46 protein-coding genes and 5 tRNA genes (1 of these 51 running past the window's edge) are annotated in these 57671 nt (G+C 50.6%); 14 read left to right on the plus strand and 37 right to left on the minus strand.

What is annotated here, in order from left to right:
• Nucleotides 1–173 precede the first annotated feature (173 nt).
• The 8 genes from BTA35_RS08020 to BTA35_RS08055 all read right to left on the minus strand — a co-directional run bounded on the left by BTA35_RS08020 (nt 174) and on the right by BTA35_RS08055 (nt 13168).
• On the minus strand, nt 174–626 hold the full coding sequence (locus BTA35_RS08020) for an REP-associated tyrosine transposase (RefSeq protein ID WP_078319315.1): 453 nt from the start codon (nt 624–626) through the stop codon (nt 174–176).
• 886 nt (nt 627–1512) lie between these two features.
• Nucleotides 1513–2928, minus strand: coding sequence for a tetratricopeptide repeat protein (locus BTA35_RS08025; RefSeq protein WP_078319316.1), 1416 nt, complete (start codon nt 2926–2928; stop codon nt 1513–1515).
• Between the two features lie 731 nt (nt 2929–3659).
• Complete coding sequence (locus BTA35_RS08030) at nt 3660–5825, minus strand: CHASE2 domain-containing protein (RefSeq protein WP_078319317.1); 2166 nt, start codon at nt 5823–5825, stop codon at nt 3660–3662.
• A gap of 1510 nt (nt 5826–7335) precedes the next feature.
• Nucleotides 7336–9051 (minus strand): GNAT family N-acetyltransferase, encoded by a 1716-nt coding sequence (locus tag BTA35_RS08035; RefSeq protein ID WP_078319318.1) that lies wholly within the window; start codon nt 9049–9051, stop codon nt 7336–7338.
• A gap of 10 nt (nt 9052–9061) precedes the next feature.
• Nucleotides 9062–10309, minus strand: a complete 1248-nt coding sequence (locus BTA35_RS08040; protein WP_078319319.1) for a glycosyltransferase family 4 protein — start codon at nt 10307–10309, stop codon at nt 9062–9064.
• A gap of 20 nt (nt 10310–10329) precedes the next feature.
• Nucleotides 10330–11538 (minus strand): ABC transporter ATP-binding protein, encoded by a 1209-nt coding sequence (locus BTA35_RS08045; protein ID WP_078319320.1) that lies wholly within the window; start codon nt 11536–11538, stop codon nt 10330–10332.
• The gene (locus tag BTA35_RS08050) at nt 11528–12283 is read right to left on the minus strand and encodes an ABC transporter permease (RefSeq protein ID WP_078319755.1); all 756 of its coding nucleotides are present in this window, start codon (nt 12281–12283) and stop codon (nt 11528–11530) included. The genes BTA35_RS08045 and BTA35_RS08050 overlap by 11 nt, the downstream gene beginning before the upstream one ends.
• A gap of 150 nt (nt 12284–12433) precedes the next feature.
• On the minus strand, nt 12434–13168 hold the full coding sequence (locus BTA35_RS08055; RefSeq protein WP_078319321.1) for a Crp/Fnr family transcriptional regulator: 735 nt from the start codon (nt 13166–13168) through the stop codon (nt 12434–12436).
• 340 nt (nt 13169–13508) lie between these two features.
• Here BTA35_RS08055 and BTA35_RS08060 point away from each other — a divergent pair, with 340 nt between their 5' ends.
• The 5 genes from BTA35_RS08060 (at nt 13509) to BTA35_RS08080 (ending at nt 21362) form a co-directional block, all read left to right on the plus strand.
• Nucleotides 13509–15206 carry a FecR family protein gene (locus BTA35_RS08060; protein ID WP_078319322.1) on the plus strand — a complete coding sequence of 566 codons (1698 nt, stop codon included), beginning with the start codon at nt 13509–13511 and terminating at the stop codon, nt 15204–15206.
• A 96-nt stretch (nt 15207–15302) separates the two neighbouring features.
• A complete protein-coding gene (locus tag BTA35_RS08065) occupies nt 15303–16103 on the plus strand; it encodes a SapC family protein (protein WP_078319323.1) in 801 nt (266 codons plus the stop codon).
• 346 nt (nt 16104–16449) lie between these two features.
• Entirely contained in the window at nt 16450–18147 is a 1698-nt protein-coding gene (locus BTA35_RS08070) for a type I secretion system permease/ATPase (RefSeq protein WP_078319324.1), read from the plus strand.
• Nucleotides 18148–18173: 26 nt separating this feature from the next.
• Nucleotides 18174–19718 carry an HlyD family type I secretion periplasmic adaptor subunit gene (locus BTA35_RS08075; RefSeq protein ID WP_078319325.1) on the plus strand — a complete coding sequence of 515 codons (1545 nt, stop codon included), beginning with the start codon at nt 18174–18176 and terminating at the stop codon, nt 19716–19718.
• A 201-nt stretch (nt 19719–19919) separates the two neighbouring features.
• Entirely contained in the window at nt 19920–21362 is a 1443-nt protein-coding gene (locus BTA35_RS08080; RefSeq protein WP_078319326.1) for a TolC family protein, read from the plus strand.
• A gap of 110 nt (nt 21363–21472) precedes the next feature.
• On the opposite strand, the gene BTA35_RS08085 is transcribed toward BTA35_RS08080, so the two are convergent.
• The 8 genes from BTA35_RS08085 to ampD all read right to left on the minus strand — a co-directional run bounded on the left by BTA35_RS08085 (nt 21473) and on the right by ampD (nt 28982).
• Nucleotides 21473–22753, minus strand: a complete 1281-nt coding sequence (locus BTA35_RS08085) for an exopolysaccharide biosynthesis polyprenyl glycosylphosphotransferase (RefSeq protein WP_238377532.1) — start codon at nt 22751–22753, stop codon at nt 21473–21475.
• 38 nt (nt 22754–22791) lie between these two features.
• Complete coding sequence (locus BTA35_RS08090; protein WP_078319327.1) at nt 22792–23673, minus strand: glycosyltransferase; 882 nt, start codon at nt 23671–23673, stop codon at nt 22792–22794.
• Nucleotides 23674–23677: 4 nt separating this feature from the next.
• The gene (gene rfbD, locus BTA35_RS08095) at nt 23678–24613 is read right to left on the minus strand and encodes a dTDP-4-dehydrorhamnose reductase (RefSeq protein WP_078319328.1); all 936 of its coding nucleotides are present in this window, start codon (nt 24611–24613) and stop codon (nt 23678–23680) included.
• The gene (gene rfbC, locus BTA35_RS08100; RefSeq protein ID WP_078319329.1) at nt 24606–25142 is read right to left on the minus strand and encodes a dTDP-4-dehydrorhamnose 3,5-epimerase; all 537 of its coding nucleotides are present in this window, start codon (nt 25140–25142) and stop codon (nt 24606–24608) included. The genes rfbD and rfbC overlap by 8 nt, the downstream gene beginning before the upstream one ends.
• Nucleotides 25143–25150: 8 nt before the next feature.
• The gene (gene rfbA, locus BTA35_RS08105; protein ID WP_078319330.1) at nt 25151–26026 is read right to left on the minus strand and encodes a glucose-1-phosphate thymidylyltransferase RfbA; all 876 of its coding nucleotides are present in this window, start codon (nt 26024–26026) and stop codon (nt 25151–25153) included.
• Nucleotides 26023–27114 carry a dTDP-glucose 4,6-dehydratase gene (rfbB, locus tag BTA35_RS08110; RefSeq protein ID WP_078319331.1) on the minus strand — a complete coding sequence of 364 codons (1092 nt, stop codon included), beginning with the start codon at nt 27112–27114 and terminating at the stop codon, nt 26023–26025. The genes rfbA and rfbB overlap by 4 nt, the downstream gene beginning before the upstream one ends.
• Before the next feature lie 219 nt (nt 27115–27333).
• On the minus strand, nt 27334–28320 hold the full coding sequence (ampE, locus tag BTA35_RS08115) for a regulatory signaling modulator protein AmpE (protein ID WP_078319332.1): 987 nt from the start codon (nt 28318–28320) through the stop codon (nt 27334–27336).
• Nucleotides 28321–28394: 74 nt separating this feature from the next.
• Nucleotides 28395–28982 (minus strand): 1,6-anhydro-N-acetylmuramyl-L-alanine amidase AmpD, encoded by a 588-nt coding sequence (ampD, locus tag BTA35_RS08120; protein ID WP_078319333.1) that lies wholly within the window; start codon nt 28980–28982, stop codon nt 28395–28397.
• Nucleotides 28983–29168: 186 nt separating this feature from the next.
• Here ampD and nadC point away from each other — a divergent pair, with 186 nt between their 5' ends.
• Entirely contained in the window at nt 29169–30014 is an 846-nt protein-coding gene (nadC, locus tag BTA35_RS08125; protein ID WP_103989666.1) for a carboxylating nicotinate-nucleotide diphosphorylase, read from the plus strand.
• A 99-nt stretch (nt 30015–30113) separates the two neighbouring features.
• Here the strand turns inward: nadC and rhtB are convergent, their stop codons facing one another.
• Nucleotides 30114–30737 carry a homoserine/homoserine lactone efflux protein gene (gene rhtB, locus BTA35_RS08130; protein WP_078319334.1) on the minus strand — a complete coding sequence of 208 codons (624 nt, stop codon included), beginning with the start codon at nt 30735–30737 and terminating at the stop codon, nt 30114–30116.
• A gap of 34 nt (nt 30738–30771) precedes the next feature.
• A complete protein-coding gene (locus tag BTA35_RS08135) occupies nt 30772–31296 on the minus strand; it encodes a 2-thiouracil desulfurase family protein (protein WP_078319335.1) in 525 nt (174 codons plus the stop codon).
• Nucleotides 31297–31444: 148 nt separating this feature from the next.
• Between BTA35_RS08135 and tsaA the strand changes: the two genes are divergently transcribed.
• Nucleotides 31445–32164 (plus strand): tRNA (N6-threonylcarbamoyladenosine(37)-N6)-methyltransferase TrmO, encoded by a 720-nt coding sequence (gene tsaA / locus BTA35_RS08140; protein ID WP_078319336.1) that lies wholly within the window; start codon nt 31445–31447, stop codon nt 32162–32164.
• Nucleotides 32165–32302: 138 nt separating this feature from the next.
• On the opposite strand, the gene BTA35_RS08145 is transcribed toward tsaA, so the two are convergent.
• Nucleotides 32303–32512, minus strand: coding sequence for a cold-shock protein (locus BTA35_RS08145; RefSeq protein ID WP_028303926.1), 210 nt, complete (start codon nt 32510–32512; stop codon nt 32303–32305).
• A gap of 418 nt (nt 32513–32930) precedes the next feature.
• Here BTA35_RS08145 and BTA35_RS08150 point away from each other — a divergent pair.
• Nucleotides 32931–33007 (plus strand) — tRNA-Ile (locus tag BTA35_RS08150).
• Between the two features lie 228 nt (nt 33008–33235).
• On the plus strand, nt 33236–33679 hold the full coding sequence (locus BTA35_RS08155; RefSeq protein WP_078319337.1) for an OsmC family protein: 444 nt from the start codon (nt 33236–33238) through the stop codon (nt 33677–33679).
• 43 nt (nt 33680–33722) lie between these two features.
• On the opposite strand, the gene BTA35_RS08160 is transcribed toward BTA35_RS08155, so the two are convergent.
• Genes BTA35_RS08160 through BTA35_RS08170 form a run of 3 tightly spaced genes read right to left on the minus strand, consistent with a single transcriptional unit; the run spans nt 33723 to nt 36591 of the window.
• The gene (locus tag BTA35_RS08160; protein WP_078319338.1) at nt 33723–34289 is read right to left on the minus strand and encodes a hypothetical protein; all 567 of its coding nucleotides are present in this window, start codon (nt 34287–34289) and stop codon (nt 33723–33725) included.
• A 32-nt stretch (nt 34290–34321) separates the two neighbouring features.
• The gene (locus tag BTA35_RS08165; protein ID WP_238377533.1) at nt 34322–35056 is read right to left on the minus strand and encodes an OmpA/MotB family protein; all 735 of its coding nucleotides are present in this window, start codon (nt 35054–35056) and stop codon (nt 34322–34324) included.
• Nucleotides 35053–36591, minus strand: coding sequence for a hypothetical protein (locus BTA35_RS08170; RefSeq protein ID WP_078319339.1), 1539 nt, complete (start codon nt 36589–36591; stop codon nt 35053–35055). Before BTA35_RS08170 ends, BTA35_RS08165 begins: the two co-directional genes overlap by 4 nt.
• 265 nt (nt 36592–36856) lie before the next feature.
• Here BTA35_RS08170 and BTA35_RS08175 point away from each other — a divergent pair, with 265 nt between their 5' ends.
• Nucleotides 36857–37699, plus strand: coding sequence for an HD-GYP domain-containing protein (locus BTA35_RS08175; RefSeq protein ID WP_139363638.1), 843 nt, complete (start codon nt 36857–36859; stop codon nt 37697–37699).
• A gap of 175 nt (nt 37700–37874) precedes the next feature.
• On the opposite strand, the gene BTA35_RS08180 is transcribed toward BTA35_RS08175, so the two are convergent.
• The 3 genes from BTA35_RS08180 to BTA35_RS08190 all read right to left on the minus strand — a co-directional run bounded on the left by BTA35_RS08180 (nt 37875) and on the right by BTA35_RS08190 (nt 41318).
• On the minus strand, nt 37875–39176 hold the full coding sequence (locus BTA35_RS08180) for a sodium ion-translocating decarboxylase subunit beta (RefSeq protein WP_078319341.1): 1302 nt from the start codon (nt 39174–39176) through the stop codon (nt 37875–37877).
• A gap of 28 nt (nt 39177–39204) precedes the next feature.
• The gene (oadA, locus tag BTA35_RS08185; protein WP_078319342.1) at nt 39205–40980 is read right to left on the minus strand and encodes a sodium-extruding oxaloacetate decarboxylase subunit alpha; all 1776 of its coding nucleotides are present in this window, start codon (nt 40978–40980) and stop codon (nt 39205–39207) included.
• Nucleotides 40981–41069: 89 nt separating this feature from the next.
• The gene (locus BTA35_RS08190; RefSeq protein WP_078319343.1) at nt 41070–41318 is read right to left on the minus strand and encodes an OadG family protein; all 249 of its coding nucleotides are present in this window, start codon (nt 41316–41318) and stop codon (nt 41070–41072) included.
• A 394-nt stretch (nt 41319–41712) separates the two neighbouring features.
• On the opposite strand from BTA35_RS08190, the gene BTA35_RS08200 reads away from it, so the two are divergent.
• Entirely contained in the window at nt 41713–42846 is a 1134-nt protein-coding gene (locus tag BTA35_RS08200) for a tRNA dihydrouridine synthase (protein ID WP_238377534.1), read from the plus strand.
• 59 nt (nt 42847–42905) lie between these two features.
• Here BTA35_RS08200 and BTA35_RS08205 read toward each other — a convergent pair.
• The 9 genes from BTA35_RS08205 to recA form a co-directional block, all read right to left on the minus strand.
• A tRNA-Arg gene (locus BTA35_RS08205) sits at nt 42906–42982 on the minus strand.
• A gap of 116 nt (nt 42983–43098) precedes the next feature.
• Nucleotides 43099–43175, minus strand: a tRNA-Arg gene (locus BTA35_RS08210).
• Between the two features lie 71 nt (nt 43176–43246).
• A tRNA-Arg gene (locus tag BTA35_RS08215) sits at nt 43247–43323 on the minus strand.
• 45 nt (nt 43324–43368) lie between these two features.
• Nucleotides 43369–43461 (minus strand) — tRNA-Ser (locus tag BTA35_RS08220).
• A gap of 93 nt (nt 43462–43554) precedes the next feature.
• Nucleotides 43555–43743 (minus strand): carbon storage regulator CsrA, encoded by a 189-nt coding sequence (csrA, locus tag BTA35_RS08225; RefSeq protein ID WP_078319346.1) that lies wholly within the window; start codon nt 43741–43743, stop codon nt 43555–43557.
• A gap of 437 nt (nt 43744–44180) precedes the next feature.
• The gene (locus tag BTA35_RS08230; RefSeq protein ID WP_078319759.1) at nt 44181–45413 is read right to left on the minus strand and encodes an aspartate kinase; all 1233 of its coding nucleotides are present in this window, start codon (nt 45411–45413) and stop codon (nt 44181–44183) included.
• Nucleotides 45414–45557: 144 nt separating this feature from the next.
• Nucleotides 45558–48218, minus strand: a complete 2661-nt coding sequence (gene alaS, locus BTA35_RS08235; RefSeq protein WP_078319347.1) for an alanine--tRNA ligase — start codon at nt 48216–48218, stop codon at nt 45558–45560.
• Nucleotides 48219–48429: 211 nt separating this feature from the next.
• Complete coding sequence (locus BTA35_RS08240; protein ID WP_078319348.1) at nt 48430–48936, minus strand: regulatory protein RecX; 507 nt, start codon at nt 48934–48936, stop codon at nt 48430–48432.
• A gap of 183 nt (nt 48937–49119) precedes the next feature.
• Nucleotides 49120–50214: a recombinase RecA gene (gene recA, locus BTA35_RS08245; RefSeq protein ID WP_078319349.1), complete on the minus strand. Its 1095-nt coding sequence runs from the start codon at nt 50212–50214 to the stop codon at nt 49120–49122.
• Nucleotides 50215–50457: 243 nt separating this feature from the next.
• Between recA and BTA35_RS08250 the strand changes: the two genes are divergently transcribed.
• Nucleotides 50458–52365, plus strand: a complete 1908-nt coding sequence (locus BTA35_RS08250; RefSeq protein WP_078319350.1) for a DNA topoisomerase III — start codon at nt 50458–50460, stop codon at nt 52363–52365.
• 121 nt (nt 52366–52486) lie between these two features.
• On the opposite strand, the gene BTA35_RS08255 is transcribed toward BTA35_RS08250, so the two are convergent.
• The 3 genes from BTA35_RS08255 to BTA35_RS08265 are packed head-to-tail and all read right to left on the minus strand — an operon-like array spanning nt 52487 to nt 55231.
• Complete coding sequence (locus tag BTA35_RS08255; RefSeq protein ID WP_078319351.1) at nt 52487–52984, minus strand: CinA family protein; 498 nt, start codon at nt 52982–52984, stop codon at nt 52487–52489.
• 50 nt (nt 52985–53034) lie between these two features.
• Nucleotides 53035–54609: a methyl-accepting chemotaxis protein gene (locus tag BTA35_RS08260; protein ID WP_078319760.1), complete on the minus strand. Its 1575-nt coding sequence runs from the start codon at nt 54607–54609 to the stop codon at nt 53035–53037.
• Between the two features lie 22 nt (nt 54610–54631).
• Complete coding sequence (locus BTA35_RS08265; protein WP_078319352.1) at nt 54632–55231, minus strand: SCO family protein; 600 nt, start codon at nt 55229–55231, stop codon at nt 54632–54634.
• A 680-nt stretch (nt 55232–55911) separates the two neighbouring features.
• Between BTA35_RS08265 and BTA35_RS08275 the strand changes: the two genes are divergently transcribed.
• Together BTA35_RS08275 and BTA35_RS08280 are read left to right on the plus strand one after the other, a co-directional pair.
• Nucleotides 55912–56565 (plus strand): response regulator, encoded by a 654-nt coding sequence (locus BTA35_RS08275; protein ID WP_078319354.1) that lies wholly within the window; start codon nt 55912–55914, stop codon nt 56563–56565.
• Nucleotides 56566–57671, plus strand: the 5' portion of a protein-coding gene (locus tag BTA35_RS08280; RefSeq protein WP_078319355.1) for an ATP-binding protein. 202 nt of this gene lie beyond the right edge of the window; 1106 of the gene's 1308 nt are visible here — the first part of the coding sequence; its start codon is at nt 56566–56568; its stop codon lies off the right edge, out of view.

The raw sequence follows: 57671 nt of genomic DNA on the forward strand, positions 1-57671 counted from the left end.
CAGGCTTTAGGAGCCGGAATGCGTAAGTTGGTACAGATTTGTTTTGGCGTTGTAAAACATCAAAGCGAATACCGCCCGCAAGTGGTTAGCTAACCCTTTACGGACGGTTCGGAGAGATGGTATCTACAAGAAGGGCGTAGGTCGTGGCTTTAGCCCGACATGTGATGTCCGTTTTATAAAAAATCCGAGTTCCAGTAAGGGTAATTTTTTACTGATTGGGTAAGCATCTTTCTTAACGGGTTTGCAACAATGTACCGGGCAATCTCCTTTCGGTTGTCTTCATGCCGTAACGCAATATCATAAAATGATGGTTGCCATACTTTGCTACTTTTGCCTTTACATCTGTTCAAAGCATAAGCACTGCTTCCCTTAAGCCTGCCAACCACTGAAGACAGATCTATACCCGAACCGCCCAAACGTAGCAAGCCATGAAAATGATCTGGCATTAACACCCAGGTAAACCAACGGCAACTACAAGCCTGTTCATTCAACGCAATCTGCTGACAAAAAACCCTGGCTAAATCAAAATCATCGAATAAAACCTGGCGCTTAAAGGTCGTAAACGTAATAAAATACTCACCACCACACTGTGATAACCGACCTTTTCTTAAATCATTCCATGACATAACCCATCCATCCATTTTTGCTTTATATAAAGACAAATATAGAAGTTGTCGCCCTAAAGGACGACCTACATTGTCCCGTGTGTAACGCCATTCCCGTATTTTTGTAGGTCGGGCTTTAGCCCGACGCGGATCTATCAATAAATGCCAATCCGGCATTTAACGCTGCCCACGGTGTCGCCCTAAAGGACGACCTACATTGCACGGTGTGCAACGCCATTCCCGTATTTTTGTAGGTCGGGCTTTAGCCCGACGCGGATCTATCAATAAATGCCAATCCGGCATTTAACGCTGCCCACGGTGTCGCCCTAAAGGACGACCTACACTGTCCGGTGTGCAACGCCATTCCCATATTTTTGTAGGTCGGGCTTTAGCCCGTCGAGAACCTGTCAAAATGCACAAAAGATCGCTATTTACTCTGATCCACGGTGTCGCCCTAAAGGACGACCTACATTGCACGGTGTGTAACGCCATTCCCGTATTTTTGTAGGTCGGGCTTTAGCCCGACGCGGATCCATCGATAATCGCCAGGCCCTGCGTTTAACGCTGCCCACGGTGTCGCCCTGAAGGACGACCTACATTGCACGGTGTGCAACGCCATTCCCGTATTTTTGTAGGTCGGGCTTTAGCCCGACGCGGATCTATCAATAAATGCCAATCCGGCATTTAACGCTGCCTATGTTGTCGCCCTAAAGGACGACCTACATTGATCCGTCCAAAATCGACGATCCGGTATTTAACGCTGCCTATGTTGTCGCTCTGTAGGTCGTGGCTTTAGCCCGACGCGGATCCATCAATAAATGCCAATTTATCTTTGAACGGGGCATATGGTGCATGACGTTGCTCGTACCTCGCGCCTTATGCACCCTACAAAACCCATGACCTGCATTTAAAAGCGCCAGTCCAATGCGAGGCTGACCCGTTCGGCGTCGTATTCAAACAGCACAATATTACTTTTCTGCACCAGGCGGGTCAGGCTGAATTCCAGCGCCAGGTCTCCGGACAGGATTTGTCGTAGTTGCCCGGTAACCTGCAGGCTACGTTGACTGCGGGGGTTGCCGTTGTCCAGCTGGGCGCTATAACCGCTCTGATCGGCGGTATGGGCGAAGCGTCCGCTAAGGCTCCAGAGCCGTTTCTGCTGTCGGTACTGCCCGGCTAGCACAAGGTCTTTAATCTGGCGGTTGCCGCCGGTGCGATCATTAAGGGCGCGGTTAAAGGCGATGCTAACCTGGCTATACAACATAAATTGCGGGGTGATCTGGCACTCAAGGCCACCTTGCAGTTTGTGATCCAGGGCATCCTGGCTGCGGTCGCCGGGGTAGTGCTGGCGGGATAGACGAAACTCACTTTCTATCCGGCAGTCAGCCCAGGTGGCATTCAGTGGCTGACGCTGCTCCAACAGAAGATCCAGGGACTGGTACAGACTGGAACCGTTATACCAGAACTGGCGTCCGGTTAAGCCCCAGGCCAGGGTCGGTTGTTTCTGGCTGTGGCGTCCCCGTGTGTAATAAAGCCGCTTGTAGTGCAGATCCAGCTGCTGCTGATCATGGCGGTAACGACTTTCCTGCAGGCGCTCTTCTGCACCGGTGCGGGTATAGAGGCTGCCCTGCCAAAGGCGCATGCCATCATCCAGGGCGGTGGCGCGTTTAACGCTGGCATTAAGATTAAAGACGGTGCCGGAGACCGGCTGACTCTCTTCATCCAGTACCAAAGTGGCACTATTGCCCAGGGTTAGGCTGGAAAGGTCGGCGGCGGTATTCAGGTTGCTGTCGTAGCCCAGTGCAGTGGTCAGGCGAATATCGGTGCGGCTAAAGCGACTGGCCCAGAGCTGGTCGCGTCTGGAGACAAAGTCTGCCACTTCCGGCGGCAGGTCTTTGCGCTTCAGCAGCTGCTGATTCAGGTCGTAGGCGGCGAAGGTATGCCCCAACAGGTTAAGTACCTGGGCGTAGTTGATCATGGCATCGCCGTGATTGGGGTTGAGCATCAGTACGCGCTCCAGTGTGTCCTGGGCGTCATAAAGGCGATGGTTGTTCAGTTCTGCGGCCCCCATGACGGAGAGAAAATCTCCATGCTGATAGCAGGCGCTTTTGTAGGGTTTCAGTAGCTGAAAGCGTTTTTCCCAGCGGGCACCGGGGGAGCTTTCTGATGCAGACAGGGTAAAAACCTGCTGCACAATACTCTGGCACTGATCATGGTTCAGCAGCTGAGGGCCCGGATTTCTGACGGGGGCCGCTGAGACACTGAGAGGAACAAGCCACAGAACAAGAAAAAGGATAAAAGAGAACGGCATCGTCAGTGACGCCACCGCTATATGCTGAGCCCGGCTCTGGTGAGAAAATATCCCTGTCAGCGACCGACATAGCCGCAACGGGGTAATAAAAGCCGTTTCAGTGTACACGCAAGGCGTAGGATGTGACGTTACCAATCAGAACTCCATACTGTTACACATTTTGCTTATCACATCTGGCTGCTCCCTGAGTCAGCCGCCTTAAACAAGACGTTAATGTGATGCAACCCTCCCTGTCGGTGACGGGGTCTTTTCCTGTCGACGGGCGCATCCAAGGGCACCCGGGATTTATCAGACTTTATCCTGTGAAGAAAACCCAGACAAGTCTCTTTGGTCACGCTCTATCTTTGGTCACTCTCTATCTTTGGTCGTTCCCGATGACCTCTGCTCTATCTCTGCTGATCGATAAGCTTTGCAGTTTTTCCGGTGCGCCTGATATCACGTCCACTGCTCGGCCTTGTTACGCGCCACCGCAGCGTCCGAAACGCAAGCGCGAAATTATGCCTGAGTCGACGGGGTACAGCCAGACACTAACTTGCCGTTTCAGACACTAATTTGTAGTTTTATGTAGCAGTCGTCTTTTACTGTCTATCGTGCTCTAAGCTAGTGCAAGCCGGCACTGTTGCAGGTTTCCGACAGATAAAAAAAACCGGCTCAGATAGAAAAGAACCGGCTTAAAAGCGATTGTATTATAAAGAAAAAGGCGATTAATCTCTTTGCAAACACCTGTCCGCTGAACGATCGGGTGTTTACGGTCGATAGTCAGCCAGATGAGCGACTCCCCTCCGTTCGCTGCCTGACAGCTGCTTTTGTCCGGCGTGTTTCTGGTGATCAGCGGTATCGTCATCCTGTACGCCGCTCCCTTCATCAATACTGGGCACCTCATCAACACGGGGCACCTGACGACTCAGGGATGCTGCATCCGGGGCAAACAGCGCCTGGGGCCGTAGGCTACCGGGCAGCAGGAAGCGGCCGATGGCCTGAACCTGATCTTCCGGCAGATGCTGACGAATATCAGTACTGCACAGGGTCGGATAGGCCAGATCTTCTGTCATATGCTGCAGACCCAGGGCGCGACTGACAGCTTCACCCAGAATAATCGGTGTCCGGTTACGCTCGGAACCCAGCTGCCCGCGAATGACGTCACCACTGGCAAGGCCGATCCCCAGACCAAGGGGCTCCAACTCGTCGCCCAGGGCATGACGCAGCATGGGCTGTATCTGTTGCTGTATTTCGGCGGCGGCTTGCCAGGCGCTTTGTACCTGCTGCTGGTTATGCTGCGGATCTGCATCTGCCGGTATCGGCCAGATGGCCAGCAGAGCATCAGCTTTTAGTTCAAACAGGGTTCCCTGATGCTGCTCAACAACCTGACTGGCCAGGGTATAAAAACCATGTAGTAGCTGAACGGTACTTTCAGGACTGCTCTGGCGCTGGAAGGCGGAGAAGTTTCTCAGGTCGGCGCTGAGTACCACGCAGGACATGCGCTCAGCCTGCAGTTGTCCGGTGGGCTGATGGAAAGCGATCCGGCTGGCAATGTCTTCCGGCAGGTAGCTGCTCAGGTTGTCAAACAGGCGCTGTTTCTCATGACGGTTACGCAGGTACTCCAGCACGATCAGAGCCAGGGCCGACGAACTGCCGTAGATCAGCTGGTCTGTCCAGCCCAGCCAAAGCTGGTATTGCAGGGCGGTCATGTGCCCGGCAAGCGCCAGCAGCGGGATCATCAGGGGTGATGCCATAAAGAGACCGCGACTGATCATACGCTGGTGGTCGCCGGAACGGGCAGCCAGTATCAGCAGCAGTAAAAAGATAAGCCCAAGGCTCAGCCCCTGATAGAGCCACAATCCCGAAGGCGCATAGGGTACAGCCTGATCCAGAATACTGGTGATCAGACGTGCCTGTACTTCAACACCCGGCGTCAGACCACTGTAGGGGCTTGGCACCAGATCACCCATACCAAAGGCGGTGGCACCCACCAGCACCCAGCGGTTATTCAGTAGCTCCGGGCTTACGCGACCGGCTAATACATCGGCTGCGGACAGATAGATAAAGGCTTGCGGTGAGCGCTGGTAGCTGACCCGCATCAGACCCTGTTCATCAACCGGGATGGAAATCAGCGGGTAATCCGGCAGCGTTAAGCGGGCTGCGGGCTGTAATAGAGATGATGCGCTCTGCAGCCTTGCAGGCTGGTATTCAAGCTGGTTGGCACCCAGATTATGCAGCAACATTGACAGCGCCAGGGAGGGGTATGCATTCCCCTGATAACAGGCCACCGGAGCCTGAAAACGAACGGCACCATCTGCAGAAATATGCGGGGTAATATGACCGGTTGCCACCGTACCGGATGCACCGGTCACTACGCTGGCGGCATTTGCCAGATAGCCTCTGGCCTGGGGTGCGGAAGGGTAACAGCCATCAGCCAATGCCCCGGAGAGCACACCGGCACGGTGGGTTTTCTGTCGATCATCCAGCACAGGAATCTGACCAATCACCGCCCGGTTACGGGTCAGGACCTGATTCAGAATATCATCACCGGGTTTGGACTCAGGGAATACCAGATCAAAAACCTGACTGGCGGCACCGTATTCGTGTAAGCGGTCTGACAGTTGCGCCAGAGTCTGCCGTGACCAGGGCCAGGCACCGACTTCCTGCAGGCTTTCTTCATCAATGGCGACAATAACCAGGCGCTCTTCCAGCGCCTCGGGCACAGCGTCAGCCGGAGTATTAAAAGACCAGCCCAATGCACCGATACGTTCTTCCAGGGTTTTAACCGGCCCGGCCAACAACATCTGAAACGCCCAAACCAGCAAACATACCATCGACAACACGACAAGACGCGATCCCAGTGGTGTAACACTGACATTCAGGGATAACGATGGGGGCGTTTTTGCCCGGTTGTGTTGAGTCTGGCGTTTCATTTCAAACCTGTTAAGCGCTGCATTAAGACCATTCCGGCGGACGGCCAACCTGTTAAGTCAGTCTGTCAGCTATGTACAAGCTGGCTTTAAATAACCGGCAAATGGAAACAGGCTATTTATAGACATCTTAATTCGGACACTGGTCCAACAATAATGGGCTAAGTTTACCGCGCTTCAATTTATGTGAAGTGATAGCCATCACACGGGTAGGCAAGCAGAGGAAATAAAGACAGGCAGGTGGAGTAAATATTTTACGTGGCGTTAATGTAGGTCGTCCTTTAGGGCGACAAGAACAAACACGTCGGGCTAAAGCCGCGACCTACATCTGCACAGTTCTGTAGGTCGTCCTTCAGGGCGACAAAAACAACACGTCGGGCTAAAGCCGCGACCTACATCTGCCCAACTCTGTAGGTCGTCCTTCAGGGCGACAAAAACAACACGTCGGGCTAAAGCCGCGACCTACATCTGCCCAACTCTGTAGGTCGTCCTTCAGGGCGACATAAACAAACACGTCGGACTAAAGCCGCGACCTACGTCTGCCCAACTCTGTAGGTCGTCCTTCAGGGCGACAAAACAATACGTCGGGCTAAGGCCGCGACCTGCATCTGCCCAACCCTGTAGGTTGTCCTTCAGGGCGACAAAACAACACGTCGGGCTAAAGCCGCGACCTACATCTGCCCAACTCTGTAGGTCGTCCTTCAGGGCGACAAAAACAACACGCCGGGGTAAAGCCGCGACCTACATCTGCACAGTTCTGTAGGTCGTCCTTCAGGGCGACAAAAACAACACGTCGGGCTAAAGCCGCGACCTGCATCTGCACAGTTCTGTAGATTGTCCTTCAGGGTGACAAAACAACACGTCGGGCTAAAGCCACGACCTACATCTGCACAGTTCTGTAGGTCGTCCTTCAGGGCGACAAAACAACACGTCGGGCTAAAGCCACGACCTACATCTGCCCAACTCTGTAGGTCGTCCTTTAGGGCGACAAAAACAACACGTCGGGCTAAAGCCGCGACCTACATCTGCCCAACTCTGTAGGTCGTCCTTCAGGGTGACAAAAACAACACGTCGGGCTAAAGCCACGACCTACATCTGCACAGTTCTGTAGGTCGTCCTTCAGGGCGACAAAACAACACGTCGGGCTAAAGCCGCGACCTACATCGAGGCAGCAATCAACACCCAACCCCGTAGGTCGTCCTTTAGGGCGACATAAACAAACACGTCGGGCTAAAGCCGCGACCTACATCTGCACAGTTCTGTAGGTCGTCCTTCAGGGCGACAAAAACAATACGTCGGGCTAAAGCCACGACCTACATCTGCACAGTTCTGTAGGTTGTCCTTCAGGGCGACAAAACAACACGTCGGACTAAAGCCGCGACCTACGTCTGCACAGTTCCGTAGGTCGTCCTTTAGGGCGACAAAAACAACACGTCGGGCTAAAGCCGCGACCTACATCGAGGCAGCAATCAACACCCAACCCCGTAGGTCGTCCTTTAGGGCGACAGCACGGTTAACGGAAGTCGGTATCTCCGCCGAGCATCCAGCAGCGGCCCTGAATTTCGTCTGCCAGGGGGGCGTCAAGTGACGATGATGGCAGTGCCATAAACCCTGCATTGTCGATTCGGTTGTCGCTGCGGTTGCTGAGGCTCTCGGCGTGGCGCATTAGCTCTGTCACTGCCAGATGGGTGCCCCAGGCGGTGGTGCGGGGCAGTTTCCGGCGCACGCCTTCATTGATCACGGCTGAAATAAGTTTCTGCCCGGCGTCCGGATGGCTTCCTGCTTTAGCCAGATCCAGTATCTCGATACCGGATTCCTCCAGACGCACTATGGCAACACTCTGTATCCGGCCCCAGCGGTATAGCCGAAGCAGGTGGTAATGTTTGCCCGGCGGCGGGCTGTCGCAGTAGCGTTGCTGCCAGTAGCTTGCGGTTTTTTTCAACCAGAAGGTCTGCTGAGGCTCTGCAGTAAAGGGCTGCAACCGATCAACCCATTGCCAGTCACGTACCTGATGACAGGGCTGGCAGCGCACCTGCCAACTGACGCCCAGGCGGCTGAATACGTTGTCGCAGACCCAATAGCCGAGCATATCAGCCTGACGATACAGTCCCAGCCGGACACCCAGCTGCAGGGCTCGCTCGGTGGGAAAGCCGTAGGCAAGCTGATAGGTTCGCCCCTGCCCCAGCTGCTCCTGCAAAAACAGTTTGCTGATGCGGCTGAAGACCCCCTGACTCCGGGTGGCAAATCTATGCTCCGGGGCGACCATAACATCTGCCTGCTGGGCACAATTTACCGGCTGTCCCTGCCAGATCCCCTGCCGGTGCATGGCTCCGTAGTAGGCGACGATTTCGCCGTCGAAGGTCTGCGCCAGTGATCCGGCATGGGGTTGTCCGGCATATTTTGCCTGCCACCAGCTGTCGGGCACCTGTTGACCAAAGACGCGCTGAAACAGCCGGGCCAGTGCAGCTCCATCTGAGGGTACCGCGTAGCGGACTTTTACTGCAGGTGCTGTTTTTTCTGTCCCCAGGCCGATGCAACGGTAAGCTTCTGCGTAGTGTCCCTCTGCGGCCATCGCTCCGGTTAAAAGGCTGCGATAGGCGGCAAGGGATTCCATCGCCCGGAGGTAGTTGCCACAGCTAAGGGCGATCTTATGGCAGGCCAGTGCGGCTTTTTTTTGCGGCCATACCCCGGAAATATCCAGTACGTGGGTGGCAGGCAGTGGCGACCAGACCTCGTAAAAAATCAGTTCCCTTGCTGCCGATAACGTTTGGGCCTGGGCGATATCAAGCACGGTTCGTCCCAGTGTTGAATGGTCGGTGTGCAGATCCCGTAACCAGGGGGCCACAAGTGTTGTCGGTGCATAGTGGTCGATGGCTCGCTGAATACGCCGGGGCAGATCATCACAGGCGTGTAACCCGCCATCGGGCAAGCGCCAGTATTCCTGCGTCAGGCTGGAACCCAGGTGTTTCAGCGCCTGACGAAACTCTTTGATGCGTTGCTCTCCGGCACCTTCCGGTAAGCCGCCCGCCCCGGATGCATCACTGACCAATATCAGATGTACGGGTGTTCCCTGACGGCAAAGATGGGCGATCAGGCCGCCACAACCGATGGATTCGTCGTCGGGATGAGGCACAAATACCAGCACTTTGTCCATGGCGGAAACGTCCAGTGGCGCAGGCATAGGTAAGGGGGGTAACTGATCTTCGGTCTGTGCTGTATTCCGGGGCAAAATTGCTTCCTCAGAGTCCGGTTAAGCGGGCTTCATAAATGTCTGCCAGATCGCTCCAGTCGGGCCAAAGGCCAGCCTCCCGGCGGGCTTTCGCCTGCCAGTAGCGATAATGGTCAGGGTTGCTCAGTGTATCTGCCAGCTCTGCTGCCAGGGTATTAACGATCCGGGCTCTGGCGACAGCATCAGTTTCAGCACTGAGGTCACAGACGGGCAGCAGATGCGCTCCCTGCCCTAACACTTCCCCACTGCCGCCACTGGCGGGGGCGATAACGGGCAGACCGGCTGCGATGGCTTCCCGGTTGGCTTGTCCGTAGGACTCCACGGGGCAGGTGCTGATATAAAGATCTGCCGCCGCCAGCGACCAGCCCATATCCTCCTGAAAGCCGATAATAGGCGGGTATTCCAGCTGCAGCGCCTCAGCCTGATGCTGTAGGGCGGTGCTATCGCCACCTCCGGCAATGATCAGCTGGGCCGCCAGCCCATGCTGTTGCTGCAAACGGGCGATAACATCAATTAACAGGGGAAAGGCCTTTACCGGGGCGATTCGGCCAGATGCCAGAATAACCGGAGGCGAGGCGGGAAGCGGGACACTGCCTGAAACATCTGTGGCGGCCAGATCATCCAAAGGCAGATCAAAGTAACGCCGGGCAGCATGGCGTGTTGGCAGCTCCAACCGGGGGCGTCCGTAGCCCATCACATGCAGATTACCCGGAACGTCTGTCAGCCCCAGATCTCTCAGTAGTGCATCTCTGGCGACATAGGAGGGGACAAAAACAGCATCAGCCCTTTGCAGCAACTGCCGCTCAAGGCGTACTAAACGCCGGAAGGCGGCGCTCTGTATGGGTAATCCATCAAGGGTAACAGCCCAGGCAAAACTGCCCAGGCCATGCTCGGAGATAATCAGCTTAAAAGGGCGGCGGATACGCCCTTTACGCAACAATCCTATATACAGCCCCAATGCCAACCAGGGGTCGTGCAGCCATACATGGCTGTACCCTTCACCCAGGGCTTTCGCGGCGGCACTGATTCCCTGAATCAGGCGTTCGGCTATTGCCGGGGTCAAACCTTTCAGGAAGAAACCCAGGTAACGTTCAAATACCGGTTGCCACTTCCGGTGCAGATGGTCGGTGGCGCTTTTATCATAATAGGTCACGCTGTGGCCGCGGGATTCTAACTGTTCTAAAACCGGACTCAGTGTTTTACCTAATCCATAGGAGCGATCACTGCTGGTTTCCCGGGTCACAATAAGCAACTTCATGGGGCGTGTTTCCTGCACGGCTATGACCACTGGCGGGGAATATGAAACACACCCTGCTCCAGGGCGCACACTGAGGAGTCCATCTTAAAGCGGGCAGCCGGAATCTGCTGGTCATAAAACATGATGCCCTGTTCGCACAACAGGTAAACTTCAACCCAGTACTCCCCTTTTAATAACGGCAGCTGCGGCAGGGTTAAGGTCAGCTCTTTTTCGGCAGATTGCCCCTGACAGTCGGGTTGATCAATATGTGACCCGGCACTGGCGATCAGTTTGCCATCAGCGGAGTGTAGGGTGGCGGCAAAAGAGGGTGACGGATAACCATCCCCCCCCTTCCAGCTGACGGTAACCTGAAGACAGCTCTGCCCGGTCACTCCCACAGGTACCTGGGTTTGGGTGGCAGGCTGATCATCCAGAGTGATCTGAACCGTTTTGAATTGTGGCCGGTCGTTGCCGGGCGCAACTTCCGGTGCCGGTACTCCGGTGTCACCCTGATCAATCCCGTAAAGGTAGCTTTCATATTTATTGATGACGTCTGCCGGCACCCCCTGGGCGATGACTTCACCCTGATGCAGCCAGATCGCCCGGTTACAGATCGCTTCAACCTGATAGAGGTTGTGGGAGCAGAACAGAATGGTTTTACCGGACTCTTTCAGACGCATAATACGGTCGAAGGATTTTTTGGCAAAAGCACCATCTCCGACACTCAGGGCCTCATCTATCACCAGGATATCAGGGTCAACACACACGGCTACGGCAAAAGCCAGACGGACAAACATGCCGCTTGAGTAGGTTTTAACCGGTTGATCAATGGCGTCACCTATTTCAGAGAAGGCGTGAATCTCTTCAAAGCGATCTTCCAGCTCTTTACGCCCTAACCCCAGAATCGCACCGTTCAAAAATACATTTTCGCGACCGGTAAACTCAGGGTTAAAGCCGGAACCCAGCTCCAAAAGAGCGGCTATACGACCCTGTACATTCAGGGTGCCGCTACTGGGTTGCAGGGTGCCGCAGATCAGTTGCAATAACGTTGATTTACCCGCTCCGTTACGCCCCAGAAGCCCGATGACCTCACCCTTGCCGATCTTCAGGCTCAAGGGTTTAAGTGCGACAAAGCTGTCTGACTTCTGTTTTACAAAAGGCAGGGACTCCAGTAGCCGGTCTGAAGGCTTCCGGTAGAGACGATATGTTTTGCCGACATCCGTCAGCTCGATAATGGAATCAGAGGACATCGGAAAAACCCCGGCGTAATTTGTAAAACAGAATGCCACCGGCCAGAGCCACAGCTAAGGAGATCACGCCATAAAGCACCAGTACCGGGGTATCGGGCCAGGGACTGCCCAGAAAAACGGTGCGGGAAAGCTCTATGATCAGCGTTAACGGATTAAGATAGATCCACTCCTGAGCCCACTCAGGCAACATAGACACCGGATAAAAAATCGGGGACAGGAACATCAGGGGGGCGGTCAGTATGGTGACAATATGCTGGGCATCGGTGAAATACACCCCCAGTGCTGAAAGCCCTAACGCCAAACCCAGCAGCAAGGGCATAAACAGTACCAGTAACAGGGGGAAAAACAGCACATTATCCGGCAGCGTGCCGGTCATCAGAAAAACACCCACCAGAAGTACAACCAAACTGATCAGCGCCTGAAAGCTTGCGGACAGAATGGCGATCCAGGGCAGCAGATGCAGAGGAAAAACAACTTTTTTCACTAAATTGGGCTGGGCAGCAATCACGCCGGGGGCCCTGGTGAGAACATCGGTGAAGAAGGTAAAGAAAATCAGTCCGGCAAACAGGTTCAGAGCAAAGTGCAGGCCATCACTATCACCTGCCACGGCTCCGGGCCAGCGGGCCTGAAAAACCGACTGAAACACAAAGGTATACACAGCCAGCATCATGACAGGTGTGATGACGGACCAGCCCATGCCAAGCCAAGAGCCGCGGTATCGCTGCAAAATCTCTCTTTGGGTCATCTGTAAAAGAAGACCGGCATGCTGTCTTGGCCAGAAATAGGCTCTCACGTTATTTATCCTCGGCTGATTTCGCTGTTCGCTGTCCGTTATCGGCTAACTAAAGATCAACAAATATTTAATATATTGCGGTATTAAAACTGCGCCACTGAATCAGTTATCACCGTAGGCCAGCTGGTAGAGTGCTTCAGGTTTTTTGATTAAAAGGCTGCTGGTACCGTTTCTTTGCACTAAGCCATCAGCCTGTAATGCCTGAAAAACCCGCGTTACGGTTTCCCGGCTGGTGTTAAGCATAATGGCCATCTCCTGATGAGTTGGAGGATAGGCGATATCAATACAGGACTCATCACCTGCCTCATCCACCGGAATGCTGCCCGCATCATCGCCGTGCAGTGTATCCAGTCCGGCCAATTGCACCAGCTGCCGGTAAATACGATGGGGAATACTGTTCAGGGACAGAATAGCCCGCTGACGGGTATGTTCGGACACTCGCTTTGCTAACCGTCCACTCAAACCTGCTATCAGAGGGCGGGTCTCGTACATAATCTGACTTACGGCGGCATATGGCATCAGCACCACCTGAGATTTGGCCAGTGCAACCACAAACTCTGGGTTTGTCTGCTCCCCGAACAATCCGACTTCACCGCAAAAATCGCCGGGACGAACAAAGTAAAGCCCAACTTCACGACCATCCAGGGTAAAATCCACACCCTGAAGGCTGCCCTCAAACAGGAAGCATAAACTGGCCTCCTGTTCACCAGGATCTATGACGATCTCGCGCCTTGCGTAGCGCTTCAGCACGGATTGCGAAGCCAGTTGAGCCAGAGCGGCCTCAGGAAGCTCGCGGAGTATACCAAAGCCCTTCAAAATCTCTACGGAGACTGCCATACATTCCTCTAGTGACCACCATAAAAACCGGCAAGAGCTGTCTGCGCGTTACGCTCAGGGCTTCTTTCCGGCAGGGCTGCTCTGATCTCTTTTGGTCAGAATACTCACCCCACCCCCTACAAGCATTGATGTGTTTTCAGGGGCTTTTAAACCGGCGTCTATTTTAAGCACAAATTTCTGGCATTTCATGTGATTACCATCACTCAACTAAAAGAGCGACATGATAGTATTCACTGGCGTTAAACTGGCTTGATTCCGTCTTGCCGGACAATTGGCTTGATAACGGGCAAAAACACCCCATATCTGGCACAGAACTTTACTGGGAACTCAGGTGATCATTATGCAGCAGCTTACAGCACGTCTGCCTTTGACAAACAGAAAACAGCATAAACCCTTCGGCTACAGCCTGCTATCAGGTCTTGTACTGGCTCTGGGTGGCGCTATTTTGTCTTTTTCTGCTTACGCTGAGAACCCGGCACACACCCAAAACCTGATGCCGTCGGCAAGCGTCAGCAAGAATGCGCACAGTGAGCAACCGGTGGGCACAATTACCCTGGCCCTGGGGCGCGCTATTATTGAGAAGCCGGATGGGGAGCGCCTGAAAGCCAGCACCGGAGACAATCTTTATCCCGGTGATTCCCTGACGACCTATTCCAGCGGCTATCTGCATCTCAGATTTGTGGATAACGCCCTGTTGAGTATGCGCCCGGAAAGTACATTATCCATTGATACTTACAATTATGACCCCAACTCCCCTGAGCTGAGTGCGGTTCGCTTCAATCTTAAAGAGGGGATGGCCCGGTCTGTATCCGGCAGTGCGGCTAAACATGACCATCAGAAATTCCGCCTGAATACACCCATTGCAGCCATCGGCGTTCGGGGTACAGATTTTACGGTACTGGCGAATCAGGATACCGTCAGAACCTTTGTCAGCGAGGGCGCTATTGTTGTTTCTCCGTTTTCCAGTGAGTGTCAGACGCTCTCCCTGGGCCCCTGTGCAAAAGACGGCGTTGAACTTAAAGGCAACAGCAATCTTCTGGTTGAACTGAATTCTGTTTCAGTCCGCCCGCAGCTGCTGCAGCTGGGTCTGGAAACACCTGCCACGTCCAACCTGTTGATGAATGACGCTGTGATCGCTCAGCTGAGTCCACTGCCACTACAAAATAGCTCAGTGTCATCGGCAACACGGCTGGCAGCGTCAGAAAGCGAGAATGAAGACAATACTCTGGTAGATACTGACCTATCAGAAGCCCTGCCTGAAAGTGACAGCAGTAGCACAGAAGAACCTCAATACCTGGCTGACAGTGAACAAGACGACATTGACGGAGTCAGTAACGGCCAGTCCCAGGAAGATACCCTGCTGGTGGCCTCTCAGAATACGTCTGTCGGTAGCATTAACACCTTGCCCCCTAACAATGAATCTGTATCCAATCAGTTTAATGACGATGAAATTGGCACCGATATTATCCCGAAAGCCCCTGATGGTATCACTGTACCGGATGGTGTTCTCTGGAGCTATCAGTCACCGGTGGCTCCCCAGCGTTTCAACGCACCGGACTTTATCTATACCGACACTCAGGTTGTGGCGGGTATTGAAAGTGGCACCATTGATAAGCATATGGTGTTCTCTAACGAACGTTTTGCTCTTTATCGCCCCGACGAACTGTACGATACCATCAACCCTATTCGCCCCAATCCCGGTTCGGTGGGCTTTCAGCTACAGCAGGGGGCCGCTTTTTATTACGCCAAAGGTCAGCAATTTGATCTGAACTTTGATAGCGGCAAGCTATTAATTGACTTTGAAAAGGGTAAGTTCTCCACCGCCCTTCAGATGAGCCATGAAGAAACAGGCCAGGTCAGTTTCAGTACATCCGGTGATATATCTGCTAACGGATTGTTCAGCAGCCAACAACCAGACCACTCCCTTTCCGGGGCGGTCAGTCTGGATACTGAGGAAGCCGGATATTATTTTGAACAATCTGTACCACACCTGGACAGCACCATTGACGGTATTACCACCTGGCAGTCATCGGACTGAGGCCGCCGCTCGGGTAATACGTTTACTGTTACAAACGTTATAACTCTTTTGTCAATTTACGAACCGTTTATTCAATCTATTTAATTCGAGGACATTATGGCCCGTTACACTCCTATATCATCGGAAACTCATCAGACCGCAGGCTGGAATCTTATTTCCGACTACAGTTTTGCCAAGGGTGATGCACTGGCACCGGTTAGTCTGGCAGAAATCTCTCAGCTGTTACCACGTTACACGCTGGCCTTCTATCGTGCATCTGAGCAGGACCCGCTGCAGCTGGTTGCCGTGCAGGGTTTGTATCCGGGCCAGAATCTGTTTATCACCAATCAGGGCAAATGGCTGGGTGGCTATGTTCCTGCGGTATACCGGGGTTTCCCTTTCCGTATGATTCCGCTACAGGAAAGCGATAAGCTGGTTTTGTGTATTGATGAAGAGAGCGATAACTACAAATCAGCTCTTGAAGAAAATTCACAGCCACTTTTTGATGCTGAAGGTAAGCTCTCTGAGCTGGCTGGCAAAGTAAAAGACTTTCTGATGTCCCAATATCAGCAGCGCACGAAGACAGAAGCGCTGGCATCTCTGCTGGATGAGTATGGCGTTATTCAACCCTGGCATCTGAAAGTTGATGGCCTGCCTGAAACGATTGAGCCCCACAGTGGCCTGTATCATGTTAATGAGAAGAAACTAAAAGAGCTATCTGCAGAGCAGGTACAGGTTCTTAACCTACGTGGCGCTCTTGGACTGGCCTATGCTCAGATGCTGTCTGAACACCGTATGCAGGAGCTTGTTAGCTTGTTCAATCTGCACGCCCATAGCGCTAAAAATAAAGCTGAAGTCAGTGACCTTGATCTGGAAAAGGTTTTTGGCGATGACGAAGACTCCCTGCTTCGTTTCTGATGAGCAGGGGTTATTTCGGTAATTGAAATCAGGGCCGAGGTGGAAAGCCTTTTCTATGAGGAGGCTTTCCCACGACAAAAAGCAATATGTTGTCTCTTTCCCACGAAGATGCCCATGCTACTCCTGATAACCATCATGAATAGGCTAATACCTGTTTTTCAGCGACTCGCAATACGCTTTATTTTAACTATTGAGCTTTATGGAAAGCGGAGAATCAGAGCCACCACAGCCACGTCAAGAGGCTGTGGCTTTCGACCTGCTCAACCATAAACAAGCCTGATATTTATAAACGTCTGATTCGCTGCAGAACATATTGCAGTCAAAAATCTTTAAAAGAGAGTAATCAATGAGTGTTGAAAGCGTAGCAAGCGACTTAAAAGATGCTTTGCGTGCCAGTAAGAAAGGCTTTATTGCCGCTGGTGTTTTCAGTCTTTTTATCAATATTCTGATGCTGACGGCACCGCTCTATATGCTTCAGGTTTACGACCGGGTTGTTGCTGCACGCAGCTTTGACACCCTGGTCTATCTGACCATCATTATGGTAAGCATGTTTGCCATTATGGGGCTTCTGGAGTGGGTCCGATCACGGGTTCTGGTGCGGGTGGGCAACCAGCTTGACCAGGCACTGAGTCCGAGAATTTACTCAGCTATGTTTGAGCAGGGGATTCGTCAGCCCAACATGCGCAACGCTCAGCCTCTGAACGATCTGGCTTCCGTTCGTCAATTTATGACGGGTAACGGATTATTTGCGTTCTTTGATGCCCCCTGGATGCCTATCTATATCGGTCTGCTGTTTGTCTTTCACCCTGCCTTCGGCTGGTTTGCGATTTGTGCCGGGGTCATCCTGTTCTGTGTCGCCGTGGCGAATGAAAAAAGCACCCGCAAGCCAATTACAGAAGCCAGCGGCGAAAATATCAGAGCGCAAAATCTGGCGAACAGCAATATCAGTAACTCAGAAGTACTGCATGCGATGGGGATGCTGCCGGCTATTATGGGCCGCTGGTATAAGCAACATCTGGAAGTACTGTCCAAACAAACAGTGGCCAGTGATAAGGCCGGTGTTTTCTCAAACCTCAGTAAAATTCTGAGAATGGTTTTCCAGTCTCTTATTCTGGGCTTAGGTGCTTATTATGTTATCAATAATGAAATGAGCCCGGGCATGATGATTGCCGGTTCCATTCTGATGGGCCGTGCTTTGGCACCTCTGGATCTGTTAATCGGAACCTGGGCTGGTTTCAATAATGCCCGTTCATCCTATGGCCGCTTAAATCAGTTATTGCTGGCCATTCCTGAGGACGAACGGAAAATGAGCCTGCCCCGCCCTGAGGGCAAGCTGACTATTGAGAACGTTCATGCGATTCCACCGGGGTCTAAAACGCCAGCTCTGAAAGGTATATCGTTCACCGTAGAGCCGGGAAATCATGTGGGTATTGTTGGCCCGAGCGCTGCAGGTAAATCTACCCTCTCCCGTATTATCCTGGGTCTATGGCCGGTAGCTAATGGCGTGGTACGCCTGGATAGTGCTGATATCAACCACTATAACCGTGACGAATTAGGCCCTAATCTGGGTTATTTGCCACAGGATATTGAGCTGTTTGATGGTTCCATCAGTGAGAACATCGCCCGCTTCGGGGAGGTCGATCCGCAGAAAGTGGTTGATGCCGCGAAGAAAGCCGGTGTCCATGAGATGATTCTCCAGCTACCGGACGGATACGACACGGTTATCGGCAGTACGATTGGCGCTCTGTCTGGTGGGCAGCGTCAACGTATTGGCCTGGCCAGGGCGATCTATGGTCAGCCTAAATTTATTGTTCTGGATGAACCTAACTCGAATCTTGATGACCAGGGTGAAGCGGCTCTGGTTAATACGATGCAGATTCTGAAACAGGAAGGTGCAACGGTTCTCGTTGTCAGCCACCGGCCTTCTATTCTCAAAAATATCGATCAGCTTCTGGTGCTTAAAGACGGAACGATGCAGATGTTTGGTAACAGAGATGATGTGATGCAGGCTTTGGCTCAACAAAAACAGCAGGCAGCATCGTAAATTTCTAATTTTATCTGAGAGTAATCATGAAGAAATCAGTGGTTGAGCCTCCTAAATCAAAAGAGGCAACTGAAGCTAAAGGGGCAACCTCCCGGCCTCAGGAACAGAAAAATACCGGCAAAACATCATTAAAAACCGGTGATACAAAAACATCAAAAGCGGGCGACACTGGCAAGTCTGGTCAGGCTCTGGCGAAAGTTGCTACAGCTAAAGCAGCCAAGCCTCAGGGTAAGCAATCAACGGCTCCTCAGGGACAGCCGGAGGCGGGATCACTTCAGGTGCCGGTGAATGACAGAACCTATATCATTCTGGGCTTTGCCATTTTGCTGCTGAGCCTGGGCACCTTCACCATCTGGGCTGCTTTTGCTCCTCTGAGCAGCGCAGTTATCGCTCCGGGTGAGGTTGTGGTGGACTCCTACAGAAAGTCTATCCAGCATCTTGAAGGCGGCCTGGTTGAGAATATTTTTGTCCGTAACGGTGATCTGGTTCAGGCTGGTGACCCCCTGGTACAACTTGATGAAACGTCATGGCTGGGTGAGTCAGAAAGTAACCGAAAGCGTATGTTTAGTACCCTGGTGCAGTTGGAGCGCCTGCGTAGTGAACAGATGCTTGCCGGTGAAATGGTATACAGCCAGGAGGTGCTGGAAGCTGCCAAAAATGATAAAGATCTGGCAGCCGTTCTTGAACAGAACCGGCAACTGCATAAGGCCAGGGTTGCCGCTCACCGTCAGGAGCAGCAGGCACTGAAATCCCGCGCAGCCCAGGCCAGAGAGCAAACCGAAGGCCTCAAAGAACAGCAATCTATTGTTAACCAACAGATCGCGCTTCTGGAAAAAGAGTATGAGGCCTATACCACGCTGTTAAATGAGCGTTTGGGTGATGGCCAGCGGGCACGGGAGCTGAATCGTCAGATTCTGACCTCTAAAAATGAAGCGGCCCGTCTGCAGTCAGAAATTGCGCGTACAGAGCTGGTTGCCGCTGAGTACAGTGTTCAGCTGAGTAATAATCGCCAAAATTATCTCAAGGATATCGGTGAGAGAATTCAGGCGGCTCAGGCTGACTATTTTGATACTCAGGAGCGCTACCGCATCTCCCAGGATCGCCTGAAGCGCGCCACGATACGTGCGCCGGAATCTGGCTATATTGTGGGTTTACAGGTGCATACCATTGGTAGTGTCGCCCGTCCGGGTGCAACCTTGATGGATCTGGTGCCGGGTCAGGATAAGTTTGTTGTGGAAACAAAAGTAGCAACCAATGATATCAACAGTATCCACCAGGGCCAGAAAGCCGATATCCGTTTCTCTGCTTTCAACCAGCGTACCACTAAGGTCATTGAAGGTGAGGTGATCAATATCTCTGCTGACCGTCTGATCAATGAAAATACAGGCGAACCCTATTACCTGACCCGTATTAAAGTAACGGAGAAGGGTAAACAGGATATGAGTGACGAGATGAACCTGATTCCGGGCATGCCAGCGGAAGTGATGATTCGCCGGGAAGACCGCACTCTGTTCAGTTATCTGCTGAAACCGATTGCGGATAGTTTCGCCCGTAGCTTCCGGGAAAAATAAGACTTAACCGAAATAGCCGGAAATCTTTATGATTTCTGTCATTACAGGCATATCAGGCCCGTTGTTAAGACTTATTGTTAAGGGCTTTTTTAAAGGCCTGTGTATCGTGTTTCTGCTGGGCCCGGCTTTTGACGGGCTCTATATAGTCAGAGTTTACTGCGCCTTCAGGCGCAGTTTGTTTATTGTTGGAGTGTTTTCACCATGTTTTTTTCCGCGTCTGATGAGACCCGTACCCCTTTTGATCCGGTACGGTCTGCTTTTATGCCCGTCCGGTACGCAACGGGGGCTCTCCGGTATGTCACCTGTGCTATGGCGGGTGCTTTACTCTGCGTAACAATTCAGGCCCATGCCGAAGAGCTCTCATTTCAGGAAGCCGTTGAGGCGGCCCTCAGTCATGACTCTCAGTACAGTGCAGCAAAGGCAACGTTTCAGTCTGAGAAAGAAGAGGTGGCCCTGTCGAGAAGTCGGCTTCTGCCCAGCATTGACCTTTCTGCACGCTATAGTCATGAAGATTCAACCAATATCTATACGGATGAAGCCAGTGACTATTACAACCCGGACCAACCACGCTCCTCCGGTGTTCTTGATGATACCTATTGGAGAATTTCCCTCAGTCAGCCATTACTTGATATCAGTGCCTATCGTAGCCTAAAGGCCAGTCATGCTTCGGTTGAAGCCGCACGTTACAGACTGGCAGAGGCGGAGCAAAGCCTGGTTTACCGTACCACTGAGCGCTATCTCGCTGTTTTATATAACGCTCAACTGGTTTATCTGAACAAGAATATTCATGAAGCCCTGTCACTGAAATATCAGCAATCTCAGCGCCGAGCCAGCCTGGGAGTTGGGGATGAGCTGGAGCTACTGGAACTGGAGTCCCGGCGCGACCTGGCTCAAACGGATTACCTGAAGGCTAAAAGTGACCTGGAAGATGAGAAAACCAAACTCAGGATCATCACAGGCAGAAGCTTTACTCCTTCCGAGGCCTGGGTTGCCAAGGCTCATGCGATAGACCCTCCTGTTATGACCATGTCTGAGGAGGAGGTTATCGCTTCAGCCCGTAACAATCAGCTCTTTCTGGAAAGCACTGCGGCTCTGAGGCAGGCTGTTTTATCTGCAAGCGCGAACAAAGCATCGTATTATCCGACGCTCGCCCTGACCCTGGATTACAGTGATCGTGATTCTGAAGATGAGTTCAGGGAAAGCGAAACCTTTATTGCCGCAATCAACCTGAATTTCAATCTCTATGGTGGTGGCAAAACCAGTGCTTATATTCGTCAGGCAACGGCAAAAGTTAATGCCCAGGAGGCCCAGCGTGATGGTGTACTTAAGGACTCTGAGCAGAAAATCAGCCTTGCCTATGCCCGTAAAAAGAATCTGGAAGAGCGCCTGATCGCTCTGAAACGCTCCATACAGTCCAGTGAACGCTACCTGGAGGCAGCTGAACGCGGAAGAGACCTTAATCTGCGGAGCCAGGTTGATGTTCTTGATGCCCGCACTCAAACGCTGGATGTTAAGCTCCGACTGGCTGAGGCTCTGAATGAATACCTGTTGTCGGATCTGCAGCTGCAGTATCAGTCCGGCCAGCTGAACAGGGATTATGTGGCATTTTATGACACCTTATTTTCCGAAGCGCTGAGCCACTGATTGTCTTAACCATATTATTGAATTGCTGGCGTGCAGAGCAATGAAGAAGCTAAACAACGAGCCTTCAATGCCACCCAGAGAAAGTAGAAAGAGTTGATGGAGCCTGCCTGCTAGCGGGCTCCGAATCCTGTCAGTACCGTTCGAATCGTCTTGAAAAAGATAAGCACATCCAGCCAGATAGAAAAGTGCTTAATGTAATAGAAGTCGTATTGCAGCTTTTTCTCCATTCCTTTCAGATCAGCTGTATACCCTTGGTTCACCTGTGCCCAGCCGGAAATTCCAGGCCTGACAACATGACGATAGGAAAAGAAGGGGATCATATCTTCATACCATTCGGCCAGCTCTTTTGACTCAGGCCTTGGTCCTATAAAGCTCATTTCACCTTTAAGTACGTTAACGAGCTGGGGCAACTCATCAATGCGATACTTTCTGATGATTCGGCCTATATCGGTTATGCGGGGGTCGTTATTTTCATTCGTATATCCCTCGCCCTCTATATCAATATGCATGCTGCGGAATTTATAAACATTAAAGAGCTTTCCGCGGTAGCCAATCCTTTCTTGTATGAAAAAAACAGGACCCTTTGAATCCAGCTTGATCAGCAGCCCGGTAACAATGACCACAGGAAGGATCAGCGGAATCAGAATAAACACTAATATAGCATCAAAAAAACGCTTCATAATGCTGTACATGGGTGACGGTGTTAATGTGCCTATGTCGTTTTCAGCCATGTGCTCAATGCTGACGCGGCCTGTCAGCATCTCTTCAATCTGCCTGTAGTGGAAAACCGGAATATTAGACAGAGTGCATTTAGCGAGAAACTTCTCCCATGCTGCCGGAATCTGATCAAAATGCAGATCAGCAACAATGGCATCATAGCGGCGCCCCTGCAGATCAGGAGCATCCAAGGTGTACAACTGAAGCTCGGGATTCATACTCAGACTTTCGGTCCGCCCAAGGGGCACCAGTGCCAGTTTCGGTGCCCGGAAGCGTTTTCTGATGTAAAAAGCCGTTACCGACCAAATATTAGCGAAAATGTAGGAGATCAGTAACGGTTGCCGGATATATTCAACTCTTAGATAAGGCATGCCAGAAACAATAACCAGCCAGATGATGGCTAATAACGGCAAGATATAAACAACGCTTTGCTGGGCCCCGGGAAAGTGACGAATCTGCCTGATAATAATGAATGCCAGGCAAAAACATGCCATCTCCGAGAGCAGAGTATTGATATATAAACTGTCGGATAGCTTGCCGGAATGGTTAAAAAATACGAATTGCCAGAATGGAAGTAAGGTTACAAAAAGTACTCCCAGCAGGAACTGAAAATAACCACTAAACAGTATGCGTTCATGCCAAAGTGAGTGTCGGCGCTGAAATGTATTCCTCACTGTGAAACCTTATATAAGTAACAGTACATATTTTTTAATTAGTATAATCCCAGAATAATCAACAACAGCAGATACAACTTATCCCGAGGTCGTCGTCTCAACTCTGAAAAGTTCATGATCAGAAAGCATCTGCTATTAAAATTGTTGACCTGATTAGGGCTCAGTAATTCGGATATTCGGACAACCTGATCTCTGTACCATCCGTTTTTTACTAGCTTAATTCTTTTTATGTAAGCCTTTACGCTGGCATTAGCACCGACCTGATTTGAGCTATGCTGGCGATAATGCATCCCGGGCCTGGGGTCAATATACCATTTATATTTCCGATTTCGACAAAAGGCATAAATTAACCAGTCGTGCAGGTCAACTGACTCCACACGTTTTCTGTGCGAAAGCAAAAAATGTTGTAATTTACAGGCCACAGAGGATCTGAGCACGTAGGTGCAGCCGGGCCCTGCAGCTTCAAAGAAATGATCATATTGTGTTTGGGGTTGGGCTTTATTAAGGCACTGCTTACGCCCATCAGGCCAAAAAGCGATGACATTGGAAGAGTATGCATCGTAGCCCTGCTCAAGACAGGCCCAAGCCTGGCTCAACTTATCAAGGTGCCAGATATCATCCTGATCTGCCAGAGCGATAGCATCATAATGCTCAGGCTGGGTATCCCGCAACAGACGATAAAAATTCTTTCCGGCGCTACCAAAATGAAAACCACAGGGCAGCACGGTAATTTTACCCGACTGGGCAGCACGCTGTGTGATCCAGTCTTCTGTGCCATCATTCGACAGATCAACACTGACAAAAAGATGCACATCAACATCTTGCTGCTGGAGAATACTGTCCACCTGCTCCTGAAGCCAAAGCATTCCCTGGTAAGCTGCCATCAGAACAGCAATTTTAGGAGATGGGGCACATGTCATAGCATCAGGATTCGTTCTGCAGCTTTGCGAGCACCCGGCTCAACTCATCCTGCCATTGCGGTATCTCTATCGATAAGGTGCGCTGAATTTTAGTGCAATCGAGCCTCGAATTAAGAGGTCTTTTGGCCGGTGTAGGATACTCAGCTGTCGTAATCCCCTGAACCACAGGCTGCTTTTCAAGTAACCCCATGCCATAGGCCTGGGTGAAAATTTCTGTAGCAAAGCCATGCCATGTGGTCTCAGGCTGGTTGGAAAAGTGATAGACCCCGGATTCTAAATTTCCGGTACCGAAATATTGCCGGGCAAAACGCCATAGAGTCTCTGCAATGCTGGCAGCACTGGTCGGCGCTCCCTGCTGGTCGGCAACAATGCTCAGGGTATCACGCTCACCGGCGAGCCGAAGCATGGTTTTGACAAAGTTTCCGCCATGGACACCAAATACCCAGCTGGTTCTAAGGATCAGATAAAGTGCGCCGGACTGCTGCAGCGCTTGCTCACCGGCAAGTTTACTGGCGCCATAAACGCTCTCGGGCGACGTTGAATCTGTCTCCTTATAGGGAGTATCTTTTTCCCCATCAAACACATAGTCCGTCGAGATATGGAGCACAGGTATCTGTCGCTGTTTGGCTTCCTGAGCTAGATTCAAGACACCATCGCGGTTAACCGCATAAGCCTGATCCGACTCGGTTTCTGCCTTATCAACTGCCGTGTATGCTGCAGCATTGATAATCAGATCCGGCTGAAACTGCTCCATAACAGCCTTTACTCTGTCAGCCTGGGTAATATCCAGTTCAGAAGATGAGCAGGCCAGAAGCTGAACTATTTTGCCGTCACCACTCTTTTCCCGATCAGAACCTGAGACCGATACCGTGGCCGGTGCCTGCTCCACTAAAGATCTACCGACCTGTCCGTTAGCTCCGGTTATCAGAATTTTAACCATGTGCAGGTTCCAGAGAGGCATATTTTGAGTCTTTATCCGACAGCAATACGTCTTCTATTGGCCAATCAATATTCAGTAAGGGGCAGTTCCATGCAACGCCACCTTCATCACTGGGGTCATAGTAATCAGTGCATTTATAAACAAAATCGACTTCGTCACTTAAAACTACAAAGCCATGGGCATAACCCGGTGGAACCCAGAGCTGCCGGTGATTATCTTCACTCAGCTCAACGCCGACGTATTGCCCATAAGTTGGCGAGGCTGGGTCAATGTCAGCGGCAACATCAAAAACAGCACCACGGGTAACACTGACCAACTTGCCCTGGGGTTTTGTTTTTTGGAAATGCAGCCCCCGTAATACACCTCTGCGGGAACGGGAGTGGTTATCCTGGACAAACGTCAGGTCTATGCCCGCCATATCCTGATAGCGCTGCGCATTAAATGTCTCTTTAAAAAAACCGCGATGATCACCGAACACTTTAGGTTCTATGATTTTAACCCCGGCCAAAGCTGTATCTGTTACTTTCATATTGGTATTTAAACTCTATCTTCCTGTGCCAGCTTAAGCAGATATTGCCCATAACCGGTTTTAGCCAACAACTGCCCCTGGGACTGCATCTGTTCACGGGTCAACCAACCGTTGCGATAGGCGATCTCTTCCAGACAGGCAATTTTAAGGCCCTGTCTGTGCTCAACGGTCTGGACAAACATACCGGCTTCCAACAGGCTTTCATGGGTTCCGGTATCCAACCAGGCAAAACCGCGACCGAGTAGCTCAACATTAAGGTCGCCTCGCTCAAGATAGGCCTGGTTGATACTGGTAATTTCCAGCTCTCCGCGCTCTGAAGGCTTAACCTGTTTGGCTATTTCAACAACATCATTGTCATAGAAATAGAGCCCGGTAACAGCATAATTTGATTTTGGTTTTGCCGGTTTCTCTTCGATGGACAAGGCCTTGCCGTCAGAATCAAAATCAACAACACCAAAGCGCTCCGGGTCATTCACTAAGTAGCCAAAAACTGAAGCACCCTGCTCACGGTCTGCAGCCGCTCTGAGCTGGCGGCTAAAGCTCTGCCCGTAGAAAATATTATCACCGAGAACCAGGCAAACACGGTCATCACCAATAAATTCTTCACCAATAATAAAGGCCTGAGCCAGCCCATCCGGAGAGGGCTGCTCTGCATAACTCAGCTCAATGCCATAATCTGAGCCATCTCCCAGCAGTTTCTGAAAGTTTGGCAGATCTTCAGGCGTGGAAATCACAAGAATTTCACGAATACCAGCCAGCATCAGTACCGATAATGGATAAAAAATCATCGGTTTGTCGTAGATGGGCAGCAGCTGTTTCGATACCCCTTTAGTAATTGGGTAAAGGCGGGTGCCCGACCCTCCGGCTAAGATAATACCTTTCATGACTTTTCTCCCAAACGACCCAGCTGATACTCACCACTCAACACTCGCTGCCACCATTGAGGATTGTCCAGGTACCATTGCACAGTTTTACGGATACCTGTTTCAAAGGACTCTTCAGGAACCCAGCCTAACTCACGTTCAATTTTGCCCGCATCAATCGCATAACGCACATCATGACCGGGCCGGTCTTTAACGAAGGTGATCAGATCACGATAATGGTCGGCTGGTTTCTCCGGCGCCCATTGCGCATGGGGGTATGTACCCGGTGGCGCCAGCTCCTGCAGCAGGTCACAAATGACTTCTACAACCTCAAGGTTGCGCTTTTCGTTGTGCCCACCAATATTGTAGGTTTCACCAACTACACCATCCACCGCCACCTTTACCAGTGCCCGGGCGTGATCTTCAACATAAAGCCAGTCCCGCACCTGATTGCCATCGCCATAAACCGGAAGCGATTTTCCGGATAAAGCATTAAGGATCATATGGGGGATCAGTTTCTCCGGAAAATGGCAGGGGCCATAGTTATTGGAGCAATTCGTCACCAGCGTTGGCAGGCCATAGGTTCGCTGCCATGCGCGCACCAGGTGATCAGAGCTGGCCTTAGAGGCTGAGTAAGGCGAACTCGGAGCATAAGGTGTCGTTTCCAGAAAGAGATCATCGGTTCCTTCCAGATCACCATAGACCTCGTCCGTTGAAATATGATGGAAACGGAACGCGGCCTTATCAGGCTCACTCAAACCATTCCAGTAACGGCGAGCCGCCTCCAGAAGCGTGTAAGTCCCTACAATGTTGGTCTGGATAAAGTCCGCCGGCCCATCAATAGAACGATCAACATGGCTTTCTGCCGCCAAATGCATAACATGCGTGGGCTTAAAGTCTGCAAATAGTGCGTCCAGAGCTTCTGCATCGCAAATATCCGTTTGCGCAAACCGGTAGCGCGGGCTGGAGGCAACACTAGCTACAGAATCTGGGTTGCCAGCGTATGTCAGCTTGTCGATGCTCATGATCTCATGAGCTGTATTTTCTACCAGGTGGCGAACCACCGCTGAGCCTATGAATCCAGCCCCACCTGTAACCATAATTTTCATTTCAAATGTACTCAAAACTATTTCAAATTTTGTCTGTTTCTATTGCAGAATCACAAGGTCAAAATAAAAATGCTATTCCAGGTAAAGACCTCATTTCAATCATGGAACCATAACAGAATGAGACATTCTTAGCAGCCAGTTTGACCATAGAACCACCTACCGGAGTCTCATTCAGATGCCTGCGTCACAACTCCATCAAAACCACAGCCATAACCCACATCATAATTCCATCAAAACGACTGTCACGGCTATGGCAATAACCCACAGAACAGAGCTTCTGCGTAGCAGGGCTTCCAGCTCCTGCAGCTGTTCATCTTTGTGGGTACTGTCTTCAGCTGATGGCAAGGGGCCACTTTCACAACCTTCAACTTTTTCTCCCAAAGCCCCCAGAGCAAAATGGGTCAAAAGCATTTCATGGGAGTGCTTTTTATTTAAAAGGCTGCTGATCCATTGATGACTACAATGCACAAAGTGGCCGGTCAGCATAAAACTCAGCCCCATCAGTTTTGCCGGTAGCCATTCAAACAGATACTGAACATTTCTGATCCTGCTGGCAGAAATAACTGAAGTTTTCTCTGCAGCGACTCCGGTCTGCGACTTGTCACAAAACAGTATCATTAATCGGGCCAGTAAAGCACCTTCCGCTCCCAACCACATAAACCAAAACGTAATCAGAAAAAAATCCTGGAATCTCATATTTATGAGTCGGGAAAAGACCCGCTGATAAAGTTGTTTCTCATCTTTAATATTCTCACCGGGTAAGAGCTCAGAGGCATACTGATAAGCCCCTTGCAGGTCTTTTTGTCGCCAGGCGATCTGAAAGCGGGTGAACCAGTGATAACTGTCTTTGCGGCCAAGGCTGTAAAGTAAGACCAAAATAGATAAAACAAAAGCGGGGAACCCCCAGGCAAACTGCTCCAGAACAGCAAGCACAACACTCAGTCCAACAACAGGCAGAATAACGGAGACAAAGAAAACACCTGTTCCGGCAAACCAACGGGGGGAAGCGGTATTCGACGGGGTCGGCTCCGTTGTTATGCTGCCCGGCTCTTCACTTTCCGGATCATAAAGATGGCGCGCTTTTGGCCTGAACAAAGTGACAGCACGGGCCTTAAGCGAAAAAAACCAGTGATCGTGACATTTTTCAGGCATTAAACTAAGAAGCCCCCGTAGCATCAGCACGGTAATTAAAACGACAAATTCCATGAGTAAACCTCCCCTGTCTGTAATATGACTTAATTAACTGAATTCTCAGATCTGATTATCTTCATTGTTGTGACTTAGATACCTTTGAGCTGGCTTCGGTATCTGGCCCAATCAAAAGCCTGACCGGGGTCTGTTTTTCGTCCCGGGGCAATTTCACTGTGGCCTGCGATATTATCAGTCGTTATTTTTGGATAATACTGTCTGATCTCTCCGGTGACCTGGGCAAGGGCTGCATACTGTTCATCGGTATAGGGGCAAGTGTCAGTGCCTTCCAGTTCAATACCAATCGAAAAATCATTGCAGTTTTTACGCCCCCGAAACGAAGATTGCCCCGCATGCCAGGCGCGCTGGTTCAAAGGTACAAACTGAATTAATGAGCCATCACGCCTTACCAATAAGTGAGCAGAAACTTCTATACCCTCTATTTCTTTAAAAAACGGATGGTACGAGTGGTCCAGACAGTTGGTAAAGAATTGCTCGATATAATTCCCGGAAAACTCCCCTGGCGGCAGACTAATATTATGAATCACCAGAAGTTCCACATCGACACCTTCAGGTCGCTGATTAAAGTTAGGTGAAGGGTTCCGGGCGACACCAGCCAACCAGACATCCTCCTGGTCAGCACAGGGTAAAACCGCCGGGGGCTGTAAGTCATGGTGCATAGTGTTAGCTCATCCCGATCAGAGTCGTTGTTCGTTCAGGTTTGTAACAGGCAGTCTACCTTATCTTTCTTTATCACTGTTATCCGGGATTGGGATAAATAGTGGCCGATGCTGCCTTGCTGTTTTTATTGCCGTTTGTCTTTATAATAGCCGCAGCATTTTATCCATTGGCGCCCGAGGTTGTTTATGTCCATGCCCCCCCTGCTAAAAAAGAGTATTCCAGAACAAGTTGCCGGGGCTATTGCCGAGGACGTGGGCGATGGTGATATTACCGCAATGTTAATCCCAGAAGAACGTCAGGCCAGGGCACGGGTTATCACCCGTGACGATGCTGTGCTATGCGGTACAGCCTGGGTAGATGAGGTTTTTCGTCAGATAGACCCTGAGGTCAACGTTATCTGGCAAGCCAAAGATGGTGAACGCGTTATTCGTAACCAGGTGCTCTTTTATCTGGAAGGCTCTGCACGCTCCTTGCTGACTGGCGAGCGCTGTGCCCTGAACTTTGTACAATCCCTGTCTGGTACAGCAACACGCTGTCAACAATATGCGGATCTGGTATCTGATACAAGAGTCCAGCTGCTGGATACCCGTAAAACTATTCCGGGCCTGCGTTTAGCCCAGAAGTATGCTGTAACCTGTGGCGGCTGCTTTAACCATCGCATCGGCTTGTATGATGCTTTCCTCATTAAAGAAAACCATATTTCTGCCTGCGGCTCCATTGCAGCCTCTGTTGAGCGCGCACATTCAGTCGCTCCGGGTAAACCGGTGGAAGTCGAGGTGGAAAATCTGGATGAGTTGAATGAAGCTCTGGATGCCAGTGCCGATATCATTATGATCGATAACTTCTCCCTCAGCATGATGCGGGAAGCGGTGAAAATAGCCGATGGCCGCGCTAAGCTTGAAGCGTCCGGTGGTGTTACCGATGAAACTCTGCGAGATATTGCCTTAACCGGCGTTGATTACATCTCCATCGGTGCGCTGACCAAGGACTGTAAAGCTGTTGATCTGTCGATGCGTTTGGTCGAAATCTGAGGCTGCCTGAAAGTTCTGTATTCTGTAGAGCGTGATAAGCACCAAACACCGTTTTATCACGCTCGACATTATCGACTGCTGCCTCATCCGCAAAAGTGGTTACCCGCGGCTGTAGGATGCCAATGCCGTTCCGGCTGCCATAAACATGCCGCCAAAGACACGGTTCTGGGATTTCTGATGCTTAGGGTCTTTAAACCAGACACTGAGCTTAGAAGCCAGAGAGGCATAGCCCACCATCACCAGTATATCGACGATAATCAGGGTTCCCCCCATAATCAGAAATTGTGGTAGCTGAGGAGCATCCGCCACAATAAACTGCGGAAACAGAGCGACCAGAAACACCGTTGCCTTAGGGTTAATCAGGTTTACAAATGCCGCCTGCCAGAAGCGCCGCCGACCACTTTCAACATCCTGCTGTTGTTGCGCTTCGAGCGATAGCGGCTCCTGCCGCCACTTCTGATACCCGAGCCAAACCAGATACGCAGCCCCCAGCCACTTGACCAAACCGAAAGCGATCTCAGAGGATGCCAGAAGCGCGCCCAGGCCAACGCCAACAATAATCACCTGAGCACCATAACCGAGCTGTAATCCAAGAATAGCAGGCATGCTTTTACGCACACCATACCGAAGGCCATTGCTCATAGTATTCACAGCACCAGCACCGGGAGAGACACTGATCAGAACCGAGGCCAGAAGAAAAGCCAGAAAAAACTCAAAACTCATAAAGATCCTAGATAGCCATTGCGGGATAATTTACTCAGGCATCTGCCGATGTTGTTAGCGGCTCTTCAAGTGATGCCAGATAAGCATCTGCCTCTTCCAGCTGATGTTCATTAAAGACTTTAATACCCGCCTCTTCCAGTGCAGCAGCTGTAACCCCCTGCCCATCACGAAGTTGCTTACTGAACTCGCCACTGTAGATCTGCTGATTACCGCAGGAAGGGCTATTGGCTTTCAGAAGCGCAATCGCAACGTCTTCCTTCAGTGCCAGTTCCTGTGTTCTACGGGCACCCCGCACAAAATACTGACTGACATTATGCCCCTGTCGGGTAATTACTTTTCCCTCTTCATGGAAAATATCTTTACCATCAAAACCTGCCTGTATCTCTGCTGCAGGTCGGGGAACCAGCAGGCCGCCAAGGGTTTCGGGGCAAACAGAGACAAGACGTTCTTCCTGCTGCCATTGCTCCAGAATGGGATGAGCGACCGGACGGGAGGAGCCGTCATAACGCACACGCTCGCCAAGCAGACAGGCACTAACAAGTACTTTATTGCGGGTCATTTTTTCTTCCAGCTTCTAAAAAAAGCAGTCTAGCAGGCTTTATTCTCTTGGGAAACTGCGGAGCCAATGAGGTGACTTATCTTACTCAGTGTCATTTGGGTTAAAATTAATTGATTGTCGGCTTGTTACTGCTTCTGAGGATATCTCTTTGCTTAAGACTTTATCGCTTGCACCCATTGGTGTTGTTCACTCCTGTTATAAGGAGAAATTTGGCATCCCCCGTCAACCGGGTCTGGCTCCGGCATCAACAGGCGCTATCCGACTTCTGCCACCTTATAACCTGCCGGACGCAGTTAGGGGGTTGGAGGGCAATACACACATCTGGATACAGTTTGTTTTTCATCAATGTCTGAGGGATGAGTGGAAACCCACCGTGCGCCCTCCTCGCCTCGGAGGCAATGAGCGTCTGGGGGTTTTTGCAACCCGGGCTACATTCCGCCCTAATCCACTGGGTTTATCCGTGGTCAGGCTGGAAGGGATCGCGTGCACCGGAAAGGAGGTACTTATCCACATCAGCGGACTGGATCTGGTGGAAGGCACACCGGTACTGGATATAAAACCCTATATCCCCTATGTGGATAAAGTAGACGATGCCAGGAGTGCATTTGCCCCGGATGCACCGGTGAGCCACCCTGTCTTCTGGACACCGGAAGGTAAAGCCGCACTGAATGCCTATGAACAGCAGCATGGTGCGATAGAATCCCTGATCGAGCAGGTGCTGCAGCAGGATCCACGCCCGGCATACCGCCATGGCAAAACTGACGGAAAAACCTACGGGATACGCCTGATGCAGGCAGATGTCAGGTTTCAGATCCGGGAGGGAGACAAGGGTGTACTTACGGTCTGGGTAGTGAATGTGGCATTTTAGCGGGCCTGGTTCTGACAATGACGCCCCCTGTTCACAGGTACACAGACGCTTATGCCGTCCGATACAGAGCAGATATTTTCAGGCAAAAAAATACCCGCCAGGATAAGCGGGTATTCAGGTCAAACGAAGCTGTAATCATTAAACTACAGTTACGTTCTCAGCCTGAGGGCCTTTCTGGCCTTGAGTTACTTCAAAAGTAACCTGCTGACCTTCTTCAAGGCTACGACGGCCAGTACCGTTAATGGCGCGGAAATGTACGAATACATCGCTGTCGCCTTCACGAGAAATAAAGCCAAAACCTTTTTCGTCGTTAAACCATTTAACAGTACCAGTAATTAAACCTGACATAACGTCCTCTTTACTCTTGCTTGCGCCCGGACTCACCGGGAAAAAAATCTTACATGGTTCATCCAAAGGACGTTCCATCATTGCCTCTGCAACTCAAGCTGCAGTATCTCTATTAGAGCATGACTTTATGGCTTTACAACAACTTTTTGCAGTTTTTATAAAAAAAATGTCAGAGCACTGTAGCGCCTGAAGATAGCAGGACACTGTAACGTCTGAAGACAGCATATCAGTACACCGGCAAACAAATCATGCCCGAGGGGAGTTATACCTGCTCCCACAGTCACACCTGAGAAAGAAAATTCTGATTTATCAATCAGTTTGCGTGTTTAAACACTGGCGAATCTGATCCAGCTTTTGTACAATTCCGACCACTTAAGTTTTACGGCTCCGTTTCTGTTAAAAGCGCCGGATAACTTTAGGGCCTGTAGCTCAGTTGGTTAGAGCACACGACTCATAATCGTTAGGTCCTCGGTTCAAGTCCGAGCAGGCCCACCATTGAATACCAAAACCCAGCAGTCACCCTGCTGGGTTTTTTATTGCCTGCTATTTCTTTATCGTCTTGCTCTCAGTCTTACAGTCTTATCGGCACATTGGGACTCATCAGCTGCCGTCAGGCTATTGACATAGCGACACCATAATATTAGAAATCTCTTATAAGATCTCAAAATTGACCTGGGGCTCTACCTGAAAACCCGCATATTTAATCTGAAAAAGGAACATTCCATGTCAGAACATCGCGCCCAACTTAACTGGCAGCGTAAAGCACACCCGGAAGACAACAGCACTTTCTGCCGGAATCACACTCTTGTATTGAATGGTGAGCAAACCATCAACGCCTCTTCAGCCGCTGGTTTTATGGGAGATGCTCAATGCTCCGACCCGGAGCAGATGCTGGTAGCGGCTGTTTCCAGCTGCCATATGCTGACCTTTCTGGCCATTGCGGATATTAAGGGTTTTAAAGTTGAACGCTATCAGGATGATGCCGTTGGTTTTCTGACCAAAGCAGAGCGTGGAAAAGTGGTCAGCCGGATTGAGCTGCACCCTTCGATCACTTTTGGTGGTGATAAGCAGCCAACAGAAGCTGAGCTGGACAGGCTGCATGACGGAGCCCATAAAAACTGCTTTATTGCCAATTCAATTAAGGCTGAGGTCGAAGTTATTAAATAAGGCGTACGCACTGTATTAAATAAGGTGTACGCACCGGGAGGGGCTACAAATGCCCCTCAATACGAACCGGGTACAGGGTATAGATCCGAAAAAAGTCCTGCAGCTGGAACCCTCTCAGCAAACCTTCGCTATAACGTATCCTGCGGTTTCGTGTGAGGCTGAACCCCCGGTAAGACAGCAGAGCAAGACACTCAGGACAGACCGTCAGACTACGGCGTTTGTGCTCATTTCCCGGCACTGGAAAAGGTGATGACAGACAGGTTGTTGCCACCAGAGGCTCGCGATGACGCGCCTGTAAAACACTGCAACCGGCAACATGAAAATGCTCTTTTTTTCTCTTGGAGGCCGGTTTACCCTCTGCTTTTTGCACAACACCCTCATCAGCAAATAACACAACAACCCTGCCATTTTTAATCGCTAATGTCTGATCCGGTAAAACCCGGATACTGTCGTAGGTTGTTTGAATACCCTGATTTTCCAGCCTGGAACGCTCCTGACCGGTAAGGTGCTTACTGGCGTCAAACAAAACAAAATGCCCCGGCCTGCGGGCGTTCATCTGACGGCGCAGAGAAAGCATTCCCTCATGCTGATTAAAATCCGGCAATCTCACTGTTTAACCTGTACATTCATTGGACAACGGCATCATTTATCCAGAGCATCTTTCAGAATCTCACGAATCCGGGCGTCCGCATCGGTTCGCAGACGGAATTCAACACGCCGGGATCGCTCGCTGTTCTCCTGGCCACCGGCATCGACCACCAACTTAGATGAAGAAAGCCCATTGGCGGTCAGGTGTCCCTTCAACCACTCTTTCTGGTAGCTCACTTCCGGTAGAGAAAGCACATAACCCAGCGCCGAACGGGTACGGGCCTGAGACAGACGCATATTGTTAATATAAGCCTCATCGACACTACGGGCATTGGTCCAGTCACTGGAGGTATGCCCTTCGATACGAACTTCAGAAATATCATAACGGTACTTATCTGAAGTAATAATCCGGGCGTAACGGGGGAAAAAATCAGCCAGAATTTCCTCAAACTCCGGTTGAAGTGATGACTTACCCAGATCAAACATCACATCCGTATTATAAAATTGAAGACTCAGATCTTCGGCTTTCAGTTCCGCCCCCCAACGGGGCAGATCATCTTTAAACTCGTTATACAGATCCTGATACAGCTGTTCCCTCAGATCCTGATATAGCAGCGCCACTTGCTTAATTTTTTCCGTTTCCCGCTCAAGAATTACCATATACGCCACAGCAACCAACAGGAAAACCATCATCAGCCCCGCCATAAGGTCACTGACGGCAACCCAGTGCGCACCCTCTTCAGCGGTCAGGCTTTCTTCTTCATCCTGTTGCGGGCCCAGTTGATTCACTTCACATTCCTTCCGGCTCTGGCAGCCCTGCGTCCGGGCCGCAATGGCACATGATCGCCACCCGCTTCCTGTGTTTTAGCGGCGGGAGGTACAGGCGCAAGCACTGCGGAATCAGCACCATGGGCCCTGGTATTATCTACCTTCATACTATCCGTCCTGATCTTGTCAGCCTCAGTATTATCAACCTTAGCACTATCAGACTTAGCAGCCTGGGGCTCAGCGGTTGCAGGTACAGGTCGGCTGCTGCCCGCCGCAGAACCTTTGGCTGCTCCTGCCAGAGGTCGTCCCTCCCCTGGCAACTGAGCTGAGATCTGAACAACCTGACGCAACTTTTCAGTCAGTGGTAAGTAATCGCTGACAAATTTCTCAGACAGCGCCGTTAGCTGACCACCAAAGGTTTGCAATGCATGGGTTAACTCCTGCTCCATGGCATTATCCATACGCACCAACTGTTTCTCGTTCCGGTCAAGCATCTGCAGCATCACATCATGATGACGGCTATTAACCTGCTCCATATCAGTGACTAATTGCCGGTTGACGGTAATAACCGTTTTCTCAATGGTGGCAGAGGTCTGTGTCAGCAGGTCATTCATCTGTTTATGACTTTCCCGTATGCCTCCGGCAAGCTCTTCTGTCAGAGCCATAATGCGACCTTCAAGGGCTGGCAGGCCATCAGAAGCCTTACTCACCAGACTTGCCAGACTATCAAGATAGCTGCCTAAGGAGTTTGACTGCTGCTGCAACCCGGTCATGACGTCACCCAGCTTTTCGGAAACCTCATTAAAGGCCTGGGTATGCTGCACCATGGTTTGGTAAGCTTCTGTCGCTTTATCCAATACATCTCCATTGGCTTTTTGCTGCTCAAGCAGCTTCGCCAGCTCGCCTTTATAGTTTTCCTGCCACTCCACCATACGGCCTACTGCCTGGTTCAGCTGCCGGAAGTTATCGCCATATTGCACGGTAATTTTATCGTTAAAACTGGTCATCAGCTCCGTAATCGCTGATGTTAACGCGTTACTGTTGGCGGATACCATCTCTTCCTGATACTGGCTGATCACGGTTTCCAGTCGCCCCAGATGCTGCTCTAACCCTTTGGTTCCGGCCTGAATATTATCGCCAATATCAGCCAGACCGGATTTATTCAACACCAGACGAATATCCCCCAACAGGGTTGCCAGATCATCCACCGTCGCGCCGGTATATTTGGTTTCGGTCTCATAATTGCGCACATGTTTTATAACATGACGCAGCTTAATACTCATCGCCGCCAACAGCCCCGCAATCGACGACCAGAATGCGGTCTTAAGACCTTCGATCAGCTGGGGAACGCTGCCTTCAATGTCCGTGGTATCAAAATCCATCAGACCCAAAGCAACCCCCAGAAACGTACCAAAAATTCCGATACTGGTCAGAATCGAAGGCGCTGCGTTTACCGTGCGCAAAGAATAAACCGGCCCATGAAAATAGAGGGTCAGTGCCATAATGATCAGAATGACCACTGAGGTCAGTGGAGAAAACGCTGCTAAGAAGTCCATAACTATCGCTTTGATCAAATGAGCACCTATTATGGCGTTAAGTTTGTTTGCTGAAAACGGGTATCGAAAAGGCAGCTTGTTTTATTTCCCAGGATTGCCCTCCGGATCATCATGATCAAAAACACACAACACAGACTCTTATCTGAAGAGACTCAGGGTTTTTCCGAGGTTATCCACTTCTTAAAATATTCTATGATATACATCAATAATATCTAACATAAAATTTCCACCTATATTAGCTAAGACAAACTTAAAGGGTTAGTCCGTGAGACCATCACAACTGAACGCCATGACAGCTGAGCCTCTGGTAAAACTCCCTGAAAATCATCCTACGGCAGATCCAAGTGAGTGGGGCAAAAAAAACCGCCCATCCGAGGAGCTGAGTCTTGTCCTCAATGCATCGATACCGCCAAAGGAGAAAGCCAGTGCTGTCTTTGAGCATTGTAGTGGCCTGATGCATAACCTGATGAATGAGCCTGTCACAGAACAGCTGATCGAGGAGACAAGCCAACCGATCATCGCACTGGCGGAGTGCGTTATCGCGGATGAGGATGTCTCCGGCAGCCTGCTGCGCATCACCTCTCACGACTACTATACATATACTCACTGCGTCAATGTCGGTGTCAAATCCCTGCTGATCGCCAAACATATGCTCAAAACAGCTGACGATAACCTGATGAAAGAACTCGGTGTCGGCTTCTTTTTGCATGATATCGGCAAGTCACAGGTCGACCCTGGTATTCTGAATAAACCCGGCAAGCTAACCGAGGAAGAGTTTGGCATTATGCGCAACCACCCTGAACGGGGTGCCGAGCTGCTGAAACAAGCAAACTCCCTGGATGAGATCCGTAAAATTACCGTGCTGCAACACCATGAAAAAATTGATGGCACAGGCTACCCCTATGGCTTAAAAGGAGATGAGTTTCACCAGTTTGGTCAGATCTGCGCACTGGCTGATATCTACGATGCCCTGACCGCTGAGCGATCCTATAAGAAAGGTATGACGGTATTTGCAGCCCTGAAACTGATGAAGGATAAGATGTCACACCACTTTGACGAAAAATTGTTCAACAGCTTTATTCAGCTGTTTATCAAGGAGTCGACCTGAGTAGGTTCTGTGGTACACCCCCGATAGCGGGTTTCAGGCGTATCCGTTCAACCCCATCAGCTGAACGCCTATATCAAAAATGCCTATATTAAGAACGTCCATAGAAAAGCACCCATAAAAAAACCACCGTGATAAGTCACGGTGGTTTTTTTGTTCCGATCAGCTATCCAGCGGCTTAACCGCCGAGATACTTGATCATCACACCGGCAGCAACTGCCGAACCGATCACACCGGCCACATTTGGCCCCATAGCATGCATCAGCAGGAAGTTGTGCGGGTTATATTCCAGCCCAAGCTTGTTGGAAACCCGTGCCGCCATAGGTACTGCAGAAACACCGGCAGAACCGATCAGCGGGTTCACCGGAGTCTTGGTCAGCTTGTTCATCAGCTTCGCCATCAGGACACCACAGCCCGTACCGATACCAAATGCCACAATACCCAGCGCCAGAATCCCCAGTGTTTCCACTGCGAGGAACTTATCCGCAATCAGCTTGGAGCCAACGGACAGCCCCAGGAAGATAGTCGTGATGTTAATCAACGCATTCTGAGCCGTATCACTCAGGCGATCCACCACACCGGATTCCTTCATCAGGTTACCGAAACAGAACATACCCAGCAGTGGTGCGGCGTCCGGCAGCAGAAGCGCCACCAGCACCAGCAAAGCCAGTGGGAAAATGATCTTTTCTGCACGGGATACGGTACGCAGCTGAACCATCTCAATCTTACGTTCTTCCGGTGTTGTCAGCGCACGCATAATCGGCGGCTGGATCAGAGGCACCAGAGCCATGTAAGAGTAGGACGCAACCGCAATCGCACCCAGAAGCTCAGGAGCCAGCAGACTTGCCACATAAATAGATGTCGGGCCGTCTGCACCACCGATAATACCGATCGCTGCAGCCTGCTGAACAGAAAAATCCATCAACCCCATAGCGGATAAGCCAACCGCACCCAGTACCGTTGCAAAGATACCGAACTGAGCCGCAGCCCCCAGGAAGAGTGTTTTAGGATTCGCCAGCAAAGGACCAAAGTCGGTCATCGCCCCGACACCCATAAAAATCACCAGAGGGGCAATACCACTACCGATAGCCACAGAATAGAAGCTGTACAGCATACCGTTACTGTAACCGGCATCCTGAGCCGCTAACTGGGCTGCAGCATAAGCACTCGGGCCCGTTTCATGCACCAGATGCTTGAGTACTGCAGGGTCTGCCGTATTCGCATCCAAAGCCTGAGCAATGGCCGCCAGCACTTCAGGTTTAGCGAAATGAATCGCCTGTTCAGCCGCCGATAACGCCAGCCCCGCCTCAGGAATGTTGGCCAAAAGACCACCAAAACCGATGGGAACCAGCAGCAGTGGTTCAAAGTTCTTCACAATGGCCAGATAAAGCAGCAGCATACAGATGACAATCATCGTCAGCTGGCCTAAGCCCATATTATAAAGACCCGAGCCCTGCCATAAGCTCAAAAGTTGTTCCATTTGATCAACCTCGTTGTTTCAGCAGGACTTACAGCGTCACCAGAGTATCGCCAACAGTGACAGCATCACCTTCACGAACATCGACACTACCAATTGTACCGGAGCGTGGTGCCCGTACTTCAGTTTCCATCTTCATCGCTTCCAGAATGATGATGACATCACCTTCCTGAACCGCCTGACCTGGGTTAACCAGTACTTTGAAGATGTTACCGGCAAGAGGCGCACCAACAGGCTCACCACCGGATGCTGCCGGGGCCGCCGCCGGAGCAGGTGCTGCTGCAGGCTGTACGTTAGAGATATCACCACCCTCAGTGACCTGAACCACATAGTTCTGGCCGTTAACGGTGATGGTATAAACTTCAGGACCGGTGTTTTTATTGCTGCTCACGGCTTTTGTACCTTCTTCTTCTGTTGGGACGGGCTCAAATGCATCCGGGTTACCACGATTTTCCAGGAACTTCAGGCCAATCTGAGGGAACAGCGCATAAGTCAGCACATCATCAATGGACTCAGAGGCAAGGCTGAAACCTTTCTCTTTTGACAGTTGACCCAGCTCAGTGGTCAGTTTCTCCACTTCAGATTCCAGCAGATCCGCCGGGCGACAGGTAATCGCCTCCGCACCATCCAGAACCCGAGCCTGCAGTTCAGCATTAAAAGGTGCCGGTGCAGAACCGTACTCACCCTTCAGAATACCCTGGGTTTCTTTCGAGATACTCTTATAACGCTCACCGGTCAGTACGTTCAGTACCGCCTGAGTACCCACAATCTGAGAGGTTGGTGTCACCAGAGGAATATGCCCCAGATCTTCACGTACCCGTGGGATCTCAGCCAGAACCTCATCGAATTTATCGCCCGCGCCCTGCTCCCGGAGCTGGCTTTCCATATTGGTCAGCATACCGCCGGGAACCTGTGCCACCAGAATACGGGAGTCCGTACCGCGCAGCGCACCCTCAAACTTCGCATATTTCTTACGAACCTGACGGAAGTAAGCCGCAATATCTTCCAGCAGAAGCAGATCCAGACCTGTATCACGATCCGTTCCCTTCAGGGCAGCCACAACAGATTCAGTTGCCGTATGACCATAGGTCATCGACATAGAAGAGATCGCAGAATCCACACGGTCAATACCGGCTTCAACCGCTTTCAGAATGGTCATATCAGACAGGCCGGAGGTTGCATGGGCATGCAGCTGTACTTCCAGATCTGTCTCTGATTTCAGGCGAGATACCAACTCATAGGCATCATAAGGGGTCATAATGCCTGCCATATCTTTGATCGCGATAGAGTCTGCACCCATATCTTCGATCTCTTTGGCCAGGCTCAACCAGGCATCCAGGTTATGGACAGGGCTGGTGGTGTAAGACAGCGTGCCCTGGGCATGCTTACCTACCTTTTTAACCGCCTCAAGGGCACGCTTCAGGTTACGGGGATCATTCATCGCATCAAATACGCGGAATACATCCACACCGTTTGTTGCGGCGCGCTCTACAAATTTATCAACCACATCGTCAGCATAATGACGGTAGCCAAGAAGATTCTGGCCACGCAGCAGCATTTGGTGACGGGTATTCGGCATCGCTTTTTTCAGCTCGCGAATACGATCCCAGGGGTCTTCACCCAGATATCGGATACAGGCGTCAAATGTCGCGCCGCCCCAGGATTCAAGCGACCAGAAGCCGACCTGATCCAGCTTCTCCGCAATGGGAAGCATGTCATCAAGGCGCAATCGGGTTGCGAACAGGGACTGATGGGCATCACGCAGGACGACATCAGTAATGCCTAGTGGTTTTTTGGACTCGGTCATGGGTTTGGCCTTTTCCATATTAATGAGATTTATTGGCTAAAAAGCGTCTGCTCTTACTTAACGGAATCACATACCGGACTTACGGACGCTTAACGCCCGGAACGGTACTTATGAACCGCCGCTGTCATCACAGCGATCAGCTCATCCTGATTACCGGCTGCAGATGCGCTTACAGGAGCTGGCTTGTTTGTCACCTCAGGAGCGGGTTTAACAAGCTTATTGACCGTAGAGGACATCAAACCTGTTACAAAAACCAGCAACGTCAGAAAAACAAAAACAAACCCCATACCGAACAGCATCAGATTGATACCTTCGGAGATCAGCTCAGAAGAGTGCATTAAGCCATTCCTCGTTTTGTTTTTGGTTGGGTCAGACTACTTAGCCTTTCACCATTTTTATTGTCTCTTGCAACACATATTGATTGTTTTGCAAGCCGCCAAATCTATGCTCTCGCCCATGACACAGACCCGGCAGCCGAGCTAATTTACCTTGATTAATAAACACAGGCAATAAAACTACCGTCTATTGTTGACAATTTCTAAGACCGGCAAGTCAGTTATCCTTCCACTTTACAATCAGGATTTCTGCTTTAGTCTACCGCCCCGGGCGTTATATCATCTCAGCCCAGACGTTATATCATAGCCCATTAAAAAGAAGACCTGATGCCGATCGGCAGCACCTGCAACCGATCTCCAACACCAGGGCAACCCCACAGAAACCCGGTCAGACCCCATGCCCCAACAAACTTCAGACTCCATCTCCCAACAAACTTCAGACCCCGTGCCCCAACACACAAGCACCCATCAACAGCAGCATAATCAACCCTCAGCATCCACCGAACCCTCCCCCGTAAAAGATGCAGAGCAGCCCGCCAGAATAGCTCTGGCCCCCATGGAGGGTGTTGTTGATGCCGGAGTACGTCAACTGATCAGCGAAATTGGCGGCGTGGATTTCTGTGTCACAGAATTTATGCGTGTCACCACAGAGCTTCAGCCAAGAAGAGCCTTTATGCGCATCTGCCCGGAGCTTTTGACAGCCAGCCAGACACCACAGGGCACGCCGGTACATTTTCAGCTTCTGGGCAGTGATCCCCAGCTGTTAGCAGCCCACGCCGAAAAAGCCGCCAGGTTAGGTGCACAGGTGATTGACCTTAATTTTGGCTGCCCGGCAAAAACCGTTAACCGACATAAAGGCGGTGCCGTTTTACTGCAAACCCCTGAGCTTATTCACGATATTGTGGCCGCCTGTTCCAAAGTGCTGGCGACAACCCCGGCCCGGCTAACCGCCAAAATGCGTCTGGGCTATGAAGACACCCACCAGGTTTATGACAACCACAGGGCCATCGAAGCCGGTGGCGCTACAGAGCTTGTGGTACACGCCCGCACCAAAACCGACGGCTATAAACCTCCGGCCCATTGGCACTGGCTGCACCGGCTACGGGAAGTCAGCCGCATACCCATTATCGGTAACGGCGAAATCTGGAGTATTGAAGACTACCAGGAGTGCCGAAAAGTCAGTGGCTGTCGCGATATTATGCTGGGGCGCGGTTTGTTAGCAGACCCCTACCTTTCCCGCCGGATTCTTGATGATAACCCGCAACTACCTAGCCAAGCCGATTTGAGTGCGGCCTTATTGATCTATCTGAGGCGCATGCAGTTAAAAGAGTGCCCCGATAAGTTTCTGTTGGCACGGGGCAAGCAATGGCTGGGGATGATAAAGAAGGGTTTAGTACCTGTGGATCATTTATTTGATGCCGTGAAAACCTGTCGGGATGCCGGGCAGATGTTCCGGCTACTGGAGCAAAGTGCCGCCGGTGAACGCCATTACGCCCATTACCTGCCGGAGCCAGCCACCGGTTTGGCTTGATCAGAAAAAGTACAGACGAAAAAAAACCGCAGCCTGTTAGGACTGCGGTTTTTAAATAATGGCCCGCTCGGGAGGATTCGAACCTCCGACCGCCTGGTTCGTAGCCAGGTACTCTATCCAGCTGAGCTACGAGCGGGTGATATCAGGCGTTTTACCTATGCCTGCAACAGGTTATTTCTGATTTGAGGTAAAACTGCCATCATCAGAAAATAAAAAAAGCTGTAGTTCAATGAACTACAGCTTTTCAAAATATGGCCCGCTCGGGAGGATTCGAACCTCCGACCGCCTGGTTCGTAGCCAGGTACTCTATCCAGCTGAGCTACGAGCGGGTGATTTCAGGTTTTTTGACTCTGCCTGAAAGAGTTTGTTTACCTGGAACAACCAAGTACCACATTTTAAATGGCCCGCTCGGGAGGATTCGAACCTCCGACCGCCTGGTTCGTAGCCAGGTACTCTATCCAGCTGAGCTACGAGCGGGTTATATGATATATCGTTCAAAGAACAGACGTATCAAAAAAAATGTGGCGGAGAAGGAGGGATTCGAACCCTCGATAGGGCTACAAACCCTATACTCCCTTAGCAGGGGAGCGCCTTCAGCCTCTCGGCCACCTCTCCGAAACACGCGGCAAATAATACCACGTTTTTATAACTTGTCTATACTAGTATCGAAAAAAATTTAGTTATTTTCCCGATAGTTACCGCAGCTTGCTATGAGTCCCCCTCGGAATCTTCTTTCTCGCGCTGTATGCGCTGATAAATCTCTTCACGGTGAACCGCAACTTCTTTAGGTGCATTTACGCCGATACGAACCTGGTTACCTTTAACACCCAGAACCGTTACGGTTACTTCATCGCCAATCATCAGTGTTTCGCCTACACGGCGGGTTAAAATCAACATCGTTGAATCTCCTTACTTCCTCGGGATGCCAGACCTTATCTCGGTTAGGGGCTGGCTTTTATAAAGATGGATGTAGAGGCCATCTTGTAAAAAGAGCGCATATTATGCGGTAAATTAGCAGCAGCTCAACACTTTCCTGTCACAAGGTTCTGATATCTGCTTTTTTGCTGTAAAAAAATGACCACATCTCACTAATCACTTCCATTGAACCTTTACGCTTAATATTACGTTAGCAGATTCAAAAAAGATTGTCGGCAAAAACTATCGGGCTATGAGTCAGAACCTATGCTAACCATAAACACAGAGCCATAAAAAATAGCAGGCTATAGACTTACAACAGGCCAGAGCCGTGTAAAAGGTTAGCAGAACAAAAAAAGCCTGCACAAAAATGCAGGCTTTTAACGGGTCAGACCCGGAAAGAGTAATGGGCAGGAGACCTACTCTTCCTCTTTATCCAGACCAAATGCTGTGTGCAGAGCACGTACAGCCAACTCCATGAACTTTTCATCAATGACCACCGAGATTTTAATCTCGGAGGTGGATACCATACGGATGTTGATACCCTCATCAGAAAGAACCTGGAACATTCTGGAGGCAACACCTGCATGGGAGCGCATACCTACACCCACCAGAGACACTTTTGCGATGGCGTTGTCACCGGAGATCTCGCCTGACCCCAGCTCAGCGACCACACCTTCAAGTACGGCACGGGCTTTTTTATAGTCGCCCCGGCTGACAGTGAAGGTAAAGTCCGTAGTTTTACCATCGGGAGCCACGTTCTGTACGATCATATCCACTTCGATATTGGCGGCACCGATCGGGCCCAGAATCTTAGAGGCAACACCGGGCAGATCCGGTGCATTCAGAACAGTCAGTTTGGCTTCATTCGCCGTGAAGGCGATACCTGAGATTAATGGATCTTCCATCGCGTCAGCTTCCTCAGCAACAATCAGAGTACCCGGGCCTTGGTCATCAAAACTGGACAAAACCCGTAGGGGAACATTGTATTTACCGGCAAATTCAACAGAACGGATCTGCAGAACCTTAGAACCGAGACTGGCCAGCTCCAGCATCTCTTCCACGGTAATGGTTTCCAGACGCTTCGCTTTGGAGCAAACCCGTGGGTCTGTGGTGTAAACACCATCCACATCAGTAAAGATCTGGCACTCATCGGCTTTTAAGGCTGCGGCCAGTGCGACACCCGTGGTGTCAGAGCCTCCGCGTCCCAGGGTGGTAATATTGCCGTTTTCGTCAGCCCCCTGAAAACCGGCCACCACCACCACACGACCTTCATTCAGATCATTGCGGATTTTCTGATCATCGATCTGTTTGATCCGGGCCTTAGTATGGGAGCTATCTGTGGTAATACTGACCTGGGGGCCAGTGTAAGATACCGCCGGGCAACCCAATGTATTCAGGGTCATCGACAGCAGAGCGATGGTCACCTGCTCTCCGGTGGATACCAGCATATCCATTTCACGGGGAGTCGGTTCTTCATTAATTTCATGAGCCAGTGCGATCAAGCGATTGGTTTCACCACTCATTGCAGAGACCACGACAACAACATCATGACCCTCTGCACGGTAACCTTTCACTTTTTCAGCTACGGCTTTGATACGCTCGATGGAACCAACCGAGGTGCCACCAAATTTTTGAACGTAAAGAGCCATTATCAGCATTCCGTTAGGGTTTGTTTTTACCCGGAAAAAAACCGGGCTTGCTTCGTTTTTTAGTCTTTCCTGACCGGTATAAAATCCGGCACACAGCAAAGCGCCCTTCGGACCGAAGGGCGCGTTTATGAACTTAAAGCTATATTAGGCCAGCTTGGATTCCACCCAGGCCTGTACTGATTGCAGTGCTGCAGGCAGAGCCGCAGGATCACTACCACCCGCCTGAGCCATATCCGGACGTCCACCACCTTTACCACCCACCTGGGTGGCAACATGGTTGACCAGTTCGCCAGCTTTAATCTGTCCGGTCAGGTCTTTGCTGACACCGGCGATCAGGGATACTTTGTCCCCCTTCACGGCTGCCAGAACCAGAGCACAACGGCCCAGTTTATTCTTCAGCTGATCCATCAGGTCACGCAGAGATTTTCCGTCGGCACCTTCAACATGCATCGCCAGTAGTTTCACATCGCCGATTTCAATCGCCTGACCCGCCAGGTCAGAACCTGCGGCACTGGCCAGCTTGGCTTTCAGCTGCTCCAGCTCTTTTTCCAGCTGTTTGCTGCGATCCATCGATGCGGTCAGCCGCTCAACCAGCTGTTCCGGTTTGGTTTTCAGCTGAGCTGAAGCCTGTGACAGCTGCGCTTCACGCGCCTGGGTATAGGTCAGTGCTTCAGCACCTGCCACCGCTTCAACACGGCGCACACCGGATGCGATACCCGCTTCAGAGGTGATACGGATAAAGCCGATATCACCCGTGCGTTTGGCGTGGATACCACCACACAGCTCAATGGAGAAGCTCTCGTTTTCATCAGAGCCGGAGCCCATGGTCAGCACGCGCACTTCACCGGCGTATTTCTCACCGAACAGCGCCATTGCGCCTTTCTCTTTCGCCGCTTCCAGCTCCATCAGTTCGGTCTGAACCGGGGTGTTAGCGCGAATCTGAGCATTGACAATCGCTTCCGCCTGAGCGATCTGCGCATCGGTCATGGCTTCAAAGTGGCTGAAATCGAAACGGAATCGCTGACTATCAACCAGGGAGCCTTTCTGCTGAACATGCTCGCCCAGCACCTGTCGCAGGGCGGCGTGCAGTAGGTGGGTTGCCGAGTGGTTACGGGCTGTACGGTCACGCAGGTCTGCTTCAACCTGAGCGTTAACGGTATCGCCTTTCGCCAAAGAGCCTTCAACCAACACACCGTGGTGTACATGGGCATTAGAGGCTTTCTGCGTATCCCGTACATCAAAACGACTAGCGCCTGCCGTCTTAGCCCCTGAAATCAAAGTACCGCAATCCCCTACCTGGCCACCGGACTCTGCATAGAAAGGTGTCTGATCCAGTACGATCACACCTTCTTCACCTGCGTTCAGGCGCTCTACTTCCTGTCCATCGCGGAACAGAGCGATGATTTTACCTTCACCCTGAGTCGCGTCATAACCGGTAAACACCGTGTCCTGATCCACTTTGATCAGGCTGTTGTAATCCAGACCAAAACTGCTGCCGGCACGGGCACGCTCCCGCTGGGCTTCCATAGCGGCTTCAAAACCGTCTTCGTCAACCTCAAGATCACGCTCACGGGCGATATCTGCGGTCAGATCCATCGGGAAACCGTAGGTGTCATAAAGTTTGAACACCACCTCACCGGGAATCACCTTACCCTTCAGCTCTGCCAGATCCTGCTCCAGGATACGCAGCCCCTGCTCCAGGGTTTTAGCAAACTGTTCTTCCTCAGATTTCAGCAGACGAACGATAGTGTCACGCTGGGTCTTCAGTTCCGGGAAGGCTTCGCCCATCTCCGCAACCAGAGCATCAACCACCTTGTGGAAGAAGAGACCTTTGGCACCCAGCTTGTTGCCGTGACGGCAGGCGCGACGAATAATACGACGCAGTACATAACCACGGCCTTCGTTAGAAGGGATCACTCCATCGGCAATCAGGAAGCTGCATGAGCGAATGTGATCAGCAATAACTTTCAGCGACGGGTTATCATCGTTTGCACAGCCCACTGCGTCCGCAACCGCTTTCAACAGGCTCTGAAAGAGATCAATCTCATAGTTTGCATGCACATGCTGCATCACCGCACTGATACGCTCCAGACCCATACCGGTATCAACAGACGGTGCTGGCAGAGGATGCATCTCGCCATCTGCAGTACGGTTGAACTGCATGAAAACCACGTTCCAGATCTCGATAAAGCGGTCGCCGTCTTCTTCCGGCGTACCCGGCAGGCCACCTTCGACATCTTCACCATGATCATAGAAAATCTCGGTACAAGGACCGCATGGGCCGGTATCACCCATCGCCCAGAAGTTATCTGAAGCGTAGGGAGCACCCTTGTTATCACCGATGCGGATCATATGCGCTTCAGGTACGCCGACTTCTTTCGTCCAGATGTCATAGGCTTCATCATCGGACTCATAAACAGTGACATACAGTTTTTCTTTCGGGATGCCCATGTATTGCCCGGAGGTCAGAAACTCCCAAGCGTAGTTAATTGCATCCTGTTTAAAGTAGTCACCAAAGCTGAAATTACCCAGCATTTCGAAGAAAGTGTGGTGACGGGCGGTATAACCCACGTTTTCAAGGTCATTATGCTTACCACCAGCACGGACACACTTCTGGGAAGTGGTGGCACGGGTATAAGGTCGCTTTTCCAGACCGAGGAAACAATCTTTAAACTGATTCATACCTGCGTTAGTAAATAGCAGGGTTGGATCATCGGCGGGCACCAGTGAACTACTGGATTCAATCTGATGGCCTTTTGACTTAAAGAAGTTCAAAAAAGCCTGGCGAATTTCTGCGCTTTTCATACAACTGGGTCCGTTGGCTAATACATGGTCTAAGGGCCCTGCTTCCTGACAAGGAGGCGGGCAAGGGGAGAAATGATCCACCGACTAAATGATAAGTGTGGCTTTTTATCCCAAATAAAAGACCAACATTATAAGACCTAACCACAGGAAAGGTAGTATTACTTTTGTACTGTCCGGGAATTTGCGGCGTAGAAAGCCCTAAAGCAAATCCTCAATACAGGTCATCATGATCCGGAAAACCCTGTTCATCAAATCGTGCCTGCGCCCAACGGATATTGTCACCGGAAAACCCTCGCTGGTAGAGGTGCCGCTGCTGTTTCTGTCGCATTTTAAAATCCTGGTTTGGCTGGCGGAACTTTTTCTCCAGCTGAGCCAATGCCCGTTCATTCCAGGCTTTATCTTTCGGATCCAGGTACTCCTCAATCAGCAGGCTATCCAACTGATACTGCTGCAGGTACTGACGGATATACTGCGGACCATAACCTCTTTCAGCGCGAGCCCGTACCAGCATCTCAATATAGCGTTCATCACTCTGGTAGCCCATCTCCTGCAAGCGCTGAATAACAGAGTCCAACCATTGCGCAGCCTGCTCATTTTCTTTATCCAGCTTAGTTCTGAGCTTCTGACGCAGCTCTTTCTCGGCATGGTCCCGACGTGCAAGATACTCCATCGCCATCTGAAAAAGTTCAGATTCTGTTTCTGCACATTTTTTTGCCATCTATCTTTTCTCTGGTAAGCGACACCCTTCATTTCAAAGCCAGATAACCACTTTCTCAGTGGATCAGCCCGATATGGCATCGGCCGGCAAAAAGCCAAAAGGGCGCACCGTCACCGGTACACCCTTTTGATTATTACAGCGCTATGATACCTGCACCGAAATACTCCGCATTAAAACACAGGTTTAGTTACCATCATTCAACGGAGCTGCTTTGCCAGGTTTAGCTGCCTTATCAGCTTTGACCTCAGTTTCCGACTCAGCTTTCTGCTCAGCCTTGCCCGGAGCCGGAGTCAATAATAACTCACGCAGCTTACTGTCAAGTTCAGCCATTTTTTCAGGGTTATCCAGCAGGTACTGAGCCGCATTTGCTTTACCCTGACCAATCTTGCTTCCGTTGTAGCTGTACCAGGCACCGGCTTTATCCACCAGCTTGTGCTGTACACCCAGATCGATCACTTCACCGGCGTGGTAAATACCTTTACCGTACATAATCTGGAATTCGGCCTGCTTAAATGGAGGAGATACCTTGTTCTTCACCACTTTGACGCGGGTCTCGTTGCCCACGATTTCATCGCCCTGTTTTACAGAACCCGTACGGCGGATATCAAGACGAACAGAGGCGTAAAATTTCAGGGCATTACCACCTGTGGTGGTCTCAGGGTTGCCAAACATAACGCCGATTTTCATACGAATCTGGTTAATAAAGATCACCAGACAGTTGGCATTTTTGATATTACCGGTGATTTTACGCAGCGCCTGAGACATCAAACGCGCCTGCAGCCCCATATGGGAGTCTCCCATCTCACCTTCAATCTCAGCGCGGGGTGTCAGAGCTGCAACGGAGTCAACAATCACCACATCTACGGCATTAGAGCGTACCAGCATGTCAGTGATTTCCAGTGCTTGCTCACCGGTATCCGGCTGGGAAACCAGCATATCGTCCAGATTCACACCCAGCTTCTCAGCATAGATGGGGTCCAGTGCATGTTCCGCATCAACAAAGGCACAGGTTTTACCCATTTTTTGTGCCTCAGCAATCACCTGAAGTGTCAGTGTGGTTTTACCGGAAGATTCAGGGCCATAGATCTCAACAATACGGCCAAAAGGCAGACCACCAATACCTAACGCAACGTCCAACCCCAGAGACCCGGTTGATACCGCGGGGATAGCTTCACGAGGCTGTTCGCCCATACGCATTACAGCACCTTTACCAAACTGACGTTCAATTTGGCCTAGTGCGGCGGACAGAGCTTTCTGGCGATTTTCTTGATCAGACATGACACACCTTTTGATTAAGATCCTTAAACTGCGAAACACTGTATATGAAAACAGTATAGGTGTACAGTATTCACAGAACCTATCAGGAGCCCTTTTTAAAAATGCTTTCGAATCAAAAAGATACCGATATATTAGGGCTCAATTAGTTTTATTAACCCGAGCTTTTGACCCGTCTGGATACTGGATAAGTCTCTGAAGCCAAAGAAATCAGGTAACTTCGAATTATAACCGTCTGGCAGACCGATGAAACTTTATATTGCGGAAAAACCCAGTTTAGGCCGAGCTATCGCCGCTGTATTACCAAAACCTCACAAAAAGCATGATGGTTATATAGAGGCCGCCAATGGCGACTGCGTCAGTTGGTGTATCGGTCACCTGTTAGAACAGGCCGATCCTGAAAGCTATGACCCGGCCCTGAAAAAGTGGCAGCTCAGTACACTCCCCATTATTCCCGATGAGTGGCAGCTCAAGCCCAAACCTAAAACCCGAAAGCAACTTAGCGTATTGCGCCAGCTGGTAAAGAAAGCCAGTCAACTGGTGAACGCCGGTGATCCGGATCGAGAAGGCCAGCTGCTGGTGGACGAGGTGATCAGCTATCTCAAGCCCCCGGCCAATAAAATCAAAAATGCCCAGCGGATACTGATCAATGACCTAACCCCGGCAGCTGTCAAAAAAGCGTTAGCTAACCCGAGGGCTAACCGTGATTTTATTCCTCTGGCCACCTCTGCCCTTGCCCGCAGTCGGGCTGACTGGCTGTATGGTATCAACCTGACCCGGGCGTTCACCTTAAAGGGGCAGCAAGCTGGCTATAAAGGGGTACTTTCTGTCGGCCGGGTACAGACTCCGGTGCTGGGTCTGGTGGTTCGTCGGGATGAAGAGATCGCCAATTTCTGTCCCAAAGACTTCTATGACGTACTGGCTCATCTCCAGCCTGTTGAAGGCGATCCTGTCAGTTTTACCGCCAAGTGGGTGCCAAGCGATGCTTGCCAGCCCCATCAGGATGAAGAGGGCCGGGTGATCAATCGTAAGCTGGCGGAGCATGTAGTCCAGAGCATCAGTCAGCAACCCGCCTATGTCATCCGACGGGAAGAGAAACAGAAAAAGGAAGCCCCGCCACTGCCTTTTAATCTGTCTCAGCTACAGATCACCGCCAACAAGGCCTTCGGACTTTCAGCTCAACAGGTGCTGGATACCTGTCAGGGCTTATACGAGAAGCATAATCTGATCACCTACCCGCGCTCTGACAGCCGCTACCTGCCCACAGAACAGTGGGGCGACCGACATCAGGTATTAACTGCAATAGGCCGGAATCTGGGAAACGGACACCCAGCAGCTTTTGTCGCAAAGGCCAACCCAGAACTGAAAAGCAAAGCCTGGAACAACGGCAAAGTGGATGCCCATCATGCCATTATTCCCACCGGAAAAGTTTCTGATATCAGTCGATTATCAAACACGGAACAGAAAATCTATCGCTTAATAGCCCAATATTATCTGGCGCAGTTTTTTCCGGCATATCGCTATCTGACGCAAACGGCAGAGTTTGAGATCAAGGGAGGACGGTTTATTGCCAAAGCCCGCCAGAATCAGGATCTTGGTTGGAAGCCGCTTTTGAAGCAGGAACCCGAGGAGCAGTATCTCCCCTCTTTCAGGCAGGGCGATACCCTCTGGTGCAGCGGTGGGGAGCTGCTGGTCAAGGAAACGCAACCACCAAAGCACTTTACCGATGCCACGTTACTGGCCGCAATGACCGGCATCAGCCGCTTTGTCAACGATGCCGGGGTGCGTAAAATTCTGAAGGAAACCGACGGACTGGGTACAGAGGCAACCCGGGCAGGCATTATTGAGCTACTGATAAAACGCGGCTTTATCCGTCGTCAGAGCAAGCTTGTTTTATCCACAGACTCAGGCAAAGTCCTGATTCGCAATCTTCCCCAATCCACTACTCTGCCGGATAGAACGGCTCAGTGGGAAAGCCAGCTCGACGCCATCAGCCAGAAAGCTAAACGCTACAATGATTTTATGCAGCCGATGCTTGAGGATCTGAAAGCGCTGGTCGATCAGGCAAAGGCGACTCAGATGAGCGGAGTTTCAGGCTTAAAAAGCCAGACTGCATTTAAAAAGCCTACGGCCAAAAGGCGGCGTAAAAAGTAGCTTCCCTGATGCGGTGAACCCTGTACGTGTCATCATCGGTGCATGACGCCCCTCGTTCCTCGGGGCTTATGCACCCTACGGGCCGGATAGGTCACACAATCCATCGATAAAGATATGAGGGTTATGGCTGTTCATCCAGAAAGGTCAATAGCCGCTGCAAAGCGGTATCTATGGTCTGCTCCCGAACAGCATCACGATCACCATCAAACAAAAAGCACTCGGCCTCTATATCAGAGGCACTGCCCCAGGCGATCCAGACGGTACCAACCGGTTTATCAGGACTCCCGCCACCGGGGCCTGCGACACCGCTGACAGCCACAGCATATGAGGCTTCACTGTTGCTGATAGCCCCTGATACCATCTGCCCGACAACAACCTTGCTGACAGCGCCGTGCTCTGCAATGGCCTCTGCCGCTACACCTAACATCCGGCTTTTAGCCTGATTAGAGTACGTCACAAAGCCAGCATCAAACCAAGCAGAGCTGCCCGCCACTGAGGTCAGAGCCTGAGCAATCCCGCCACCGGTGCAGGATTCAGCCGTAGCCATCATAGTCTGACCGTCACACAACCGGTTAGCCAGTTGCTCTATTATGTCGTAGCGGGAGTCTAAAGCAGCCATCTGTTTACCTCTGTCCTGAAAATACCCTGCTCTGAAAGGGCCAACTGATATCAGGCGATTTTGTAGCCACTAATCAGTTTATCAACATCGAGAACCTGTTGATCCAGTTGATCCGCCATCTGACGTGATCTTTGAGCCCCTTCAACCAGATTTTGCCCTGATTCCATTATGGCATGTAAATTTTCATTAATGGCATTCGAGGTTGAAGATTGCTCCTCTGTTGCGGATGCAATTTGCTGATTCAGCTCATTCACCTGGGCGATAGCACTTTCAATATGCTCAATAGCCGCACCGGCACTCTGAATCGAAGTCAGCGTCTCCTCAGATCTCTGATGCCCCTGTTCAATGGAGCGGAGCACTGCTTCAGAGATACGGCCCAGTTCATCCGCTGTATTTCTAATTTCCAGCGTAAATTCCTGAGTTCTCTGGGAAAGTGTCCGCACCTCATCCGCAACCACAGCAAAGCCACGCCCATGTTCACCGGCCCGCGCAGATTCAATGGCAGCATTTAGTGCCAGCAGGTTGGTCTGCTCTGAAATATCACTGATTGAGCCGGTAATATCAGAGATAGAGCCTACTTTACTCACAAGCTCATTTACCTGAGTAATAGCCGCTTCCAGAGCCTGATTGGTCATCTCTGTCATTTCAATTGAATGATACATGCTGCCTGTCCCTTCCCTCGCAGCTTCTACTGCCTGATTAGCAGAGTCAGAGGCCTGTTGGGCATTTTCAGCCACCTGCTCAACACTCACAGTCATCTCCTGGGTTGAGGTTGCGGCGGAGCTTAGCTCTCTATCCTGCTCCTGGGAGACTCTGTTTGTATATTCACTTACGGTAACAAGCTCACCAACACTTTGCTTCAGATGACCAGATAACCCCCTAACCTGCCCAACCAGACCGGTAAACTGATCGATCAGATAGTTGAAAGACTCACCCGCTGCGTTTCCGGCCTCAATCCGCTCAGATAGGTCTTTTTCGCTACGGAATCGATCCACCAGTTCAATAACTCTTGCTGCCTGGTCTCTTTGAGCGCCCATCTGAAGGGCAAAATAAGTCAGGATACCGGCCTCAAAAACAACAAATGAAGCATGCAAAAAAGCGATTCCCCAACTGCAGCCGTAGTTAAAAATCATGATATCCATATCACCCAGCTGAACACCGGAAAGCTGCAGAGCAGTCAGCAGTAAGTGATGAACCGCAATGACCACAGCTGCAGTCAGAACCGGTAACCAGTCCCGGTAGACAATCAATAGTGCCAGCGCAGAGAAGATATGGAAGTGCATCTCAATACGACCCATTTGCGCCTGAATCATAATGGCTGAAAACAGCATCAGACAAGCGGCAAACAGTACGGAACAAACCCGGGTACCCTTAAACAGGGTGTAGCCGACAAAAGCCAAACCACCAACCATAAGGGCAGCCACCAGTGCAAAAACAGTCGTACCATAATCGTAGGGCACCAATAGCCCTACAACCGGAATATGAAGCAGTAAAATAGTCAGCATCTGCCGGTCATATGAGAGCACCTGTTGTTGTGCCTGACTGGCTGAGCTTATTGCACGGTTTTCCTCAGCAGCATTCCTGCCTGCAAAGCCATGCCCGACCGTTACACCATTTCCGTTCATATCTCTCCTTCCACCTGTCATTTTATGCCCTGTCTTCGAACTCTTTAATCAAACGTTTCAGATCCTGCTCTACCCGGTTAAGGTCGAGAGCAGCCGAGGTATAAACCAGCTCCAAGCGCTGATCCTGGCTAACGATATAGATAAAGCCACTATGATCTATTTCGTAGCCTTGCTGATCCGGTCTGACAGAGACTGTATCAGCCATAATTCTTGCCAAGTCCTGTGCCTTCTCCTGTGAAGCAGGTCGTATCGCCTGAAAGCCTTGCCCTAGGGCAGACATCGCACGTTGCAGTTTTTCAGGGGTATCCCTGTCAGGATCAATAGTAATAAAAAGAAAACGTATTGGCTGATCGGCTAAACGGTCGTGCAGCGTTTTAAGGTTTAATAATTGCTGCGGACAAACAGTTCCGCACTGTAAGTAACCAAAGAATAAAATATTAAGAGGATTATCCTCGCTATGGGGTAGTTTCAGATCTTTAATATCGAGATTGCGCTTTAGCCCATAATAATCAGAAGAATTCAGTAGAGCAGGTAAAAAGGGCAGAGCAAAAAGCAGTGCAGCCATTGAAAGCGATAGTAACAACCCACCTAGTTTCTGTTTAGTAGAGTACGCCAATGCCATGATTATCCACTTAAAACCTATTGATAATAGCAAGCCGGAGCAACGATACGTCAGCTCAGGTTTCGGCAGCTATAAATTGGCGGCAAATATACATGATTCAGATCAATAAAGCAGTGCCTAATACTGTTAGACATTGATGTTTTTTGTTAAGCATTGTTATACAACAATATAACCCCCTGAACTATAAGTTCATTATTTTTATTCCTGATACACCCAGCATACTAATAGCTCCGTTAACAAGTAAAACCGCTTCGATTTACGTCACAGGTTTATTTGAATTTATTGGGAAATAAAGTTTACTTTTAAGCGAAACGGTCTGATTAAAACCAGAAGCAAGCCGCTTCCATTAACTTGACCCGGTTTTTAACAACATCTTTAACAAACCTCTCTTTATTATCATCCTAAACATAGACCTCTGCATAAGCACCCAACACGCTCATCCACAGATGAGCAAAGGCTTTGATCAACCCATTGTTATAAAATACAGCCTCCGTAGCCACTTTATGAGAATCAAATCGTCTATGGTGCCGATAGGCCCGGGTGATAGCGGGTTGCATTTTGTAAAAACAGCAGGTTGTGCGTTGCAAAATAATGCCAGCAACCACTATATCCCGTTAAAATAGCCGCTATATTTTCGGCAGGGCCGTTAATCATAGATTCATGGAAGGTAACCACAAGGTATGTATTTACTGTTGATTGAGGACGATATTCCCCTGGGCAATGTTATGCTGCGCCTGCTCAAAACTTATTACCGGGTTGATTGGGTGCGTTCAATGGGTGCAGCAATCGCTCATATTTCAGCCCATGACTACGACCTGATTCTGCTGGATCTGGGGCTACCGGATGGCAACGGCGTGGACTTGCTCAAACAGATTCGGCAAAAATATCAAACATCCGTGTTGATTGTTTCTGCCAGGGATACCTTGGATGATCGTGTGCAGGGATTAGATACAGGTGCCGATGATTATATTGTAAAACCCTTTGCTCCAGAGGAGCTACTGGCAAGAATAAGAGCCCTGTTAAGGCGACAGGCGGGGCAGGCAACAGACCGGATCTACTCTGGTGATTTGTGCTTTTCACCTGCGGAGAATACCTTTTACCTTCAGGATCAGCCGATATCACTCCCCAGAAAAGAGCACGAACTGCTGAGCGTATTGATACATGCCGGAGGCAAACCGGTCAGCCGGGAACGTCTGATACAACAACTGTACAGTAGCGGCAATGAAGCTGAATCCAATACAATTGATGTCTATATTCACGCTCTGAGAAAAATACTGGGCAAAAAACGCATTGAAACGCTTCGTGGCCGTGGCTTCCGTATTGTTGAGAACTAAATGAAACAACAGCTGAAACTAAAACAACTGGCCTGGGCATTGGGCATAAGCATTGCCCTGACCGCCTTAATCACACCTGTTATCACCTGGCTAGCCGTTGATGACGAACTGTCAGAGCTGCTCTATGAAGATATTCAGCAGCAAACCCAACTTCTCTACCGGCTGATCGACCGGGGCCATATTGCCGCCGATGAACTGGAGGTTTTCCTTAATGAATCTTTTATTGATGACCATGAAGATACTTTCCTGATCTCAGTAGAACATCTGAAAGAACACTGGTATGCCAGTAATTTTAATCTGGAGCGGCACTACGGCAGCACCGAGTCCGGCGTTATTCAGATGCAGCATATGAATCACTTCTGGAAAGGGTATCAGCTAAGACAGGGAGACCTTCTGATCAAACTGATGCGCCGTGATGATATGGCTAACGATATCAAAGGGGACGTTACAGAAGATGTTTTACTGCCGATTATGCTCGGCAACCTGATCAGTATTTTCCTGTTACTGGTGCTGCTGAATCTGGTGACCGCGCCACTGAACCGTCTCGTGCATCTGATCCGGCAGCGCCATGCAGAAGACCTCAGTGAACTACCACAAATCAGCCGCCTGACAGAGCTTCAGGCCATCACCTCCAGCCTGAACCGGCTGATCACAGGTATCAAAGAAACGCTGCAGCGTGAGAAACGCTTTACCAGCGACGTTGCCCATGAACTCAGAACGCCTCTGACCACACTCAAGTTAGAACTATCCATGCCGGATACGGATCACAAATCCGTTCGGAAGGAAGTTGACCGCCTGATTCATGTGGTTGATCAGCTGCTGATACTTGCCAGAATTGAGGCCGGACAATGGCAACAGCATTGCAGCCGTTTTAATATCCGAACAGCCCTTCAGGATGTCTGCCAACGCTCAGAATCACGATTGCAGCAGGCCGGTATCCGGTTTGATTACGCACTGTCGGACTTTGACATTGAAGGCGATCCGACACTTATCTCACTATTGGTTGAAAACCTGCTTAACAATGCGGCACGCCACGCCGAAACTGCAGATCATGTCTCTCTGAAGATGCAGGTAACAGCATCCCGGCTGAGGCTGATTATTGAAGA

The organism is Oceanospirillum linum (assembly GCF_001995095.2).
GTDB classification, from domain to species: domain Bacteria; phylum Pseudomonadota; class Gammaproteobacteria; order Pseudomonadales; family Halomonadaceae; genus Oceanospirillum; species Oceanospirillum linum.

What these genes read in the sequence shown, in the direction of transcription:
- BTA35_RS08200 (WP_238377534.1), top strand. Translation starts at nt 41,713, where the DNA reads ATGCCCCAACAAACTTCAGACTCCATCTCCCAACAAACTTCAGACCCC.
- BTA35_RS08230 (WP_078319759.1), bottom strand. Translation starts at nt 45,413, where the DNA reads ATGGCTCTTTACGTTCAAAAATTTGGTGGCACCTCGGTTGGTTCCATC.
- BTA35_RS08055 (WP_078319321.1), bottom strand. Translation starts at nt 13,168, where the DNA reads ATGGCAGTCTCCGTAGAGATTTTGAAGGGCTTTGGTATACTCCGCGAG.
- rfbC (WP_078319329.1), bottom strand. Translation starts at nt 25,142, where the DNA reads ATGAAAGTAACAGATACAGCTTTGGCCGGGGTTAAAATCATAGAACCT.
- BTA35_RS08255 (WP_078319351.1), bottom strand. Translation starts at nt 52,984, where the DNA reads ATGGCTGCTTTAGACTCCCGCTACGACATAATAGAGCAACTGGCTAAC.
- alaS (WP_078319347.1), bottom strand. Translation starts at nt 48,218, where the DNA reads ATGAAAAGCGCAGAAATTCGCCAGGCTTTTTTGAACTTCTTTAAGTCA.
- BTA35_RS08050 (WP_078319755.1), bottom strand. Translation starts at nt 12,283, where the DNA reads ATGACCCAAAGAGAGATTTTGCAGCGATACCGCGGCTCTTGGCTTGGC.
- BTA35_RS08075 (WP_078319325.1), top strand. Translation starts at nt 18,174, where the DNA reads ATGAAGAAATCAGTGGTTGAGCCTCCTAAATCAAAAGAGGCAACTGAA.
- csrA (WP_078319346.1), bottom strand. Translation starts at nt 43,743, where the DNA reads ATGTTGATTTTAACCCGCCGTGTAGGCGAAACACTGATGATTGGCGAT.
- BTA35_RS08240 (WP_078319348.1), bottom strand. Translation starts at nt 48,936, where the DNA reads ATGGCAAAAAAATGTGCAGAAACAGAATCTGAACTTTTTCAGATGGCG.
- BTA35_RS08080 (WP_078319326.1), top strand. Translation starts at nt 19,920, where the DNA reads ATGTTTTTTTCCGCGTCTGATGAGACCCGTACCCCTTTTGATCCGGTA.
- rfbA (WP_078319330.1), bottom strand. Translation starts at nt 26,026, where the DNA reads ATGAAAGGTATTATCTTAGCCGGAGGGTCGGGCACCCGCCTTTACCCA.
- rfbD (WP_078319328.1), bottom strand. Translation starts at nt 24,613, where the DNA reads ATGGTTAAAATTCTGATAACCGGAGCTAACGGACAGGTCGGTAGATCT.
- nadC (WP_103989666.1), top strand. Translation starts at nt 29,169, where the DNA reads ATGTCCATGCCCCCCCTGCTAAAAAAGAGTATTCCAGAACAAGTTGCC.
- oadA (WP_078319342.1), bottom strand. Translation starts at nt 40,980, where the DNA reads ATGACCGAGTCCAAAAAACCACTAGGCATTACTGATGTCGTCCTGCGT.
- BTA35_RS08265 (WP_078319352.1), bottom strand. Translation starts at nt 55,231, where the DNA reads ATGGCATTGGCGTACTCTACTAAACAGAAACTAGGTGGGTTGTTACTA.
- BTA35_RS08260 (WP_078319760.1), bottom strand. Translation starts at nt 54,609, where the DNA reads ATGAACGGAAATGGTGTAACGGTCGGGCATGGCTTTGCAGGCAGGAAT.
- BTA35_RS08275 (WP_078319354.1), top strand. Translation starts at nt 55,912, where the DNA reads ATGTATTTACTGTTGATTGAGGACGATATTCCCCTGGGCAATGTTATG.
- BTA35_RS08045 (WP_078319320.1), bottom strand. Translation starts at nt 11,538, where the DNA reads ATGTCCTCTGATTCCATTATCGAGCTGACGGATGTCGGCAAAACATAT.
- BTA35_RS08070 (WP_078319324.1), top strand. Translation starts at nt 16,450, where the DNA reads ATGAGTGTTGAAAGCGTAGCAAGCGACTTAAAAGATGCTTTGCGTGCC.
- BTA35_RS08170 (WP_078319339.1), bottom strand. Translation starts at nt 36,591, where the DNA reads ATGGACTTCTTAGCAGCGTTTTCTCCACTGACCTCAGTGGTCATTCTG.
- BTA35_RS08060 (WP_078319322.1), top strand. Translation starts at nt 13,509, where the DNA reads ATGCAGCAGCTTACAGCACGTCTGCCTTTGACAAACAGAAAACAGCAT.
- BTA35_RS08190 (WP_078319343.1), bottom strand. Translation starts at nt 41,318, where the DNA reads ATGCACTCTTCTGAGCTGATCTCCGAAGGTATCAATCTGATGCTGTTC.
- ampD (WP_078319333.1), bottom strand. Translation starts at nt 28,982, where the DNA reads ATGCACCATGACTTACAGCCCCCGGCGGTTTTACCCTGTGCTGACCAG.
- recA (WP_078319349.1), bottom strand. Translation starts at nt 50,214, where the DNA reads ATGTCTGATCAAGAAAATCGCCAGAAAGCTCTGTCCGCCGCACTAGGC.
- BTA35_RS08090 (WP_078319327.1), bottom strand. Translation starts at nt 23,673, where the DNA reads ATGACATGTGCCCCATCTCCTAAAATTGCTGTTCTGATGGCAGCTTAC.
- ampE (WP_078319332.1), bottom strand. Translation starts at nt 28,320, where the DNA reads ATGGAATTTGTCGTTTTAATTACCGTGCTGATGCTACGGGGGCTTCTT.
- BTA35_RS08155 (WP_078319337.1), top strand. Translation starts at nt 33,236, where the DNA reads ATGTCAGAACATCGCGCCCAACTTAACTGGCAGCGTAAAGCACACCCG.
- BTA35_RS08250 (WP_078319350.1), top strand. Translation starts at nt 50,458, where the DNA reads ATGAAACTTTATATTGCGGAAAAACCCAGTTTAGGCCGAGCTATCGCC.
- BTA35_RS08040 (WP_078319319.1), bottom strand. Translation starts at nt 10,309, where the DNA reads ATGAAGTTGCTTATTGTGACCCGGGAAACCAGCAGTGATCGCTCCTAT.
- BTA35_RS08145 (WP_028303926.1), bottom strand. Translation starts at nt 32,512, where the DNA reads ATGTCAGGTTTAATTACTGGTACTGTTAAATGGTTTAACGACGAAAAA.
- BTA35_RS08065 (WP_078319323.1), top strand. Translation starts at nt 15,303, where the DNA reads ATGGCCCGTTACACTCCTATATCATCGGAAACTCATCAGACCGCAGGC.
- BTA35_RS08135 (WP_078319335.1), bottom strand. Translation starts at nt 31,296, where the DNA reads ATGACCCGCAATAAAGTACTTGTTAGTGCCTGTCTGCTTGGCGAGCGT.
- BTA35_RS08180 (WP_078319341.1), bottom strand. Translation starts at nt 39,176, where the DNA reads ATGGAACAACTTTTGAGCTTATGGCAGGGCTCGGGTCTTTATAATATG.
- BTA35_RS08020 (WP_078319315.1), bottom strand. Translation starts at nt 626, where the DNA reads ATGTCATGGAATGATTTAAGAAAAGGTCGGTTATCACAGTGTGGTGGT.
- BTA35_RS08030 (WP_078319317.1), bottom strand. Translation starts at nt 5,825, where the DNA reads ATGAAACGCCAGACTCAACACAACCGGGCAAAAACGCCCCCATCGTTA.
- rhtB (WP_078319334.1), bottom strand. Translation starts at nt 30,737, where the DNA reads ATGAGTTTTGAGTTTTTTCTGGCTTTTCTTCTGGCCTCGGTTCTGATC.
- rfbB (WP_078319331.1), bottom strand. Translation starts at nt 27,114, where the DNA reads ATGAAAATTATGGTTACAGGTGGGGCTGGATTCATAGGCTCAGCGGTG.